Source organism: Microbacterium oxydans, from assembly GCF_000956525.1.
In the GTDB taxonomy this organism is placed as follows: Bacteria; Actinomycetota; Actinomycetes; order Actinomycetales; family Microbacteriaceae; genus Microbacterium; species Microbacterium oxydans_A.
Genome location: NZ_JYIW01000024.1, coordinates 111,131 through 168,801, shown reverse-complemented (window position 1 = coordinate 168,801; position 57,671 = coordinate 111,131). Strand labels below are relative to the sequence as shown.

Here is a 57,671-nt window from a genome sequence, read left to right as displayed (position 1 = left end):
CTCGACGCGCGTGGGCCCACTACGGTGTACCGAGCCCTAGCAGTTCTCTCTTCGGAACATGGAGGGCGGGGAGGTCACCGCACTTCGTTTTCCTGGACGAGACCGATGAGCTCCTCGCCGACGCACCGCTAGAAGGAAGCGTGCATGACCTCCAGGAAGCACGCTCACGCGCACGTGACGAAGCGCTCCTCTCCCCCACGCACATTCTGACATTGCCGTGCGAGCTGAGGCGTGATCGTCCAGGCAAATGGAATCAGGTGTTCGAGCAGACGCTGAGCACATTGAGGTGGCTTGGCGCACCCTCCTCAGGCATCACGTTCACGGAGCAACGACTGCGCTCCGCTCACGAACAAGCCCGCCTTCGCGAAGGAAGCGTCGCGATCCCGTTCCTCCGATGGCTGGAGACGAAGGACTGGCGCGGATAGCTGAGGCCGCACCGACACCGATGAAGCAGAAAGAGCCACCGAGATTCTCGGCGGCTCTTTCTGTGCGGTGCTAGTTGAGATACGCGAACGTGTGGTGCTTAGATCCGCGAACACCCCGTGGTGGCGAGTGAGGGATTCGAACCCCCGAATGCGATGCAGTCTGATTTACAGTCAGATCCCTTTGGCCGCTTGGGTAACTCGCCAGAGCGCACCCGTCCGACTTGGACAGCCAACCGGGGGCACGAAGAATAAGTATACGGGTCAGAGCCGGGGTCAAGAAATCGAGGAGTCAGCTCCCGTGCACGCCTCGTCCGGCATCCGTCAACGACTCAGGAGTGCGCAGGAGTCCGCCCTCGGCACGGCAGGTCGCCGCCGCGATGTCCATGGCTCGCTGAAGCAGTGCACGCCACTCCCCCAACGCGACTGGAGAGCCCTGCACGAGACCCGCCGAGACCGCTGCGAGGGTGGCATCGCCGGCACCGACCGTGTCGATGATCGGTCCGGGTAGCTCCGAGATCGGGGCCGATGCGACTCCGGCCTCGACGTCGATCGTGGCCCCGTCCGAGCCGGCGGTGGCCAGGACGGCTGCCGTGCCCAGTTCACGCAGACGGGCTCGGAGCGCATCGAGATCGCCGTCGTAGAGGATCGCCGCGTCATCCGCACCGACCTTCGCGATCGCGGCATCCGCGGCCAGCCGCTCGAAGCCGCGGACGAACTCGGCGCGGTCGCTCAGCATCCCCGTACGCGGATTCGGATCGACCGCGACACGGGCATCGCCGAGCGCATCGACCAGCGCATCGACCTCGTCCGGCACGTCGAAGGGGAAACAGCTGATCGCGACCAGCCCGGCCTCCGCGATCGCCCGTCGCGCTTCATCGGAATAGCGGATGCTGCGCCGCTGCGCGGCCTCGTTGAACACGTACTGCGGTTCGCCGTTCGCCGCACGCTCGACGATCGCTCGAGAGGAACCGAGCGGCGCGGGGCTGGCGATCAGCTGCACGCCATGGTCGGCGAGGTACTCGCGGATGTGCGCTCCGGGTTCGTCGTCGCCCACCATCGCGATCAGGGTGGTCTCGACGCCGAGTCGGCGAAGGCCGACCGCGACGTTCAGCGCGGCGCCGCCCACGAGCTCGCGCACGCCTGCATCATCACGGATCTCGTCGATCAGGGCGTCTCCGATGACGACCACGGTTCCTGGGGAGGTCTCAGTGTTCACCTGCTGAGAATATCGCGCCGGCACACCGTCGGATGACGCCCGGCGATCCGCTCGCCCACGCTGTGCGCGCCGCTGTACGGTGTGGTCATGAACGCCCGCCCCGTCACCGTCGCCGCTCTGCTCGTGCTCGTCGCCGCCCTGACCGCGTGCGGCCCCGTGTCCGGCGACGGCGCCGGCTCGACCAGCAGCCCACCGGCATCCGCGTCCGCATCCGAGACCTCGTCGCCCGACGCGAGCGCAAGTCCATCACCAAGTCCGACGGCCACGACGAAGACCATCGCGCTGCCGACCGACTGCCGTGCGATCCTCTCCGAGTCGGTCCTCGCCGAACTCGGGGACACGCCGCTCAATGACGCCGCGTTCGGCCCGTCGGGCGTGGGGTCCGACGGGTCGCTCACCTGCATCTGGGCGAGTCCCGGCGCAGACACGACCGGGCTGACCACGAAGATCTCGAAGATGAACCGTGGGCCCGCCCTCGACATGCTCAATGCGCTGGCGAATGACGAAGGATTCTCCTGCTTCACCCCCGACGGCGGCACCCGCTGCGAGAAGACCTGGCCGAACGAGCAGTACCCGGTCACCGACGGTCGCACCTTGTTCTGGCGTGACGGCATCCTGATCGACACTCGGTACTCGAATCTCGCCCCCACGGGGTACACCTCGGCGATCGTCGCCAGGCTGTTCGGCTGATCCTGCGCTGCGCGCACGCGGAAAAGGTGTCACGCGCGGCGGGCAGGTGTCGCAGATGGCCGTATCGCGGCTCACGAAGCGGCCAGTTCCGGCACCTCTCTTCTGGCAGGTGTCGCAGATGGCCGCATCACGAGCGCGGACGCGGCCATCTGCGACACCTCCCTCTGCGAACCTGCGCCCCGCACGTCCACACCACCTGCAGCACAAAGCATCCGCAGACACGAAGAAGGCCCCGAGGAGAACCCCGGGGCCTTCTTCATTCAGTCACACCTCAGTTGTAGGTACCGGGGGTGATGTCGTCCGTCGAGAACGCGTCGAAGTCGACGTAGCCGAAGTCGCCGTCAGCGTACGCACCGTCGGATGCGAAGATCCGGTTCGGGTAGCGCTCGCTCTTGGCTTCCTCGGTGGCCTCGACCGTGACGTCGCGGTACTTCGAGAGACCGGTTCCGGCGGGGATGAGCTTTCCGATGATGACGTTCTCCTTGAGACCGACCAGCGGGTCGCGCTTGCCCTCCATGGCGGCCTGCGTGAGCACGCGGGTCGTCTCCTGGAAGGAAGCAGCGGACAGCCACGATTCGGTCGCGAGCGACGCCTTCGTGATACCCATCAGCTCCGGGCGACCGGACGCGGGGCGCTTGCCCTCTGCCACAGCCTCGCGGTTGATCGTCTGGTAGCGCTTGAGGTCGACCATCTCACCCGGGAGCAGGGTCGTGTCGGCGTGATCGACGACGGTGACCTTGCGGAGCATCTGACGGACGATGACCTCGATGTGCTTGTCGTGGATCGGCACACCCTGCGAGCGGTACACGCCCTGGACGCCACCGACGAGGTATCGCTGCACCTCGCGAGCACCCATGACGCGCATGATCTCCTTGGGGTCCAGCGTTCCCACCAGGATCGGCTGACCGACCGTGACGTGCTGGCCGTCCTCGACGAGAAGCGTCGCACGCTTCAGCACCGGGTAGATGACCGGCTCGTCGCCGCTGTCGGGCGTCAGGATGACCTTCTTGCCCTTGTCGGTCTCGTCGATCGTGATGCGCCCGTCTGCCTCGGCGATCGGGGACGCACCCTTGGGGGTACGCGCCTCGAACAGCTCCTGCACACGGGGCAGACCCTGCGTGATGTCATCAGCAGATGCCGAACCACCGGTGTGGAAGGTACGCATCGTCAGCTGGGTACCGGGCTCACCGATCGACTGGGCCGCGATGATGCCGACGGCCTCGCCGATGTCGACCGTCTTACCGGTCGCGAGCGAACGTCCGTAGCACTGCGCGCAGACACCGACGGCGGAGTCGCAGGTCAGGACCGAGCGAACCTTGATCGTCTCGACGCCAAGACCCACCAGCTTGTCGATGAGCACGTCGCCGACGTCCTCACCGGCTTCGGCGAGGACCTCACCCTTGCTGTCGATGACAGCGGAGGCCAGCGTACGAGCGAACACCGAGTTCTCGACGTTCGCGTCGCGGACGAGCTCACCCTGCGAGTTCGGCGAGGCGATCGGGAGCTCGAGGCCCTTCGACGTGCCACAGTCCTCTTCACGGATGATGACGTCCTGCGAGACATCCACCAGACGACGGGTCAGGTACCCGGAGTCGGCAGTACGCAGAGCGGTGTCGGCCAGACCCTTACGGGTACCGTGCGTCGCGATGAAGTACTCCGCAACCGACAGACCCTCGCGGTACGAGGAGATGATCGGACGCGGGATGATCTCACCCTTGGGGTTGTTCACCAGACCACGCATACCGGCGATGTTCCGGATCTGCAGCCAGTTACCACGAGCACCCGACGACACCATGCGGTTGATGGTGTTGTCCTCGGGGAAGTTGGCCTTCATGGCCGTCTGCACCTCGTCGGTCGCCTCGGTCCAGATCTTGATGAGCTCCTGGCGACGCTCGGTGTCGGTCGTCAGACCCTTCTCGTACTGCGACTGGACCTTCGCGGCCTGCTTCTCGTAGCCCGCGACGATCTCCGCCTTGTTCGGCGGCGTGAGGATGTCGCTCAGCGCGACGGTCACACCGGAGCGCGTTGCCCAGTAGAAACCGGCGTCCTTGATGCGGTCCAGCGAGGCAGCCGTCTCGACCTTGGGGTACTCCTCGGCCAGCTTGTTGACGATCTGCGACAGCTTGTTCTTGTCAGCCTGCTCGCGGACGAACGGGTAGCCCTTCGGCAGCGTGTCGTTGAAGATCGCCTGACCCAGCGAGGCGTCGACGAGACCGTGACGGTCGTAGTTCTCGGGGGCTTCGCCCTCGAGGAACGTGAGACCGGGGATACGGATGCGGATCTTCGCCTGCAGGTCGAGGGTTCCCTCGTCCTTGGCCAGGATCGCCTCGCCGACGGAACCGAACGCACGTCCCTCACCGGCTGCGCCGGCCTTGACCGTGGTCAGGTGGTGCAGACCGATGATCATGTCCTGCGAGGGCAGGGTGACCGGACGGCCGTCAGACGGCTTCAGGATGTTGTTCGACGCGAGCATCAGCACGCGGGCCTCGGCCTGAGCCTCGACCGAGAGCGGCAGGTGCACAGCCATCTGGTCACCGTCGAAGTCGGCGTTGAACGCCGCGCAGACGAGCGGGTGCAGCTGGATGGCCTTGCCCTCGACGAGCTGGGGCTCGAACGCCTGGATGCCGAGACGGTGCAGGGTGGGTGCACGGTTCAGCAGCACAGGGCGCTCGCGGATGATCTCCTCGAGCACGTCCCAGACCTCGGGACGGGTGCGCTCGACGGCGCGCTTCGCCGCCTTGATGTTCTGCGAGTGACCGAGGTCGATCAGACGCTTGATCACGAACGGCTTGAAGAGCTCCAGAGCCATCTGCTTGGGCAGACCGCACTGGTGCAGCTTCAGCTGCGGGCCGACGATGATGACCGAACGGCCCGAGTAGTCGACGCGCTTGCCGAGCAGGTTCTGACGGAAACGACCCTGCTTACCCTTCAGCATGTCGCTGAGCGACTTCAGGGCGCGGTTGCCGGTACCGGTGACCGGGCGACCACGGCGACCGTTGTCGAACAGTGCGTCGACGGCCTCCTGCAGCATGCGCTTCTCGTTGTTGACGATGATCTCGGGAGCACCGAGGTCGATCAGACGACGAAGACGGTTGTTGCGGTTGATCACACGACGGTAGAGGTCGTTCAGGTCGGAGGTCGCGAAGCGGCCACCGTCGAGCTGCACCATCGGGCGCAGCTCCGGCGGGATCACCGGGACGACGTCCAGCACCATGGCGGCCGGGCTCATGCCGGTCTCCAGGAAGGAGCTGACGACCTTCAGGCGCTTGATCGCGCGGATCTTGCGCTGACCCTTGCCCTCGGAGATCTGCAGACGCAGGTTCTCGGCTTCGCCGGCGAGGTCGAAGGCTGCGAGGCGACGCTGGATCGACTCGGCACCCATGTAGGCCTCGAAGTACTGACCGAAACGGTCCTGCAGCTCGTGGAAGACGTCGTCCTCGGGGCGGAGTGCGCCCACCTCGAGCGTGCGGAAGTCCTCCCACACGCGCTCGAGCTTGGCGATGGCCTCGTCTGCACCCTTGCGGGTGAGCGTCATCTCCTTCTCGGCGGCGTCCTTGACCTTCTTCTTCGCGTCGGCCTTGGCACCCTCGGCCTCGAGAGCAGCGAGCTCCTCCTCGAGACGAGCCAGGCGCTCAGCGATCTTCGCGTCGCGGCGGTCACCGAGCGTCTTCAGCTCGAGACGGATGTTGTTCTCCTGCGTGCCCAGGTCGCGGTGACGAGCTTCCTCGTCGACCGAGATGACCATGTAGGCGGCGAAGTAGATGACCTTCTCGAGGTCCTTCGGCGCCATGTCGAGCAGGTAGCCCAGACGCGAGGGAACACCCTTGAAGTACCAGATGTGGGTGACGGGAGCGGCGAGCTCGATGTGGCCCATGCGCTCACGACGGACGGAGCTCTTGGTGACCTCCACGCCGCAGCGCTCGCAGACGATGCCCTTGAAGCGGACACGCTTGTACTTGCCGCAGGCGCACTCCCAGTCGCGGGACGGGCCGAAGATCTGCTCTCCGAAGAGACCGTCCTTCTCCGGCTTCAGCGTGCGGTAGTTGATGGTTTCGGGCTTCTTGACCTCACCGTACGACCATGCGCGGATGTGGTCCGCAGTGGCCAGGCCGATGCGAAGCTCATCGAAAGTATTTGACTCGAGCACTAATTCTCCTGTGTCGGAATTCTTTTTGAGAAGTCTGGCGCCGGCGAGCTCAGCCACCCAGTGGGTGCCTGAGCTCGCCTGCGGGTTAGATCTCGTCGATCGAGGCGGCCTCGAAGCGGCTGGAGATGTTGATTCCGAGCTCTTCCGCAGCACGGAAGGCCTCGTCGTCGGTGTCGCGCAGGTTGACCAGCGTGCCGTCGGCCGAGAGGACCTCGACGTTCAGGCAGAGCGACTGCATCTCCTTCATGAGCACCTTGAAGGACTCAGGGATGCCGGGCTCCTGGATGTTCTCGCCCTTGACGATCGCCTCGTACACCTTGACGCGGCCGAGGATGTCGTCGGACTTGATCGTGAGGAGCTCCTGCAGCGCGTACGCGGCACCGTAGGCCTCGAGGGCCCACACTTCCATCTCACCGAAGCGCTGGCCACCGAACTGCGCCTTACCACCGAGCGGCTGCTGGGTGATCATCGAGTACGGACCGGTGGAGCGTGCGTGGATCTTGTCGTCGACCAGGTGGTGGAGCTTCAGGATGTACATGTAGCCCACGGAGATCGGCGCCGGGAACGGCTCACCCGAACGACCGTCGAAGAGCTGCGTCTTTCCGGTCGAGTCGATGAGACGGACACCGTCACGGGTCGGGGTGGTCACGTCGAGGAGACCTGCGATCTCCTCCTCGCTCGCACCGTCGAACACCGGGGTGGCGACCTTCGTACCGGGAGCAGCCTCGAAAGCCTGCTCCGGCAGACGAGCTGCCCACTCCGGGGTGCCCTCGACCTTCCAGCCCTGCTTCGCGATCCACCCGAGGTGGGTCTCGAGGACCTGGCCGAAGTTCATTCGACCCGGGATGCCGAGCGGGTTGAGCACGATGTCGACCGGGGTTCCGTCCGCGAGGAACGGCATGTCCTCGATCGGGAGGATCTTCGCGATGACACCCTTGTTGCCGTGACGACCGGCGAGCTTGTCACCCTCGGTGATCTTGCGCTTCTGGGCGATGTAGACCACGACACGGCGGTTGACGCCGGAGCCGAGCTCGTCGTCGCCGTCTTCGGCGTTGAACTCCTTGACCGCGATGATCGTGCCCTGCTCGCCGTGAGGCACCTTCAGGGACGTGTCGCGGACCTCGCGGCTCTTCTCGTTGAAGATCGCGCGGAGCAGACGCTCCTCGGCCGACAGCTCGGTCTCGCCCTTCGGCGTGACCTTGCCGACGAGGATGTCGCCGGGGCGGACCTCGGCACCGATGCGGATGATGCCGCGCTCGTCGAGGTCCTTCAGCAGCTCGGGGCTGACGTTGGGGAGGTCACGGGTGATCTCCTCCTTGCCGAGCTTCGTGTCGCGGGCGTCGACCTCGTACTCCTCGATGTGGATCGAGGAGAGGGTGTCGTCCTTCACCAGGTCCTGGCTCAGGATGATCGCGTCCTCGAAGTTGTAGCCCTCCCACGTCATGAACGCGACGAGGAGGTTCTTTCCGAGGGCCAGCTCACCGTTCTCGGTGGCGGGGCCATCAGCGATGACCTCTCCGACCTCGACGCGCTCACCGGCGTTGACGACGACCTTCTGGTTGTACGACGTGCCCTGGTTCGAGCGGTCGAACTTGCGCAGGTGGTATTCCTGCGTTCCACCCTCGTCGAGCATGACGACGACGCGGTCTGCGGAGACCTCGGAGACGACACCGGCCTTCTCGGCGGTGAGCACGTCACCGGCGTCGATGGCCGTGTAGCCCTCCATACCGGTTCCGACGAGCGGCGAGTCGCTGCGGAGCAGCGGCACAGCCTGACGCTGCATGTTGGCACCCATGAGGGCGCGCTGTGCGTCGTCGTGCTCGAGGAACGGCACGAGCGAGGTCGCGACCGACACCATCTGGCGCGGCGAGACGTCGATGTAGCCGATGTCCTCCGGGAGGAACATGTCGACCTCGCCGCTGCCGCCCTTGGGGCGGGCCAGGACGTGGCTCTCGATGAAGCGACCCTTGGCATCGAGCGGGGCGTTGGCCTGCGCGATGTTGAAGTCGACCTCTTCGGAAGCCGTGAGGTAGTCGATGTGCTCGGTGACGACGCCATCGGTGACCTTGCGGTACGGGGTCTCGATGAAGCCGAACGAGTTGATGCGCGCGAAGGTCGCGAGTGCACCGATCAGACCGATGTTCGGGCCTTCAGGCGTCTCGATCGGGCACATGCGGCCGTAGTGCGAGGGGTGGACGTCACGGACCTCGACGCCGGCGCGGTCACGCGAGAGACCACCGGGGCCGAGCGCGGACAGACGACGCTTGTTCGTCAGACCCGCGAGCGGGTTGTTCTGGTCCATGAACTGCGACAGCTGCGAGGTTCCGAAGAACTCCTTGATCGCGGCGACGACGGGGCGCACGTTGATCAGGGTCTGCGGCGTGATGGCCTCGATGTCCTGCGTGGTCATGCGCTCGCGGACGACGCGCTCCATGCGGGACAGACCCGTGCGGACCTGGTTCTGGATGAGCTCGCCGACAGCGCGGATACGACGGTTGCCGAAGTTGTCGATGTCGTCGGTCGCGAGACGGATCTCGGCCTTCTTGCCCGAGCGGATGCCGGAGAAGGTCTCCTCGGTGCCCGCGTGCAGACGAACCAGGTACTTGATCGTCGCGACGATGTCCTCGACGGTCAGCACCGACGAGGTCAGCGGCTGGTCGAGACCGAGCTTGTGGTTGATCTTGTAGCGACCGACCTTCGCGAGGTCGTAGCGCTTCGGGTTGAAGTAGAAGTTGTCGAGCAGCGCACGGGCTGCCTCGGCGGCGACCTGCTCGCCCGGACGCAGCTTGCGGTAGATGTCGCGGAGCGCATCTTCCTTCGTGACGATGGTGTCCTTCGCGAGCGTCTCCTCGATCGAGGTGTAGCCGGCGAACTCCGTGAGGATCTCCTCGCTGGTCATGCCCAGCGCCTTGAGGAACACGGTGACCGACTGCTTGCGCTTGCGGTCGACGCGCACGCCGACCTGGTCGCGCTTGTCGATCTCGAACTCGAGCCATGCACCACGGCTCGGGATGACACGAGCCGACACGATGTCCTTGTCGGACGTCTTGTCGGGGGTCTTGTCGAAGTAGACACCGGGAGAACGCACCAGCTGCGAGACGACGACGCGCTCGGAACCGTTGATGATGAACGTCCCCTTGTCGGTCTGCAGCGGGAAGTCGCCCATGAAGACCGTCTGGGTCTTGATCTCACCCGTGAGGTGGTTCATGAACTCGGCCTCGACGTACAGCGGAGCGGCGTAGGTCTTGCCACGCTCCTTGCACTCCTCGATCGAGTACTTCTCCGGCTCGAGGTACGGGTTCGTGAACGACAGCTGCATCGTCTCGCCGAGGTCCTCGATGGGAGAGATCTCCTCGAAGATCTCGCCGAGGCCCGAGTTCTCGTTCACGTCGGTGCGGCCGGCCTTCTTGGCCTCGGCAACGCGCGCCTTCCAGGCGTCGTTGCCGACCAGCCAACCGAAGGACTCGGTCTGCAGTGCGAGAAGGTCAGGGACCGTCAGCGTGTCGGAGATCTTGGCGAACGAGAGGCGGGAAGCTCCGCGTCCGTTCTTCGTGGTGGTGGATGTGGATGCGTTGCGAGCAGCAGCCAAGGGAATAACCTCCGTGAGCCCCGCGGGGCTTCTCGATTCCTTTGTCGTCAGGTGGAGTGTGCGCTCGAAGACCTCAACGAATGCCGACCACCATATGAGGGCAGGGAGAAGCGAGCGCAACTACCAACTATACGTGTGATTCTGCGACATGGCAAGCGCAGTCCTTGACCAATGTCGGATGCTGCGGTAAAAGGCACCCGAGGGCCGGGCCGGGATACCTCGGCCCGACCCTGTCAGGAGGCGATGTTGAGTTCGTTCCCCGGGATCGACGCGAGCAGGCGACGGGTGTACGGGTCGCGTGGATTCGTGAAGATCTCCTCGGAGGACGCCGCCTCGACGAGCGCACCGTCCTTCATGACGCACACGTAATCACTGATCAGTCGCACCACTGCGAGGTCGTGCGAGATGAACAGATAGCTCAACCCGTATTCCCGCTGCAGGTCGCCGAGCAGGCGCAGGATCTGGTCCTGCACCAGCACGTCGAGCGCCGACACCGGCTCGTCGCAGACGATCAGATCGGGCGACAGCGCGAGCGCCCTCGCGATCGCGACGCGCTGACGCTGCCCTCCCGACAGCTCGGACGGATACCGCCGCAGCATCGACTGCGGCAGCGCCACGTCGTCCAGCAGCTGTCGCACACGCGTGCGCCGCTCGGCGCCGCTCCCCCGCTTGTAGAAGTCGAGGGGTTCGGCGATCAGCCGTTCGATCGTGAACATCGGGTTCAGGCTCGAATACGGATCCTGGAAGATCGGCTGCACGCGCTGCCGGAAGTCCTTGGTGTCCGCCCTGCTGAGCGAGGAGATGTCCTTGCCCTCGAAGCGGATCAGGCCGCTGGTGGGCTCGATCACCTTCAGCAGCATCCGAGCCGCCGTGGTCTTTCCCGACCCCGACTCCCCCACGATCGCGACCGTCTCGCCGCGCGGGATCGCGAGTGACACGTCCTTGACCGCGACGAAGTCCTCCTTCTGACCCCGCACCGGATACACCTTGGTCAGGTTCTCGATCTCGACGATGTTGTCGACCGGCTCCGCCCGGCTCGCCGAGCCGGTGGCCTGGGCCACCGAACCTGTCGCCTGGGTTGCTGAGCCCGTCGCCTGGGTTGCTGAGCCCGTCGCCTGGGTTGCTGAGCCTGTCGAAGCATCCGCCCCTCCGACTCCCTCCGGCGCCTGCTCCCGCTCCTTCGTCTGGAACGCCGCCGGCTGCAGACGCGCGACCGCGACCGATGGTGCCGCCTTCACCAGCGACTGCGTATAGGGATGCTGCGGATCCTCGAGGATCTGCCGCGCATCGCCCTGCTCCACGACCTTGCCGCGATGCATCACGATCACCCGCTCGGCACGCTCGGCTGCGAGGCCGAGATCGTGCGTGATGAGCAGCACCGCGGTGCCGAGCTCACGCGTCATCGCCCCGATCTGATCGAGGATCGTCTGCTGCACCGTGACGTCGAGCGCACTCGTCGGCTCGTCGGCGATCAGCAGGCGAGGCTTGCATGCGAGTCCGATGGCGATGAGCGCGCGCTGGCGCATGCCGCCCGAGAACTCGTGCGGGTACTGCTTCGCACGGCGCTCCGGGTCGGGCAGGCCGGCCGCGGTCAGCGCCTCGACCACCTTCTCCTGCACGTTCTGCCTGGTGGCGAGCCCGTGCGCGAGCAGCGTCTCGGCGACCTGCGTGCCGATCTTGGCGACCGGGTTGAGGTTCGACATCGGGTCCTGCGGCACGAGACCGATGTCGCGCCCGCGGATCGAGCGCAGCTCGTGCTCCGGAGCGTGCGAGATCTCGCGTCCGTCGAGGCGGATGCTGCCGGAGGCGATGCGTCCTCCGCCGGCGAGCAGGCCGATGATCGCCATCGCGGTCGTCGACTTACCCGAACCGGACTCGCCAACGATCGCGACGGTCTGCCCCGGCTCGATCTCGAGGTCGACGCCTTCGACGGCATGCACGACACCGTCCATCGTGGCGAAGTCCACCGCCAGGCCCTGGACCGACAGCAGCGGTGCGCCGGACATCTGATTCTCCTTCGTGGCGTTCATCGTGCCCTCGTCCTCGGGTCCATGGCCTCACGCAGCGCCTCACCGAACAGCGTGAAGCCGAGCGCGGTGATGGCGATGCAGATGCCGGGGAGGAACGCGAGCCATGGAGCGATCGCGAGCTCGGCCTGCGCGTACGTGAGCATGCGCCCCCACTCCGCAGTCTCGGGCCGGCCACCGCCGAGTCCGAGGAACGACAGCGCTGCCGCATCGATCACGGCGGTGGCGAGCGTCAGGGTGCCCTGCACGATCACCGGCCCGATCGCGTTCGGCAGCACGTGCGACATGGTGATCTGTCCGCGGCCGAGGCCGAGCGTCTGCGCCGAGAGCACATAGTCGCTCGAACGCTGCTGCAGCATCGAAGCCCGAAGCAGCCTCGCGAAGATCGGCACCTGCGAGGCACCGATCGCGATCATCACCGCGAACGGCGTCTGACCGAGGATCGCGGCGATCGACACCGCGAGCAGCAGGTTCGGCACCGACAGGATGATGTCGACGATGCGCATGATCAGCGTGTCGACCCAGCCGCCGAACGTGCCGGCGAGCAGCCCGAGGATCATGCCGCCGACCAGACCGAGCGCTGTCGAGATCACGCCGACCAGGAGCGATGCCCGTGCACCCCAGATCAACTTCGACAGCACATCGCCGCCGAAGCGGTCGAGCCCGAGCGGGAACTGCGCGAGCTCGCCAGGACCGGGGATGTGGGTCGGGGTGATGAACTTCGCTCCGGGGAGCGCGGTCTCGGGATACGGCGAGAGCACCGGAGCGAGTGCTGCCACCAGGATGAACAGCAGCACGATGGCAGCGCCGATCCAGGCGGTCGGGTTGCGCCGCAGCCGGCGGAACACATCGCGCCAGAACCCTCCTGGCCCGTCCTTCAGGTCGGCTTGGGCGATGGCGACGGTGTCGATGATCTCGCCACCCTGTGCGGGGGGAAGTGCAACGCTCATGACACGACCTCCTTTCGAGCATCGATGAGGGACATCACTGCACCCTCACTCTCGGGTCGATGAAGCTGTACGACACATCGACCGCGAGGTTGATGAGGGCGTACGCGATCGCGATGAAGATGATGAAGCCCTGCAGCACCGGGAAGTCGCGTGTGAAGATCGCCCTCGCGAGGAACGATCCGATCCCGGGGAAGGCGAACACCGTCTCGGTGAGCACCGCGCCGGAGATCAGCAGTCCGGTCTGCAGACCGATCGTGGTGATCACCGGCAGCATGGCGTTGCGCAGGATGAAGCGACTGCGCAACGTGCTCGAGCCGACGCCCTTCGCGCGCCCCGTCCGCACATAGTCCGCGTTCTGCACCTCGAGCACGCTGGCCCTGGTGATGCGGACGATGATCGCGAGCGGGATCGTGCCGAGCGCCAACGCCGGCAGCACGAGATGCAGGATCGCATCCCAGGCCGCGTCGAACTCGCCGGTGATCAGGCCGTCCCACACATAGAACCCGGTCGGATGGGTGGCGTCTATTCGCGGGTTCTGCCTCCCGTCCGACGGCAGCCAGCCCAGCTGCACCGCGAAGACGTACTTCAGGATGAAGGCCAGGAAGAACACCGGGATGGTGATGCCGACCAGGCTCAGCACGACGGACGCGTGGTCGCTGAACTTGCCGTGTCGGCGCGCTGCCCAGTAGCCGAGCGGGATGCCGACGCCGATCGCGAAGATCAGCGCCATGACGCTCAGCTCGAGCGTTGCGGGGAACCGACGGAGGAACTCGTCGACGACGGGCCGGTTCGTCTGGATCGAGGTGCCGAAGTCGCCCTGCAGAAGCCGGCCGATCCAGACGAAGTACTGCTCGAGCAGCGGCCGGTCGAAGCCGTAGAGCTCGTTGACTCTGGCGATGGCCGCCGGTGTCGCCTTCTCGCCGAGAAGTGCCACCGCCGGTCCACCGGGGAGGGCCCTGACCCAGGCGAACAGCAGGACGCTGAGCCCGAACAGGGTGGGAATGAGGAACAGCAGACGTCTGCTGATGGTGCGCAGCACAGAGATCTCCGATGATGAGGTGCCGCGCGACCCCGGGCCCTTCGACAGGCTCAGGGACCCAGTGAGTGGGTCCGGGGACCCATCCGGCGGGTCCGGGGACCCATCGAGTGGGTCCGGGGACTCACCCAATGGGTGGCTGAGCCTGTCGAAGCCCCGTCAAGGGCAGGGACTCGGAGTCGCGCGACGTCGGTCAGTCGGTCGGACCTACTTGGTGAGGACGATGTCGGTGAAGACCTCGTCGTTCACGGGGCTGGCCGGGTAGCTCTTCACGCGCGGGTCGAACGCCAGGGTCGGCGCCGGGTGCGCGAGCGGAACACCGGGGATGAACTGCGCGACTTCCTCGTTGATCTCCTCGTAGAGCGCGGTCTGCTCCTCCAGGTTGGAGACGCCGCGCGCCTCCGTCAGCTTCTGGAAGAGCTCCGGGTTGTCGAAGCCCCACTCGGAGCTCTTCTGGCCGAAGAAGACGCCGACGAAGTTGTCGGTGTCGTTGTAGTCGCCGGTCCAGCCGAGCAGGTGGATGCCGTGATCCGAGGTGCCGGTGGTGCGGTCGAGGTACTCGACCCACTCCTCCGAGACCGGGGTGGTCTCGACGCCGACCTCAGCCAGCTGCGACGACAGCACCGTGAAGATCTGCTCGGGGTCCGGCATGTACGGACGCGAGACGTTGACCGGGTAGTTGAAGGTGAGCTTCAGCGGGTTCGCCTCGGTGTAGCCGGCCTCGGCGAGCAGCGACTTGGCCTTGTCCTGGTCGAAGTCGTAGGTCGTGACATCGGGGTTGTAGCCGTTGACGACCGGCGGAACGAACTCGATGGCCTTCTCGGTGCCCTCAGGAAGCACCTGGGTGATCAGGGCGTCCTTGTCGATCGCGTACGAGAGCGCCTCGCGCACCTTCGGGTCCTGCAGCTCGGGGACCGCCTGGTTGAAGGCGAGGTAGAGGATCGTGAACGGCGGCCGGGAGACCATCGTGAAACCGTCGTCATCGAGCGCCTTGGTGTCAGCGGGACCCACGAGGTCGTACCCGTCGATCGAGCCGGACTCGAGCGCCTGGCGGCGTGCGGTCGGATCGTCGATCGTGCGGAAGATGATCTCGGAGACCTGCCCCTTGTCACCCCAGTAGCCGTCGTACGACTTCAGCGTGACCTGCTCGCCAGGAGCCCACTCCTCGAACTGGTACGGGCCGGTGCCGACCGGGTGGCCCATGGCGTACTCGGAGAGCACGGGGGCCTCGGCGGAGCCGCTGACCTCATCAGCGCCGAACTCCTGCAGTGCCGATGGACTCTGCATCGCGAAGGACGGGAGCGACAGCGATGCGACGAAGCCGGCGAAGGGCTTGTTCAGCTCGATCGTGACCGAGGAGTCGCCATCAGGGGTGCAGGACTTGTAGACGGCGTCCTGCGGGGTGGAGGCGTAGCCCTTGAAGAGCTTGTTGTAGTAGTAGCCGAATGCCTCGGAGGCGGCGAGACCGGTCCAGTTGTACCAGCGGTCGAAGTTGACGCAGACGGCCTCGGCATTGAACGGCGTGCCGTCCTGGAAGGTCACGTCCTTCTTCAGCTCGAAGGTGTGCGACATGCCGTCCTCCGACGACTCCCAGCTCTCCGCGAGGAGAGGTGCGGGGTCAGCGGTGCCCGGCTTGGTGCCGACCAGACCTTCGAAGATCTGGCGGGAGACGCGGAACGTCTCGCCGTCCTGCGCGAATGCGGGGTCGAGGCTTGCGGGATCAGATGACGCTGCGAAGACGAACGTGCCGTCGACATCACCAGACCCTTCTCCTGCATCGTCGTTCCGTTCGCTGGCGACACATCCTGCCAGGACGAGAGCGGCGAGTGTCGCTCCGGTGACGGCGATGAGACCTCGCCGACGCGTGACTGATTGGTGCATTGTGTGACCTTCCCTGTCGGGCGCTTCGTTGCGCGTGCCCGAAGCCGTTTCGCCTCGGGTCACGGTGATGCCTCGACGCTACCCAGCAGATCCACAGATACCAACCACCTGCATATCTCGATCCGGTATCGACGTGAATCGGCTGATCGTGATCCGGTAGTGTCCAGAACGTGCCGGACTCCGCCCCGATCGCCGTCTGCATCGGCGAGGGCCTCATCTCCCTGGTGGCCGCGACCGCAGGGCCCCTGGAGGATTGCCGCACCTTCCACCGGTCCCTCGCCGGAGCCGAATGGAACGCCGCGATCGCACTGGCATCGGCCGGCATCCGCACCGCTGTCGTGTCCCGCGTCGGCGATGACGGCTTCGGTCGTTTTCTCACCGATGAGCTGCGTCGGCACGGGGTCGACGACACCGCGGTCGAGGTCGATCCGGATGCTCCGACCGGGCTGTACGTGAAGGAACTCGTGCCACGGCCGGACGGTGCGGTTGACGGCGCCATGCACTACTACCGCACCGCCTCGGCCGCCTCGGCGATGTCGCCGGACACACTCGCGTCGCCGGCGGCATCCGCTGTCCTCGACCGCGCCGCACTCGTGCACCTCTCCGGGATCACTCCGGCCCTGTCCGACTCAGCCCTGGCTGCGCAGGAGATGCTGTTCGCCGAACGTCGGACGCAGCAGGTGCTGAGCTTCGACCTCAACTGGCGACCGGCGCTGTGGCGCGGCCGTGAGACCGAGGGCCGAGCGCTGCTCACCGACTTCGCACATCGCGCCGACATCGTGTTCTGCACCGGGTCGGATGCCGCGGCCGTGTTCGGCACCGCCGACCCGCAGGAGCTCCGCGAGCTGCTCGCCGAGCCGCGGTATCTGGTGCTCACCGATCCGGGCGGAGCCGTGGCCTTCGACGGGACAGAGCGAGCAGACAGCGACGCCGTCGACACCGCGGTGGTCGAGACCGTCGGGGCCGGCGACGCGTTCGCCGCCGGGTTCCTCGCCGGCATCCTGACCGGGCTCTCGCTCACCGGCAGCCTGGCCCGCGCGCATCGCATCGCGGCGCGAGCGCTCGCGAGCACCAGGGATCACATCGGCTGAGCTCGCCGACGGCGCGGACTCAGCCCTCGACGCTGGGCTGCGCGCGCTGACGGGGCACCGCAGCATCATGCGTCCGCTGCAGCGAGATCACCACGGGCTCACCGCGGTGCTGCACGACACGGACGAACAGCACGTCGACCAGAGCGAGCTGGGCGATCCGGCTCGACATCGCGGCCATCCGGAAGGGCGACTCGTGCGCATGCGTGAGCAGCACGACATCGGCAGCCAGCGCGAGCGATGACTCCCCGACACTCGTGACGGCGACCGCGAGCGCACCGGCATCACGTGCGACCTCGAGCGCCCGCAGCGTCTCGACGGTCTCGCCGCTGTGCGAGAACGCGATCGCGACATCGTCGCCACCGCGCAAGGCGGCAGTGGTCACCGCGAGATGCGGGTCAGCCGAGTGCGTCACCGAGCAGCCGATGCGCGAGAGCTTCAGCAGCAGGTCCTGCGCGGTCAGCGACGAGGCGGCCTGCCCGAAGAGATCGATGTGGCGTGCGGCGACGACGGCCCTGGCGACCCGATCGAGCGCGGCCGCGTCGAGCCCGAGGGCCGTCCGCTCGATCGCGTCGATCTCCTGGGCCGCGAGCTTCGCGGCGATCGCCATCGGCTCGTCGTCCGGGTCGATCGCGGTGGTGTCGAGACTGAACCTCGCCTGCTGCGCCTGCTCCAGCGTGATGGTGCGGGCGACTGCCACGCGCAGCTCGCGGTAGCCGCTGAAGCCGAGCGACTGGGCGAAGCGCGCGACCGTCGACAGCGAGGTCCGGCAGAGCTTCGCCAGATCATTGATCGCCAGGTCGATCACGAGGGTGGGGTCAGCGAGGATCGTCTCCGCAACGCGCGCCTCTGCGGCGCTCAGTCGAGAGACCGAGCGTCGCACCAGCGCGAGTACGTCTGCGTCCACCGAAGATCCGTTCAGCCTGTCCTGCCGAGCAGTCTCTCGCGCGCGACCTGCGCGCCGACGCGGCTCGCCGCAGCGACCTCGACAGTCGGCAGCGGAAGCGGCATCCTGGTCGGCAGTCCGACGTTCACGACGACGGCATGAGGGTCGCGCACTGCTGCCCGTTCGACCAGTGCGCGTTGCGCGGCGTCGGTGTCCGGACGATCGATCAGGATCACCGTGGTCCCAGCGGTGGCGGTCATCTCGTCGAGGACGCGGTCCTGCTCGGCGACCTCCGTGCTCGCGACATCGAGTCGCACGCGCCGATCGTCGCCGGCGAGGGAGCCTGCGACGTACGACGCCGCACTGTCGACGGCGAGGGTCGAGCGGCGGCGGGCGTCGACCACGGTGAGCGAGGATGCGGCGTCCGGCTCGTCGCCGGTCACCGAGATCATGCGTCGGACGATCGACGCCGCGTCGAACTCGTCGGCGGGCTGGGCGTCATCCGAGGCCGCGGCACGCAGCTTCACGGCGAGCGCTGTCACCCTGGCGGCTGCCTGCTCGACGCGTTCCCGCTCGAGCGAGCCGTCACGCAGCGCCTCGACGATGCCGTCACGCGCTGCGAGGAAGTCCCGCCGGTCCTGATCGGGCAGGGCGGCGTCTCCCGGGTTCGTGGGGTTGCCGATGCAGAGCAGATCGGCTCCGGCGGCGAGGGCGAGTGCTGCTCCCCCGCCGATGCCGACCGTCTCACGGATCGCGGCCATGTCGAGCGCATCCGTGATGATGACGCCCTCGAAGCCCCAGTCGCGCAGCATGCCGAGCACTCGGGGGTTCAACGTCGCCGGCGCTTCGCCCCACGCGGGGACGACGATGTGCGCGGTCATGACGGAGTCGACGCCCGCCTCGATCGCGGCGCGGAACGGCTCGAGGTGCACTCGCTCGTACTCCTCGATGTCGAGGGAGATCTCGGGCAGCGAATGGTGCGAATCCATGTGGGTGTCGCCGTGGCCGGGGAAGTGCTTGACGCACGCCGCGACCCCGCCGTCCTGGATGCCGTCGATCGCCGCGATGGCGTGACGGGTGACCAGGTCGGTGTCGTCGCCGAAGGCGCGGACGCCGATCACCGGGTTGCGAGGATCGGTGTTGACGTCGGCCACCGGTCCGAGCACGACGTTGGCGCCGACCGCAGCGACCCGGCGGGCGAGCTCCGCACCGGTGCGCTCGGTCGCGATCAGGTCGTCGAGGAGTCCGAGCTGCGCCGCACCGGGGATCGTCGACCCTTCGGCCGACTCGAGCCGGGTGACGCTGCCGCCCTCTTCGTCGACGCCGATCAGGGCATCAGGATTGGCGGCCAGGATCGACGCGCTCAGCGCGGGCAGACCGTCGCCGATGTTCTGAGCGAAGTAGACGACGCCGGCGAGGCCGTCGTGCAGTTCGTCGAGCAGCCAGGCCGGGGCCTCCGTCCCGAAGAATCCGGGCCAGAGCACACCGTTCGCGAGACGGGCGAGATCGTCGATCATCCCTTCACCGCACCCGCGACCATGCCTGCCGAGAGGCGGCGCTGGACGATGATGAAGAACACCATGACCGGCAGGGTGATGATCGTCGACGCGGCCATGATGCTGCCCCAGTCGTTCGCGAACAGGCCGAAGAACGACTTGAGCCCGATCGAGACCGTGTACTGGTCGGTCTCCGCACCGAGGATCGTCATGGCGAAGATGAACTCGTTCCACGCCGTGATGAAGCTGAAGATGCTCGTCGCGACGAGTCCTGGCATCACCAGCGGCAGCAGGATCGAGCGGAACATCCGCCACCAGCTGGCACCGTCGATGTACGCGGCCTCCTCGAGCTCGACCGGGACGGCGGCGACGAAGCCGCGCAGCATCCAGATGCCGAAGGCGAGCGACAGCGCGATGTAGACCACCATCAGACCGAGGATGCTGTTCAGCAGGCCGAGGCTCTTGACCTGGAGGAACAGAGGGATGACGAGCGCCTCGAGCGGCACCATCTGCACCACGAGGATCATCATGAGCACGGTGGTGCGGAACTTGAAGCGGAACCTCGCGACGGCGACCGCGGCGAGCAGGCAGACCAGGGCGCTCACGAGCACCGTGACGATGGCCACGATCGCCGAGTTTCGCAGGAAGGTGCCGAAGCCGCCCTCCGTGAGCACGAAGGCGAAGTTGTCGAACGTGAACTCCTGCGGAAGCAGAGACTGCCCACCGCTGGAGGCCTTCTTGTCGAAGGCGCTGGAGACCATCCAGTAGACGGGGAACAGCGTGAAGATCAGGACGGCTGCGACCGCGATCCCGATGCCGATGCGGGAGCGGAGCGATGCGCGGGGGTTCACAGCTCGTCCTCCTTCATGAGGGATCGGATGTACACGATGGTGATGCCGATCAGCACGAGTGTGAGCAGCACCGCGAGCGCGGCGCCGAAGCCGTAGCGGTTCTGGCCGAACGACTCGACGTATGACCACACGCCGAGGTTCAGCACCGAGCGGTTTCCACCGCCGCCGCCTGGCATCAGGTACACCTGCGCGAAGACCTTGAAGTCCCAGATCGTCGAAAGGATGATCACGACCGAGAACACCGGCTTGAGCGTCGGGAAGATGATCTTCCAGAAGCGACGCCAGGCGCCTGCGCCGTCGAGGGCCGCAGCTTCGAGCATCTCCTTGGAGACGCCGAGGAGGCCGGCGAGCACGGTGATCGCCACGAACGGGAAGCCGTGGTGGACGACGTTCAGCAGCACGATCGCGTAGAACGACCACTGGTTCGTGAACCAGTTGACCGAGCCGTCCATGAGGCCGAGATCCTGCAGCACGGAGTTGAAGATGCCTCGGTCGGCATCGAAGATGAAGGTCCAGACATACGTGCCGGTCACGGCGGGCATGGCCCACGCGACCATGATGCAGCTGGAGACGATGGTGCGCCAGACCGTGCCGAGTCGAGCCAGCAGCAGCGCCACCAGCGTGCCGACGGCGACCGTGACGAACACGGCGACCACGGCGAACCCGACGGTGTTCGGGAGCACCACCGTCCAGAGCGTCGGATTGGTGAGCGCCTCGATGTAGTTCTGGAACCCGATCCAGTTGCTCTCACCCGTGTTGATCTCGCGCAGACCGTAGTCCTGCAGCGAATAGATGAAGACCTGCACGAGCGGCCAGAGCATGAGCACCGCGAGGATGATCAGCCCGGGGGCGAGGAGGAGCCAGGGGCGAGCCGTGACGAGCGAGAGTCCTCGCTTGCGCGGCCGGCCGCCGGCCACGGAGGCGGAGGTGGACTCCGTCTTCGTGGCCGGCAGAGGCGCTTGCACCATCGACATGGAAGGAAGGCTTCCTTACTTCTGGTTGAGCAGTTCGGTCATCTCGGCGGCGGCGTCCTTCGTCGCGGTGGCGACGTCCTTCTGCCCGCTGAGGATGGCCTGCATCATGGAGTTGGTCGTCTTCTTCGCCTGGACGGCTCCGAAGTTCGGGGTGACCGGGACGGATGCTCCGCCGTCGACCATCTGCTCGGCGAACGGTGCGACGAGCGGGTCGGTCGAGGCCAGGGCCTCTTCCATCGCGGACTGGACGCCCGGGAAGTAGCCGGTCTCGTCAGACCACTGCTCGGCGAACTTGCCGGTGGTCATGAGCTTGACGAACTTCCACGCGAGGTCGGCGTTCTTCGTCGTGTTGAAGACCGAGAGGTGCGATCCGCCGAGCACGGACGGAGCGATGCCGCCGTCTTCGCCGGGGATGACCGCAGCGCCGATCTTGCCCTCGAGGTCGGGGTTGGCCTCGATGAGCGTCTTCGGGGTCCAGGAGCCGGAGAGCATCATGCCGACGTTGCCCTGCGTGAACGCGTCACGGAGGTCGGTCTCCTTCCAGGTGGTCGCACCTGCGGAGGAGAAGCCGTGCTCGGTCGCGAGTCCGGTGTAGAACTCGATGCCGGCCTGCGACTCCTTGCTGTCGAGCTCGCTGGTCCAGGTCTTGCCGTCCTGCGTGGCGATCTCTCCGCCGGCGCCCCAGACCCAGGGGTAGACCTGGAACTCGGCGTCGCCGGCGACCGGGAACGGCATCATCTCGGGGTGGGCGGCCTTGATGGCCTCGCCGGCGGTGACGATGTCGTCCCACGTCTTCGGAGCCTCGAGTCCGAGCTCCTCGAACACGTCGGCGCGGTAGACGATCGAACGGACTCCGGCGTACCACGGCATGCCGTAGAGCTCGTCGTCGTAGGTGCCGGCGACGGCGAGACCCTCGACGAGGTCGTCGCGCAGGCCCTTCTCGGCGTCGACGTAGGAGTCGAGCGGCTCGAGTGCGCCGGCGTCGGCGAACTCAGCGGTCCAGGTGGTGCCGGTCTCGGCGATGTCGGGGGTGGTGCCGCCGGCGATCGAGGTCACGAAACGATCGTGAGCGTCCGCCCACTGGATCTCCTCGATCTTGACCGTGGCGCCGGTCTCCTTCTCGAAGGCCGTGGAGACCTCGTCGTAGAAGGCGGATGCGTCGGGGTTGGTGCCCTTCATGATCCAGACGGTGAGCTCCTCGCCCTTTCCGTCAGTGCTGCCGGCGTCGCTGCCGCCACCCGCGCAGGCGGCCAGACCGAGCGTGGCCACGGCGCCGAGCGCCAGGGCCGGAAGAATGCGCTTGTGCATCGGGAAGATCTCCTCTTTGAAATGACTTTGCGGGCATCGGATGCTCGCCAGTAGGAAAAGTATTTACGACTAACTAATTATCTGCAAGTTCTTCTCAGAATCGTCACCCGGTCGTGACAACAGTTTCCAACGGTAGGCTCGCGGGCATGGTCCGCAGACATCAGCGGGAGACCGTCGCGCGACACGCACCGCTCCCGACCAGAAGCGCCCTCTCCTCGTTCCTCCGCTTCCTGGGCATCGGCCTGGCAGTCGTGGTGGTCTCTGCCATCGCGGTCGGTGCGTTCGTCGTGGTCGACCTCTTCAACCGTGTGAACGATGGTGCCGTCACGCTCGAGGATGCGCCGGAGGTCGAGCCGCCCACGATCGATGCCTACCCCGGCGAGTTCAGCATGCTGATCCTCGGGACCGACGAATGCGGTGAGGTCTCGACGAGCCTGCTGGGCAAGCGGTGCTCAGAGGCCGACGGTTCGGTGCTCAACGACGTGAACCTGCTGGTGCACGTCTCGGCGGAGCCGCGGAACGTGACCGTCGTCTCGTTCCCCCGCGACCTGATGCTCGAGACCCCCGAATGCACGCGACCGGACGGCTCCGTCGTGTCGGCGACCCGCAAGACGCAGATCAACGCGATCTACCAGCGGGCCGGACTCTCCTGTGTCGCCAAGACGATCACCGATCTCACGGACATCCCGATCCCGTTCGCCGCGAAGATCGGCTTCGACGGGGTGATGGAGGTCACCGACGCGATCGGCGGCGTCGACGTCTGCATCGGCGGCGACGGCATCCGTGACGCTCAGACCGGCATCGACTGGCCGGCCGGCATGCGCACCGTGTCCGGAGTCGAAGCGCTCCAGTTCATCCGAACCCGACACGGCGTGGGCGACGGCAGCGACCTCGCTCGCATCTCGAACCAGCAGCAGTACATGTCGCGCCTCGTCAGGAAGATCATGAGCGATGAGGTGCTCACCGATCCAGGCAAGGTGATCGGCCTCGCGAACACGATCGCCGACAACATCGAGCCGAGCGATGAGCTGGGCAACCCGATCCGCCTCGCGCAGCTGGCGCTCTCGATCAAGAACGTCCCGTTCTCCGAGTTCGCGTTCCTGCAGTACCCCGTGTTCGAGGATCCCGACGACAGCAACCGGCGGGTGCCGGATTGGGATGCGGCGGCCACCATCTGGGATGCGCTGCGAGCGGGGCAGTCCCTGCAGCTCACCGGCGATGTCACGAACAACGGCGGAGTGGAACTGGTCGAACCTGCACCGGACACGGCCGTGCCGCCGACGACCGAGGCCCCCACGACCGAGGCCCCGGCGACCGAGGCCCCGGATGTCCGCGCCACGCTCTCCCCCAACATCTCCGGACAGACGGCCGACCAGGAGACCTGCGCCAACGGCAAGCAGGACTGATCCTCGCCCGCCCGACGCCGTAGGCTCGAGCCATGGGCCGGACGCGAACACGAGACACCGAGCATCCGCAGGCCCGATTGGACCACGGCGGCATCGCACGCGTCATCCCCTCCGAGTTCACGAGCGGGTTCGAGCTGATCGTCGACGACACCCCGCAGTCGCACGTCGACCTCGACGACCCGACGCACCTGCACTTCGAGTACATCGTGCGGATGGGCGCGGTCATCGACCAGCTCACGCCGGGTCCCCTCACCGCTGTGCACCTCGGCGCCGGAGCGCTGACCATCCCCCGCTACATCGACGCCACACGACCCGGATCCCGGCAGCAGGTGATCGAACTCGAGGCGCCGCTGGTGCAGCTCGTCCGCGACACCCTCCCACTCCCCCAGGGCGCGTCGATCCGCATCCGCATCGGTGACGCGCGCGAAGGCGTCCGTCGCCTGCCAGGAGCACTCACCCAGAGCTGCGACCTCGTGGTGTCTGACGTCTACTCCGGTGCGCAGACACCCGCGCACCTGACCAGCATCGAGTTCTACCGCGAGCTCTCGGCGCTCCTCGCTCCCGGCGGCGTCCTGCTCGTCAACGTCGCCGACGGCCCTGGGCTCGCCTTCGCCAGACGGCAGGTCGCGACGATCGCCGAGGTGCTGCCAGAAGTCGGCATCCTCGCCGACACGCAGGTGCTCAAGGGTCGAAGGTTCGGCAACCTCGTGATCGCCGCCTCGGCCGCTCCGCTGCCGACCGAGTGGCTGCCGCGCATGCTCGCAGCGGGTCCGCACCCGGCGAAGATCGCCCAGGGGGCAGAGGTGCAGGCCTTCACGCAGGGGGCCAGGATCGTGACGGATGCGGATGCCGTCGCCTCCCCGCGACCCGACGCGTCGCTGTTCCTGCGCTGACGGGCGCGCCGTCTGCGCGAGTGCGCGAGTGCCAGGCAGACTGGACGAGGGCGCTGCGGAAGGAGAGCAATGAGTTTCATCCGGGGATACGACCAGGAGGACCTCCGCGAACTGGTCGATGTCACTGAGTGTGCGGCACGACTCGAGGAGATCGAGAACCAGCGCAGCCTGCCGGCTCTGCTGGAGCGCGTGTGGCTGCTGAAGGTGCTCGGACGCCTCGACGAGGCACTCACGCTCGCCGACGAAGCCGTGCGGCAGGCACGCATGGCCGGCACCCGCAAGGACGTGCTGCGCGCCCGCGTGCTGCACGCGACGATCCTGCAGTACCGCGGCGCACACGCTGCCGCCGAGCAGGAGCTCGCCACGTGCGCGGACGAGGCCGAAGGACAGCGGTGGATCTCCATCGCCGCGTTCGCGCATCACCACCACGGCAAGAACGCCTACGACGCCGGCGACTACGACGTGGCGCGCGAGAGCTTCAAGCGCTCACTGTTCCTGCGCAGGGAAGCCGGCGCGGCCGACCGTGACCTCGAGGTCGTGCTGCTGGCGATCGAAGCGGCGGAGCGCCGCAGGAGCGGGCAGCTGATCGCGGGCTGACCCCACTCGGCTGCGTCGAGAGTGCCGGTGTCGGTGGCATGGCTTAGCCTGATCGCATGGCCGAACTTGACCGTGTTCGCATCTGGGGCGAGGCACTGATCACGATGCACCTCGATGCGTCCTGGAGCTTCGGCTTCGACCACGCGAAACGTCGCGCAGGGCAGTGCGACTACTCCAAGAAGCGCATCACGGTGTCGAAGTACCTGGCAGCACGCTTCGACGACGACGAGATCCATCAGGTGCTCCTGCACGAGGTCGCTCATGCGCTCGCCGGGCATGCCGCGGCGCACGGCGCGGCATGGAAGCGCACGGCCCGCGAGCTCGGCTACGTCGGCGGCACGACGCATCACGGCGAGACGGCGGTCGAACTGGCGCCATGGGTCGGCCGATGCCCGGCCGGGCACCTGACGTACCGGCATCGGCGGCCCACACGGCCGACATCATGCGCGCGCTGCTCGCGATCGTACGACGCCAGGTATCTGTTCGACTGGACGCGACGCGAGATCACGACCGATACGAGGCTCGCGGCGCAGATGCCCCGCTGAACGCGACTGCGGTTCCGACAGTGCGTCGGGATCAGGATGCCGGGCGGTCGGGGCCCGATGGCTGCTCGTCGGCAGCGGCATCCGGCATCGGCATGGCAGGCGTTTCGGCATCCGTGGACTGCGCTGACTCCGGGTGATCCCGCCGGCCTTCGTGCTCGTACTCCTGCTCGTGCGCGACCGCACCCGCGCGTCGCCGTCGCAGCAACGCCGTGGCCGAGCGCCAACCGACGAGGAACACACCGAGAGTCAGCGTCGCGACGATGATGAACGCGACCTGGGCGGTATCGCCGCTCGCGATGCGCAGCAGCATCCCGCCGATCACCGTGAAGACCCACACCACGACACCCCAGAGCACCGACCAGGGGCGGCGCGGCCGCCCAGGCAGCAGCGCAGCGATCGCGTGACCGATCAGCAGCGCGACCAGGAACGGCCACGCGGTGAGCAGGAACCCGGCCGGATTCTCATCATGCGACGCCCGACCGATCACCGAGAACACGAGCACCAGCACGACATCGACGATCACTGCGGGGAGGTACCTCATGCCACGACCCTACGCGCGGATCCCACGCAGATGAGGATGCCGGCGCGCGTGCCGCCGGAGCAACCGCATCTCGGAGATCTGCAGCAGCTCGGATGAGATCGGCCGCGCGGCTCCGAGATCCGGCAGAACTCCGAGGCCAGAACGGTGGGTCGTGCGTGGATCAGACGAAGGCGGTGAACCCGCGCTCGCGGAAGACCGGCACGGCCGTGATCGCGTCGAGCCTCGCGGCTGCGGCGACAGCATCGGCATCCGTCGCTTCCTGACCGGAACCGCTCGCGGAGAGCAGGTGCCCCAGCGCCCGGCGCAGGGCCCGGAACCCCTCGGCCGCGACCGCCGCGTCCGGTGCGGTGTGATCGATGCCGAGGTCGGTCAGTGCTGCGATGATCGCACCGGCACCGAGCTGATCCTCGACCGCGAAGCGCACGTCGTTCGAGGCGTCGCGCTCGCCCGTGGCGATCAGCGCGACCGAGGTGCGCGCCTGCCGCTGCTCCTGGATGGCCTGGATCGCACGAGCGACCGCGCTCGCGTTACGGATGCCGCCGACGAGCACCGTCGCGCCGCCGGCGGATGCCGTGACGGCGATCGCGGGGGCCACGGAGTCAGCTGACCAGGCTCCGGCTTCGGCGAGGTCGACAGCTGTACCCTCGGCGACGGCATCCGCGACACGCGACGAGAAGTGCAGCACGTCGACGATCACGACGACATCCGAATCAGCGAGCCGCTCGAGGCCGGCGAGGCCCCAGTCGAGGCGGACCTGGTACGTGGACTGATCGAAGGGCGACGGCATCCATCCAGCCTAGGCGCGCACCTGAGGGGTCAAGACACGCCCGCCGCAGCCACGCGCGCGCGGCGCGTGTCGACCCCTCAGCGAGTGTCAGTCGGCCGCCAGTGCCTCGACCGGGGCGACCCGCGTTGCGAGGCGAACCGGGGTCGCGGCTGCGACGAGCGTGAGCACCGCGGTGGCGACGACGATGATCGCGACCGGGATCCACGGGATCTGCGGGGCGACGAGTCCGGCCGGCGTGAAGTCGGGAAGCGTCGGCACCGAGCCGAGCACCGACTGCGCGGCGATCCACCCGTAGACGACGCCGAGCACGAGTCCGGTCAGGGTCGCGGCGACCGTGATGTGCGTGGCCTCGAGCAGCACCATTCGACGCACCTGCCGGTTCGACAGTCCGATCGAGCGCAGCAGTCCGAGTTCGCGGCGGCGCTGCACGACGCCGATCGTCAGCAGGTTCACGAGCCCGACCGCCGCGATCACCGCCGATACCGCGACGAGCACCATCATGATCGAGGCGAAGGCGTCGAACGGCGCGAAGAATTCGTCGGGCACGTCGCCCTGCTGGTTCATCATCAGCCGCTTGGCCGATTCGAGGGCGACCGCGAACATCGTGACCAGGGTGACGCCCATGACCACGCCGATCGCCATCCGCGAGGAGCGCTCCGGGTACCGCAGCGCGTTCTCGGCGGCGAGGCGCGCTGTGGCGCTCGACCCGAACAGGCGGCCGACCAGACGCAGGATGGGCGGCATGAACAGCACCGATCCGAGGGCGAGGCCCGTGAACGAGAGCACGCCGCCGAGGAAGGCGACGACCACGCCGAGCGGGGTGATCAAACCGACGAGCACACCCCCGACGAGCAACGCGGCGCCCGTGACCAGCAGCACCCAGGTGCCCACGTGGCGGCCGGGGCGACCGGACAGATCATCGTGCGTCCGCTCGACCGCGCCGCCGATCGCCTGCAGCGGCGTGACCGAGAGCACACGGCGGGATCCGATCCAGGCCGCAGCCCAGGTGGTCAGTGCGACGCCGAATGCCGGGAGGGCGAGGGCCGGCTGGGCCAGCGTGAAGTCGGCGGCATCGTTCCCGAGCACCTGCGTGCCGAGCTGCACCCCCGCTGCCGAGAGCAGGAGTCCGGCGAGCAGCCCGAGCACCGCTCCGATCACGCCGACGACGAGTCCCTGCCTGCCGACTTCCGCCCGCTGCGAGCGCGCGGTCGCTCCGATCAGCCGGAGCAGTGCGATCTGACGTGTGCGGCCGGCGATGATCGTCGAGAAGGTGTTCGCGGTGACGATCGCCGCGACGTACATCGCGACGGCCGTCAGCAGCACCGACAGCATGCCGACGACGATCGCGAGGGTCTCGCTGTCGCCGATGAACGGGTCGGCCTGCAGCACGACGCCGATGTAGGCGGTGATCTCGACCAGGAAGACGCCGAACGCGGCCGACAGTGCAGCGACCAGGATGCTGGCACCCATGCCGCGGTCGCGGAGCCACCGCCAGCGGGGCCCGGTCGCCGCGGTCTGCTGGACGACCGTCGCGACCGCGGTCATGCCGCCACCTCGGCTGCGAGCATGTAGGCCGAGATCTGCTCGGCGGTCTGGCGAGGGTGGTCAGCGACGATGCGACCGTCGCCGAGGTACAGCACACGGTCTGCGTGGCTGGCGGCGATCGCGTCGTGCGTGACCATCGCGATCGACTGGCCGTGCTCGCGGCTCGCGGTCGCCAGCAGACGCAGCACCTCGCGCCCGGTCTTCGAGTCGAGGTTGCCGGTCGGCTCGTCTGCGAAGACGAGGTCCGGACCGGTCGCCAGTGCCCGGGCGATCGCGACACGCTGCTGCTGCCCGCCGGACAGTTCGTGCGGACGGTGGTGCAGCCTGCCGGCCAGACCGAGCGTCTCGACCAGGCCATCGATCCTCGCGCGTTCGATCGCACTCGGACGTCGACCGTCGAGCTCGAACGGCAGCAGGATGTTGCCGAGCGCATCGAGCGTCGGCACCAGGTTGAACGACTGGAACACGAACCCCACGCGACGCCGGCGCAGCAGCGTGAGGTCGAGGTCGCCGAGCCCGGTGATCTCGGTGTCGCCGATCCAGGCACGCCCCTCCGTCGGGCTGTCGAGACCGGCCATGATGTGCATGAGGGTGGACTTGCCGGAGCCGGACGGCCCCATGATCGCGGTGAACTGTCCGCGGCGGATGCCGACGCTGACGTCGTCGAGCGCGTGCACGGTCCCCTCGCCCGTGCCGTAGGTCTTCTTCAGGTGCTGGACGCGGGCGGCGAGCCCCAGGTCGGTGGTCGTGATCTCCATGTCATCGACGCTACGGAGCGCCGATCCTGCGCGCGTCGCCCGACCGGAGCATCCCGATACATCGCAGGGATGATCTCCAGCGTTCCCCCCGCGCCACCGTTCGCCCCGCCCCTTCGCCGACCATGCCCCTGTGCCGACCATGCCCTTTTCCGCCGAACCGGCCCGTTGTGCGCGTCGGTAAAGGGGCCGGGTCGCACAAAAAGGGCATGGTCGGCAGACGAGGCGGGGAGGGGAGGGAGGAGAAAGTGCGAGGGGGGTCAGGTGAGGCCGTGCTCGAAGGCGAAGACCACGAGCTGCACCCGGTCGCGCAGCGACAGCTTCGCGAGGATACGACTGATGTGCGTCTTCACCGTCGCCTCGCTGAGGTACTCGCGCCCGGCGATCTCGGCGTTCGACAGCCCGCGGGCGGCGAGCGCGAAGATCTCGCGCTCGCGGTCGGTCAGCGATCCGTAGGCGGCCGGCGCCGGCTTCGGAGCATCCGTGAACTGCGCGAAGAGCTCACGTGTGGCGGATGCCGCGATCACGCTCGACCCGGCGTGCACCGTGCGGATCGCGGCGAGCAGGAACTCAGGGTCGGCATCCTTCAGCAGGAAACCGCTCGCCCCCTGCCGGATCGCGCGCGCAGCGGCCTCATCGAGGTCGAACGTCGTCAGCATCACGATGCGCGGCGGATCCGGCTGCGCCAGGATCTCGGCGGTCGCCGTGATGCCGTCCATCACCGGCATCCGGATGTCCATCATCACGACGTCCGGCCGCGTCGTGCGCACGACCTCCAGCGCCTCGCGACCGTCGCCGGCCTCCCCGACGACCTCGAGGTCGGGTTGCGATGCGACGAGCATCCGGATGCCGGCGCGGAACAGCGCCTGATCGTCGACGAGGACGACTCTGATCATGCGCTGGAACCTCCTGCTGGTGAAACGGTCATCGTGCGGCCACCGAGCTCGCCCCGATCGGAAGCGACGCCTCGACGAGGAACTGCGCCCCGCGGCGCTCCGTCTGCAGAGTACCGCCGACCAACTGCGCCCGCTCGCGCATACCGATCAGCCCGTGTCCGCCCTGGCCGGGCCTGCTGTCTGCCGCGACTGTGTTGCTCACCCGGACCTCGACGCGGTCGGGCAGCCACGCCAGGTGCACGTCGACGGCGCCGTCTCCGTGTCTGATCGCATTCGTGAGCGCCTCCTGCAGGATGCGGTACACAGCGAGCTGGATCGCTCCCGGTGGCTCCCCCGGCGGCATCGGGTCGACCGTGATGCGAGGTTCGATGCCCGCATGACGCACCTGCGCGAACAGCGTCTCGAGGTCGGCGAGCGTCGGCTGCGGGCCGTCACCCTGCCGGTGGCGCAGCTGGGTGAGCAGCATCCGCACATCGGAGAGGGCGCCGCGCGCCGTCTGCGAGATCGTGCCGAGCGCCTCGGCGGCGAGCGCAGGCTCAGCCGCGGCGGCGTAGCGCGCACCATCGGCCTGGGCGATCACCACGGCGAGCGAATGCGCCACGATGTCGTGCATGTCGCGTGCGATCCGCACGCGCTCCTGTTCCTCGGCGGCGCGCAGCTCCGCCTGCATCCGGGCGGCCTGCGTCGCCCTGCCGCTGATGATCACGCGCCACAGGAAACCGGCGCCCCACGACATCACCATCGTGAGCACGAAGACGGATGCCAGCAGCGCGGCGATCGCGGCGGCGCGCATGGCGCTCGCAGCGTCCGTCAGCAGCTCACCCGACCAGACGATACCGAAGTAGCCGCCGCCGATCAGGCCGCCGACGAGGGCGGAGACTCCGCCGATCCAGAGCAGACGGCGCGTGCCCCAGGCGGCGGTCGCGAACAGCACCACGAGGATGCCGAGGTCGAAGGCGGCCGGCGGGAGCCCCAACGACATCTGCAGCACGGCACCGAACCAGGCGACGCCGAGCGCGAGCGGCGGCGAGAGTCGTGCGATCGCAGCCGCACCCCACAGGATCACACCGACGGCGGCGTAGGCGACGAAGACGGCGCCCTGGTCGGTGATCCACGCGCTCAGGCTCGACGAGCCCATGACGAACGTCAACGGAGCGGTGATGGCGAACCCGACCACGGCGCCGATGATGTCGACGACGAGCCAGGCACGGGAGACGGGGCGGATCACCCCTTCACGCTACGCGAGCAGCGGGAGCACGTCGTCCGCCTGCGGATGTATCCCGAGCCGTCGAGCGGTTCAGACCCGGCAGAGGATCTCGCCGTGCGGCACGAGATACCAGCCGTCGCCGTCATCCGCCCATCGGGTCCAGGCGGCACTGATCCCCTGCAGTTCCTCGCGCGTCGCCATGTCGCTGTCGACGAGCTGCCTGGCGAGCGCGGATTCGAGGATGCGGTCGGCCCACATGCCACCCCACCACGCCCGCTGCTCGGGCGTGGCGTAGCACCAGGTCGAGGCGGTCGCCGCGATGTTCTCGAAGCCGGCCGCGCGCGCCCACGACAGTAGGCGGCGTCCGGCATCCGGCTCGCCCCCGTTCGCCCGCGCAGCCGCACGATACAGCTCGAGCCAGCGATCGAGCTCGGGCAGCAGCGGGAACCAGTGGAAGCCGGCGTAGTCCGCGTCGCGCGCTGCCACGATGCCTCCAGGAACGGTGACCCTGCGCATCTCGCGCAGCGCCTGGACCGGATCCTCGACGTGCTGCAGCACCTGGTGCGCGTGCACCACATCGAAGGTGTCGTCGGCGAAGGAGAGCGCGTGCACGTCCTCGATCGAGAAATCGAGATTCGTCAGGCCCCGCTCGGCAGCCAGCCCTCGCGAGAGCGACATCGCCTCGTCGTTGATCTCGGTCGCGGTGACGTGCGCGACGACACCGGCGAACTCCGCCGTGATCGTCCCAGGACCGGCCCCGACGTCGAGCAGCCGGGTCGACGCCTGCAGGTGCGGGCGCAGGTACTCTGCGGAGTTCGCGATGCCGCGGCTGGTGTGCGATCGGAGGACGGACTCGTGGTGTCCGTGCGTATAGGTGGCCACGCGATCAGTCTGGCAGGGGTCAGCGCAGGTCGGCGACGGCTGCGCGGATGGCCTCGCGGTCCGGTTTGCCGGACGCCAGCTGCGAGAGCTCGTCGACGAGGATCAGCCGCGCCGGCCTCGCCGGCTTGCCGAGCTCGGCCTCGACCGCGTCGCGTGCATGCGTGAGTTGCTCGGACTCGGTGCGCCGCAGGGCCTCGCCGCGGGGCGCCACGATGACGGACGCTTCGCCCCAGCGCTCATCGTCGACGCCGACGACGACCGCCTGATGCAGACCGGGGACCTGTCGGACGACCCGCTCGACCCGGTCGAGGGAGATGTTGATGCCACCGGACACGATGACGTTGTCGGCTCGCCCGTGCACGCGGACGACGCCGTCCTCGACAAGGCCGAGATCGCCGGTGCGATACCAGCGGATGCCGTGCTCGTCCCGGACGAAGGTGCGCTCCGTGAGCGCGTCAGCGTCGAGATAGCCGTCGGCGAGCATGGGGCCGGCGATGCGCAGCTCGCCCTCGACGACCCGCACGCCGACCGTTTCAAGCGGCGCGCCGTCGTAGACGCAGCCGCCGCTCGTCTCGGTGGAGCCGTACGTGCGGACGAGTCCGACGCCGAGATCGGCTGCTCTGTCACGCAGCGGCTGCGGGAGCGCCTGACCACCCACGAGGATCGCCCGGTACGCCCGCAACGCTGCCAGCACGGCGGTGTCGTCGGCGGCATCCAGCAGCGTCGAGATCTGCGCGGGCACGAGCGAGGTGAACAGCTCAGGGAGCGTCGTCGACCCGGGGGCAGGACGCAGCATCGACAGCGTCGCCTCGGCGAACGACCGGGGCGAGAAGCGTCCTGGCAACGCGACCGGCTCGGTGCCGGCCAACAGCGATCGCACCATGACCTGGAGACCGGCGACGTAGCCGGCAGGCAGCGCGAGCAGCCATCGGCCGCTGCCGATGCGACCCGCCGTGGCCTCTGCACTCGCCCGCAGCGCCTCCGCACTCAGCACGACGCGCTTCGGGATGCCGCTCGATCCCGAGGTCGCGATCACGGCCGCGGTGCCGTCCGACACGTGTTCAGGGGTGTCGCCGATCATCCCGAAGCCGAGCGCCGGCCCGCCGTCGAGCGCACGACGCAGGGCATCCCGCAGGACCGCCGGGTCTTCCGCGTCGGTCGGGATCAGGCTGACCATGGCTGCGTCCTCAGCCGATCAGTAGTGCCAGGGGAACGATGACCAGTCGGGGTCGCGCTTCTCGAGGAACGAATCACGGCCCTCGACCGCCTCGTCCGTGCCGTAGGCGAGACGCGTCGCCTCGCCGGCGAAGACCTGCTGGCCGACGAGTCCGTCGTCGACGGCGTTGAAGGCGAACTTCAGCATCCGGATCGCGGTCGGCGACTTCGTGAGCACGGTTCGCGCCATCTGCAGCGCCTCCCGCTCGAGCTCGGCATGCGGCACCACGCGGTTCACGGCTCCTGCCTCATACGCGCGCTGCGCGGAGTACTCCTCGGCGAGGAAGAACACCTCACGCGCGAACTTCTGCCCGGTCTGGCGCGCCATATAGGCGGAGCCGTACCCGGCGTCGAAGCTGCCGACATCGGCATCCGTCTGCTTGAACCTCCCGTGCTCGGCCGAGGCGATCGTGAGGTCGCACACCACGTGCAGCGAGTGCCCGCCACCGGCCGCCCACCCAGGCACGACCGCGATCACGACCTTCGGCATGAAGCGGATCAGGCGCTGCACCTCGAGGATGTGCAGGCGCCCGCCACGTGCGGGATCCTGCACCGCGGTCTCGGAGTCGGAGTACTTGTACCCGTCGCGACCCCGGATTCGCTGGTCACCGCCGGAGCAGAACGCCCAGCCGCCGTCCTTCGGGCTCGGACCGTTGCCGGTGAGCAGCACGGCGCCGATGTGCGAATCCTGTCGGGCGATGTCGAGGGCACGGTAGAGCTCGTCGACCGTGTGCGGCCGGAAGGCGTTGCGCACCTCTGGACGGTTGAACGCGATACGGGCGACCCCGCCGTCGACCGAGACGTGGGCGGTGATGTCGGTGTAGTCCTCCGCGCCGGGGGCGAGCTGCCACTCGGCGGGGTCGAACAGGTCGGAGACGAATGCGGTGGTCACGGCATCCAGCCTATTCCTGACGCACTTCCGCGTGCGGCATCCGCCCGGTTCCGGTCGCAGTTCGCGCCGTCGGAGATGGCGGCGCGCGGCAGGAACTGCGACCGGAACGCCGGATCTCGGCAGGGCGGATGCCGCGACCGGAGCCGCAGAGAGCAGAATGGGGCCATGCTCCCCTCGCTCGAAGACCTGCTCGACTCGGCCAGGGTGGTCGCGCTCCCCATGCACACCCGCTTCCGAGGTGTCGATACGCGTGAGGCGCTGCTCTTCGAGGGCCCGCAGGGGTGGGCCGAGTTCTCACCGTTCGTCGAGTACGAGGATGCCGAGGCTGCGACCTGGCTCGCAGCGGCGATCGACTTCGCGTGGCACGAGCAACCGGCGCCGCTGCGCGACCGGATCGCCGTCAACGCCACTGTGCCGGCCGTCGAGGCAGCGCGCGTCGCCGAGGTGCTCGCACGCTTCCCCGGATGCCGCACCGCGAAGGTGAAGGTCGCCGAGCCAGGGCAGTCCCTTGCCGACGACATCGCCCGCGTCCGCGCCGTTCGCGATGTCATGGGGCCGGAAGGGCGCATCCGCATCGACGCGAACGGCTTCTGGAACGTCGACGAGGCCGAACATGCCGTGCACGCACTCGGCGAGTACGACCTGGAGTACGTCGAGCAGCCGTGCGCGACCGTGCCGGAACTCGCCGACCTGCGCCGACGAGTGAAGTACATGGGCATCCCGGTCGCAGCGGATGAGAGCGTGCGGAAGTCGTCCGATCCCCTCGCGGTCGCCCGAGCCGGTGCAGCCGACCTGCTGGTGGTCAAGGCGCAGCCGCTCGGCGGCGTCACTCATGCGTTGCAGATCGTCACCGCGGCCGGCCTTCCCGCGATCGTGTCGAGTGCCCTCGACACCGCGATCGGCCTGTCACAGGGGGCGGCGCTCGCTGCGGCCCTGCCGACGCTCGACTTCGACTGCGGACTCGGCACCGCCTCGCTCTTCCTCGACGACGTCGCCGACCTGCGGCCCGTCGACGGCGCGGTCCCGGTCGGCAGGGTGACACCGGATGCCGCGGCGCTCACGCGCCTCGCAGCGTCCGACGATCGACGCGAGTGGTGGACCGCTCGACTCGCGCGCTGCCACGCCGCGCTCGCCGCTGCGGCGCACTGATCGGGCTACTCCCCGACCGGGATGCCATCGGCCGACACCGCTCCCGTCGGCCCTGATTCACCCAGCACCTCGGCGAGATGGCGCGTGGCCAGCTCGGCACTGCGGTGACCGTGGCCGGCCTGGGTCCCGAAGATCGTGAGGATCTCGGCATCCTGCTCGCCGTCCGCGCCGAACCAGTGCGGGATGCGCGTGTCGAACTCCGCGACCTCGCCGCTCTCGAGCAGCACATCGCGGTCGCCCACGATGAGTCGGATGCGCCCTGACAGCACGTACATCCACGACGATCCCTCATGCGAGGTGAGGCTCGGCTCCCTGGAGGTGCGCGGGACGACGATCTTCCAGGCGTGCCGCTCTCCCGGCTGCCTGGTCAGCGCGACCACTGTGCGCCCGTTGACCCGCCGCGGACGCAGTCGCACCCGAGGGTCACCAGTCTCCGGCGCCCCGACGAGATCGTCGAGCGGAACCCGGTACTCCCTGGCCAGCGGGAGCATGAGTTCGAGACTCGCCCGCCGCTGCCCCGTCTCGAGCCGCGACAACGTGCTCTTCGATATCCCGGTGGCGCTCGCGACCTCGGCCAACGTGAGACCGCGCCGCGCTCGCAGAGCCTGCAGCCGCGGACCGATCTGTCGGAGCGTGCGCTCGAGTGCCGATGCCGATTCGTCCATGCCGCCAGCTCAGCACAGGATCCCGGTTTCAGCAACGCGAGTTGCCGCAACGGCATCCATAAATCGAAGCTGAGAGCATGACCGCGATCGACTCGAACACTCCCCGACTCCGCGCCGGCCTCGGCGGCCTCGCCCTCAGCGTGCTCGTCGCGTCACTGGGAACGAGCGCAGCCAACGTCGCCCTCCCCACCATCGCGGTCGAGCTCGGCGGCACCGTGGCACAGACGCAATGGGTGGCCGTCGCCTACCTGCTGGCGATGACGGCGACGAGCCTCACCGTCGGACACCTCGGCGATCTGCTCGGCCGCCGACGGGTGCTGCTGATCGGAATCGCGATCTTCAGCGTCGCCGCACTGCTGAGCGCATTCGCCCCGACGCTCGGCACGCTCATCGCCGCTCGAGCCCTGCAGGGTGTCGGCGCCGCAGTCATGATGGCGCTGCCGCTCGCGCGCGCACGCGATCTCGTGCCGGCGGAACGCCTCGGCTCGGCCATGGGGCTGCTCGGCACGACGGCCGCGGTGGGCACGGCATCCGGACCGGCGCTCGGCGGCGTGCTGATCACGGTCGCCGGATGGCCTGCGATCTTCGCGATCATGGCGCCGCTCGGAGCGGCTGCGGCACTCTTGACCTGGCGAACGCACGAGGCCGCACCCGCTCGCGCGGAGCGACGCCGCTTCGATGTCGCCGGCGTCCTCCTGCTGACGGGCGCCGTCGCCTGCTACACGCTCGGCGTCACGACCCCCGGCGCTGGCGAGCAGTGGCCGACCGCGGCGCTCGCCGGCGGCGCAGTGATCCTCCTGCTGCTGTTCATCCTGCGCGAGCGCCGCGCAGCGCACCCGGTGCTCCCGCTCGCGCTGCTGCGCACCAGGGCGATCTCGATCGGGGCCGTACTCAACCTGATCGTCGGGGCGGTCATGATGACCACGCTGGTGGTCGGCCCCTTCTTCCTCGCCGGCGCACTGCACCTCTCCCCCGCTGCGACCGGCGCGGTCATGGCCGCAGGACCCATCGCATCGATGTGCACAGGGGTGCTCGCCGGTCGCGCCGTCGACCGCTTCGGAACACGGCCGATGACGACGACCGGCCTCTCGGCGATGATCGCCGGCTCGCTCGCGCTGGCGCTGCTGCCGGCATGGTGGGGCCTACCCGGCTACATCACCGGCACCGTGCTGCTGGCGCCCGGCTACCAGCTCTTTCTCGCGGCCAACACGACAGGGGTACTCGCGGCGACGCCCGCGGATCGACGCGGCGTGACCTCGGGCCTGCTCGGGCTCTCGCGCAACCTCGGTCTCGTCACCGGCGCTTCCCTGCTGCCGGCACTGTTCACCACGGCATCCGGGTCCATCGCGGTCGGTGCCGCGGGCGTCGTTGCTCTGACCTCGGGGCTGCGCATCACGTTCCTGACCGCGACGGCAGCGCTCGCCGTCGCCGTGCTGCTGTCGCTGGTCCGGTCGCGCGACCGAGCCAGCGGCTGACCTACTTCTCGATCAGCAGCTGCACGAGACGGCCGAGTTCATCGCTGCCGGAGTGACGCAGCGTGCCATCGTCCTGTCCTGCCATGGCGCCGCGGACGGTCATGCCCTCCCAGAGGATCATGAGCATGCGGCCGGCCGTCTCGGCCGGAACCCGGAGCGTCAGCGACCCGGTCTCGGCGATGTCGTCGATGATCTGCGCGATGCTGGCGACCATCTCGCGCTCCTGGGCCAGGTAGGCGGCACCGAACTGCGCGTCGCGGACGGCGCGGATGCGGATCTCGCTCATCAGCATCACGCCGAGGCGATCATCGCCGCCGAGTTCCATCACCTGCTGCACGAGGTCGACCGGATCGCATCCTTCGGCGATCGCGCCCTCGGCCGTGAGCTCTTCGACGCGAGTGCGCACGGCACCGACGCGGATGTCGGCCACGCTCGCAGTGAGCGTCAGGAACAGCTCGTCCTTGGATTCGAAGTTCGAGTAGAAGGCTCCGCGCGTGAACCCGGCGCGCTCGCACACGGCCTCGACCGATGCACCGTCGAGTCCGACCTCGGCGAACACCTGGGCTGCCGCCTCGAGGAGCCGCGCTCGCGTGTTCTCGCGGCTGCGGGTTGCGGGTGTCGTCATCGAAACCTCCTGTCCCTGACTCTCGCATGATTCACACCCTGCACACAGACTGCGGCGGGCGCTTCACCTTACGATACAACTATGTATTGGATACACCTGTGTATCCACATCACATCCCCCCGGAGGAATGCGTGTCCACACTCCTGTCTTCGCTCGGTCGCTGGTCGTTCCGGCACCCGTGGCGGGTTCTCGTCTCCTGGCTGCTCGCGCTCGGCATCGCCGGTGCGGGCGCCCTCGTGCTCGGCGCCGGCACCGACAACTCGTTCTCGATCCCCGGCACCGAGTCGCAGGCAGGGCTCGAGCAGCTCTCCCGCTCGTTCCCGCAGGTGAGCGGCACGAGCGCGCAGATCATCGTCGTCGCCGCCGACGGCGACACGATCACGGACGACCCGTATCGCGCGGACATCGAGAAGGCAGTCGACCAACTCGGCGACCTCGACGGAGTCCTCGCCGCGAACTCCCCGTATGACGAGATGGTCACCGGCATGGTGAACGACGACGAGAACGCGGCGATCATCCGTCTGCAGTTCGACGGCGAATCGACCAACGTCTCGGCGGAGACGAAGGATGCACTGCGCGCTGCATCCGCCGACCTCGCCGCAGAGCTTCCGGACGGCTCGCAGACCGCCCTCGGCGGCGACCTCTTCGCGACCTCGATCCCCGGCCTGACGCTCACCGAAGCGGTCGGCCTCCTGATCGCCCTGCTCGTGCTGATCGTGACCTTCCGCTCCTTCGTGGTCGCCGGTCTCCCCCTGCTCACCGCCGTGCTCGGCGTCGGGATCTCGATGGCCGGCATCTTCGCCGCCACCGCGTTCGCCACGGTGTCCTCGACGACACCGCTCCTCGCGCTCATGCTCGGCCTCGCGGTCGGCATCGACTACGCCCTGTTCATCATGGCGAGACACCAGGACCAGGTGCGAGCGGGGGTCAATCCGGAGGAATCCGCTTCTCGCGCCGTCGGCACGGCCGGATCCGCGGTCGTCTTCGCGGGTGTCACGGTGCTGATCGCACTGATCGGCCTGAGCTTCGCCGGCATCCCCTTCCTGACGACAATGGGCATCGCCGCCTCGGCGGCCGTCGCGGTCGCGGTGGCCATCGCAGTCACCCTCACCCCGGCACTGCTCGGCTTCATGAAGGGCAAGGTCGTCGGTCGGCCGCGTCGTGCACCGAAGCCGAAGAAGCGCGCAAAGGGCCAGCGAGCCGCCGAGGCGGATGGCTCCCTGAGCCCGGCGAAGGGCAGCGAGCGCTGGGTCCGCGGCGTCACCAAGCATCCCGTCCTGGTCTCGCTCGCCGTGGTGATCGGGCTCGGCATCGTCGCGGTGCCCGCCCTGAGCCTGAACCTGGCCCTGCCGAATGCCGGCGTGCTGCCGAAGGACTCCGAAGCGCGCCAGAGCTACGATCTCGTCGGCGAAGAGTTCGGGCCCGGCTTCAACGGACCGCTGATCCTCACCGGCACGATCGTCACCTCCACCGATCCTGTCGGTCTGATGAAGGACCTCGGCGACGCCGTCGGCGACATCCCCGGTGTCAAGGAGGTCGCCCTCGCGACCCCGAACGAGACCGCTGACACCGGCATCGTGCAGATCATCCCGGAGACCGCTCCCGATGACCCTGCCACCGCAGACCTGGTGCGTGAGCTCCGCTCCCACCACGACGAATGGCTCGACGAGTTCGGCATCGATCTGAAGGTCACCGGCTTCACGGCCGTCGGCATCGACATCTCCGACCAGCTCGGCAATGCACTGCTGCCCTTCGGCATCTTCGTGATCGGGCTCTCGCTCATCCTGCTGACGATCGTGTTCCGCTCGCTGTGGGTGCCGATCACGGCAGCACTCGGCTACCTGCTCTCGATCGTCGCCGCGTTCGGTGTCGTCGGCGCGGTGTTCGAGTGGGGCTGGTTCGCCGACCTGCTGCACGTGGCGAAGGTCGGCCCGATCATCAGCTTCATGCCGATCATCCTGATGGGCGTGCTGTTCGGCCTGGCGATGGACTATCAGGTGTTCCTGGTGTCCCGGATGCGCGAGGACTTCGTGCACGACAAGGCCCTTCGGGCGGCTCAGGGAGTCGGGGGCGTGGACCGCGCCACGCGTCGCGCCGCAGCGCAGCGTGCCGTGCGCAGCGGCTTCACCGGCTCTGCGAAGGTCGTCACGGCCGCGGGCCTCATCATGTTCGCCGTGTTCGTGGCGTTCGTCCCCGAGGGCGACTCCTCGCTCAAGCCGATCGCACTCGGCCTCGCCGCTGGAATCGCGATCGACGCCTTCCTGGTTCGGATGACCCTGATCCCCGCCCTCATGGCGATCCTGGGTGAGCGCGCCTGGGAGCTGCCGGCGTGGCTCGAGAAGATCCTGCCGAGCGTCGACATCGAGGGCGAAGCCGTCGAGCGCGAACGGCACCTGGCATCGTGGCCCGGCGATGACTCGGTGATCGCGGCCGACGAGCTCTCGATCAGCGCCGATGCGCCGGTCCTCGAAGGCATCACGCTGCGCGTGGCGCCGGGTGGGGCGCTCGTCGCGACCGGATCCGATCGCCGCGTGCAACGCGCGCTCGCGCTCGCCGTCGCCGGCCGCAACCCGGCCGATGCGGGACGCCTCAGAGTCGCCGGGCACCTGCTCCCCGGCCGAGCGGCCTGGGTGCGTGCGCACGTCGGCTGCGTGCTGGTCGACGATGCGGATGCCGCGCTCCTCGATCTCGCCGAGGCACTCCGCGGCACGTCGACGGTCGTCGTGATCGACGGCCTCGACCGCCTCGCCGGCGGCCAGCAGGACCAGGCGACCGCCATGCTGCGCGACGCAGCGGCATCCCGCACCCTCGCGGTGTTCGCCACGGCATCCGACGCCGAGACGGCCCGCACCATCCTGACGGAGGCCGGTTGGCCGTCCGCAGACGTCTTCGACACGCGCTCGACCCGCCGGTCGTCCGCAGAATCCACCGAGGTGACCGCATGACCCTCTCCATCGAGCGCGCGCGCTCCCGCAAGCCCATCACGTGGCTGACCATCCTCGGCATCCTGCTGCTGCCGGCCGCCGTCGGCGGCATCCTCGTCGCGGCGCTGCAGAACCCGACGGAGCGCCTGGACTCCATGACCGCCGCGATCGTCAACCTCGACGACCCGGTGACCATCGACGGACAGGTCACGCCGCTGGGGCGCCAGCTCGCATCGGGCCTCGTCGAAGGCTCAGACGACCTGGACTCGAACCTCACCTGGGTGATCTCCAACAAGGAGGACGCCGCAGACGGGCTTGCCGACGGCTCGTACCAGGCGGTCATCACGATCCCCGAGAGCTTCTCGGCCGCCGCCACCTCGGCAGGACAGGCGATCGCCGACGGTGGAGGCAACCCCGAGAAGGCCACGATCGAGGTCACGACACCGCAGGACGGACTCGTCGCCGACGACCTCATCACGGGTCAGATCGCGAACGTCGCGGCCTCGACCCTCGGCACCATGCTCTCCGAAGCGACGACGGAGAACATCCTCGTCGGCTTCACCACGATCGGCGACCAGATCGGCGACGCGGCAGACGGCGCCGCGAAGCTCGCCACGGGAGCGCGGGATGCCGCGACCGGGGCGGCGGCGATCCCCGACGGCGCGACGAAGCTCGCCTCCGGTGCGAGCGAGCTCGGCTCCGGCGCATCCTCACTCGCGACCGGCCTCGACACGATCGCCAAGAACACGAGGGATGCCGCGACGGGCGCCGGCACGATCGGTGCCGGACTGACCGCAGGCGGCACCCAGCTGCAGAACAACGTCGGTGGGATCACTCAGCTCGTCGGCACCGTGCAGTCGGCCACCGGAACTGCCACCCAGGCCGCGGCGCAGACCAAGGATCTGGCGACGACGATCGGCACGATGGCCGCCACCTGCGATCCGGCAGTGTCCGGGCAGAGCATGTGCGACCAGCTCAGCAGCGCCGCAGCCTCGGCCGCAACCGCCGCGACCTCTGCAGGAACCGCTGCCGGCACGCTGAGCGCGCCGCAGGTCGCCGGCGGCCTCGCCGCGATTCCCGGCACCTTCAGCACCCTCGCCTCGAGCATGTCGCAGGCCGGCGCCGGAGCCACCCAGCTCGCCGGCGGCCTGAACCAGCTCGCGAGCCAGGGACTCGATCAGTCCGCAGCCGGCGCGCGCGCACTCGCCTCCGGTGCGACGCAGCTCTCCGACGGCGCGACCGCGCTCGCAGACGGCACGACAGAGCTCGCGACCGGACTCGACACCCTGGCCTCCGGCACCGGTGATCTCGCCGGCGGCCTGCGCACGGCATCCGACTCGCTCCCGTCGTTCAGCGACTCCGAGTCGAAGTCCCTCGCGTCGGTGATCGCCGACCCGGTGTCGACCGACTCCTCCATGAACACCATCTTCGGGCCGACCGCGATCCCGCTGCTTGCGGCCGTGGTGCTGTGGTTCGGCGGTCTGGCGTCGTTCATCGTGATGCGGGCGCACACGGCGCGCACGCTGACCTCGCGCCGGTCCTCGGCCGGGCTGGCGCTGCGGGCGTTCGCCCCGGCGGCGCTGATCGGTGCGGGCCAGGGCCTGCTCGTCGCGATCATCGTGCAGTTCGTGGCGAGCTACGACATCGGCGCCTGGTGGGCCTTCGCGGGCACGGCGGTGCTCGCCGGCATCGTGTTCGCCGCGGTGAACCAGGCCCTGGTCGCCCTGTTCGGCGGGATCGGTCGCTGGATCAGTGCGCTCGTCGGGGTGCTGGCGGTCGCCACCGGCCTGATCTCGACGGTGCCGGGCTGGCTGGCAGGGCTCGGCGCCGTGCTCCCCACGGCTCCCGCGTTCGCAGGGCTGATCGCCGGCAGCGGGTCGGCGGTCGCGGCCCTGGTCGTCTGGGGTGTGCTGTCGCTGGTCGCCACGACGCTCGCGGTGACCGTGCGCCGCACGACGTCGACGAAGGCAGTGCTGGCCACCGCCTGAGCCCGCAGCTCCGTGAAGAACGACCGCGGCCTGTCCATTCCGGACAGGCCGCGGTCGTCCGTTCGGGCCTCGGTTTCCGTCGGCGGCACACCGGAGGGGGCCTGCGCACATACGATCAAAAGATGCGACGACCTTTCATGTCCTCCCCCGCCCAGCTCGCCGACCTGGAGGGTCAGCAGTATCTGGTGCTGCGGCCGAGGACCGCGGTGGCTGATGTCTACCGCTCCGTGCAGCGCTCAGCGCTGACCCGGATCTCCCTGCCGCACCCGCACACCGAGCACGTCACCCTTCGCGCGTTCTTCGAGCCGGAGCGGCTCGAAGAGCTGCGCGCCGTCATCCACGAATGGGCAGCGGCGCGGCGTCCGATCGACGTGGTGGCCGAGGCTGTGGACGTGTTCCCCTCGCCGTGGCAGGTGGTGATCCTGCGCCTGGGGCGCACCCCATCCCTGGTGTCGGCGTATTCCAGCCTGAGCACGGCCCTCGCCGGCACCGACTTCCAGCGCCTCGATGAGCGCACCGTGGAGGACTGGACGTTCCACCTGTCAGTCCTCTACGCCAAGGCGCTCACACCGGCGGCCTGGACCGAGCTCTCGCACAAGTCCCGTCGCTCGCTCGGCTCACGCCCTGCCGAGACCATCTCCGAGGCGGAGTTCGTCTGGTACGAGGACGGCGTCGAGCACGCAGAGGTCATCCCGCTCGGCCCGCAGACCCGCTGGTGACGCCGCCGCGCCGGTGACCGCCTGAGCTCAGGAGATGCCGGAGTAGGCGTGCAGTCCCTTGAAGAACACGTTCACGATCGTGAAGTTGAACATCACGGCAGAGAAGCCGACGATCGCGAGCCATGCCGAGGGGTTGCCGCGCCATCCGCGGGTGGCCCGCGCGTGGATGTAGCCGGCGTACAGCACCCAGATCACGAAGGTCCAGGTCTCCTTGACGTCGAAGCCCCAGAAGCGGCTCCAGGCGTAGTACGCCCAGATGGATCCGGCGATCAGGGTGAACGTCCACAGGATGAAGCCGATGATCGTGAAGCGGTACGCCATGCTCTCCAGGCGCTCCGCGTTCGGGAAGGTGCGGAGGAATCCTGGACCGGTCTTCTCGGCTCCCTCCGACACGAGCCGCTCGCGGCGGGACTGCATCAGCTGGATCACCGAGAGCGCGAAGGCCAGCGCGAAGAACGCGGTGCCGAGCGACGCGACGAACACGTGGATCACGAGCCAGACGCTCTTGAGCGGATCCATGAGCGGTGAGACGTCGACGTAGAACTGCGTCGACGAGAGCCCGAGCAGCACGACGATCAGCCCGGTGATGAACGTGCCGAGGAACCGCAGGTCCATGCGCGTGAGCACGATCAGGTACACGGCGATCACGAGGAGCGTGCCGATCATCGCGAACTCGTAGAGGTTCGCCCACGGCACACGGCCAGCGGCGATGCCACGGGTCAGCGTCGCGCCGAGGTGGAAGAGGAACGCCAGCACCGTGAGTGAGGTGCCGATGCGCGCCATCACGAAACGCTGCGGCTGAGCATCCGCCGTCGAACCCGAGACCGCCCCTGCCGACGCACGGCCACGGCTGCCGACACCGGCGCCGACGAGCTCGGCCTCACGCACGGTCTGCGAATCCGCGGACAGCTGCGATCGCCGTGCGAGGTCGAAGGCGTAGGCGATGAACGCCGCGGCGTAGATCGCGATCGCCGTCCACAGCAGGATCGGCGAGATCACGTTGAGGTCGAACATGGTGTCAGTCTACTTTCGGAGTGTCGGATGCAGGGCTGTCGGATGCTGCGGCCTCGGGTGCGGCTTCGCGCTCGGCTTCGGCGGGGCGAGCGGATGTCGAGCCGTCGGCATCGAGCAGTCGGGCGTGACCTGCGACGAGGTCGTCGAGCGCCATCGCGATCGTCGGGTCCTCGCCGCGGGCGAGGCCCGCGTACTCGAGGGCGACGCCGTCAGCCGTCGCAGTCGCCTTGACCCACATGCGGCGACGCGGCACGAACAAGGCGAGCATGAGGCCGCCGAGGGCCAGCAGCGCGAAGGCGAGCACCCACGGGCCGGAGTCGTCGCGGTGGATCTGCAGCGACGCGAATCGCTTGACCGACTGCGAGGCGTCGGTGGCGCCGGCGGGCGACTCGTCCTCGAAGGTCACCGTGCCCATGCCGTTCGGCAGGTCGGCGGTCTCGCCGGGAGCGAGCTCGATCGACGCGACATCGGTCGTGCGCCCGGTGAGCTTGGTGAGGTCTGTGGTGTCGAGCACGTAGACCGACCGCGGGGTGCCTTCGTTGATGCCGAGGTCTCCCGAGTACACGTCGAGCGTGAGCGTCGGGTTCGTGAGCGCGCCGTAGGCGGAGAAGAAGGCGCCGCTCTTGAGCACACCGGTCGTCGGGTAGAAGAAGCCGAGCAGGCCGAGCTGCTCAGGGAGTCCGTCGGTGACCTTGATCACGCCGAGCGACGTCATCTGGGTGTCCTGCGGCAGGAACGGCACGCTGTTCGTGAACACCACGTCACCCGCGGCATTGCGCACCGTGATCGTCGGGGCGTAGCCGTTGCCGAGCAGGAACACGTTGTCGTCGGCGACGCCGAGCGGGTGGTTCACCTGCACGGAGCCGGTGCGCTCCTTGCCGTGCTCCTTCACGGTCACGTTGGCCGAGAAGTCGCCGGCCTGTCCTGACCCGGGCTCGCCGAAGGGCTGGTAGCTGACATCGAAGGTGTCGAGGCGCATCGAGTAGGGCGCGAGCGCGTCGTCGCCGACGAAGCGACCGCGGTTCATCGAGTCGTAGTCGACGAGGGTGTTGGCGAAGGTCTCGCCCTCGACCAGCACGCGCTGACCGGTGTATGAGAAGCCGCCACCGACGCCGACCGTCACCAGCACGCCGACCAGGGCCAGGTGGAAGAGCAGGTTGCCCGTCTCACGCCAGTATCCGCGCTCCGCAGACACCGAGAAGGAACGACCCCGGTCGTAGCGCTCGACCCGGTAGCCGAGCGCCTTCAGCTGCGCGGTCGCGATGTCGACCGAGGTGGATGCTGCGGCTTCGGCATCCCCTGCCGCGCGCTCGACCGAACGGAAGTCCTCGAGGCGCTGCAGGCGGGCCGGCGTGCGCGGCGGGCGCGCACGGAGTGCCTTGGCGTGGTGGCGGATGCGCGGGATCACGCAGCCGACGAGCGAGGCGAACAGCAGCAGGTAGATCGCCGAGAACCACGGCGACAGGTAGACGTCGAACAGCTTCAGACCGTCGAGGATCGGGAAGATGTCGGGGTTGTCGCGCTGCCACTGGCTGACACCGTTGGGGTCGGCCATGCGCTGCGGGAAGATCGACCCGGGGATGGCGGCGATCGCGAGCACGAGCAGCAGCACGAGCGCGGTGCGCATCGAGGTGAGCTGACGCCAGCCCCAGCGCAGCCAGCCGACGAAGCCGAGGCGGGGCTGTGCGACCGAGTCGTCGCCGTCGACGTGGTCTGACGGCCGCAGCGGATCGCTGGTGTCGGTGGTCTTGGAGGTCACGGCGTCCTTGTTCTTCGCGTTCTTCGTGTGCGTCTGGTCTGGATTCTCGTCAGAGTGGGAGCGGGACACTGCTGATCACCGCCGTCAGACGCGACATGATGTCGGTCCACAGTCCGGTCACCATCAGAACGCCGAGCAGCACCAGCAGCACGCCGCCGATGATGTTCACGAGACGGATGTGCCGGCGAAGCAGCCCGATGGTCTTCGTCGCCCAGCCGAAGCCGAGCGCGACGAGCAGGAACGGGATGCCCAGCCCCAGCGAGTACGCCAACCCGAGGAAGCTCGCCCGCACCGGATCGCCGGCGTTGAACGAGAGCGCGATGATCGCCGCGAGCGTCGGCCCCATGCAAGGGGCCCAACCGATGCCGAGGGCGATCCCTAGAAGGGGAGCTCCGATCACGCCGTACTTCGAGTCGACGTGGAAGCGCACCTCGCGCTGCGCGAAGCCGAAGAGTCCGAGGAACACGAGCCCCATCAGGATGATCACGACACCGAGGATGCGCGTGATCAGGTCACCCCAGCGCAGGAAGAACACGCCGGCCGTGCCACCGAGCGCCGTGATGGCGACGAAGACGATGCTGAAGCCGAGGATGAACAGCAGCACGCCGAGCACGAGCCGACCGCGGCCGGGCGTCGCGGCATCCGTCCCGGTCGCGGACCGAGGGGTGACCGCGCCGCCGAGGAATCCGAGGTAGCCGGGCACGAGCGGCAGTACGCACGGGGAGAGGAAGGAGATGAGCCCTGCGAGCATCGCGACCGGGATCGCCAGCCAGAGTGCGCCGGAACCGATGATGGATTCGGCGTTCACCGCGCACCCGCCGCGGTCACGGTGTCTCCGCGAGCGCGTCCTTGACGAGCGTGGAGAGGATCGACGTGCCGTCGATCGGCCCGATGATGCGCGCGGCGACACGACCCTGCTTGTCGAGCACGAGGGTCGTCGGGGTCGCGGCGATCGGCACGGCCTGCGCGAACGCGAGCTTCGCCTCGGCGGTGTCGACGTCGATCAGGCTCGGGTACGTGACCTTGAACTCCTCGGAGAAGGCGCGAGCGGTGTCGGCCTGGTCACGGGTGTTGATACCGATGAACGAGACGCCCTGGTCTTCGTACTGCTTCCAGACGCTCTCGAGGTCGCCCGCCTCGACGCGGCACGGTGCGCATCCGGCGTACCAGAAGTTGACGACCGCGACCTGGCCGGCGATGTCGGCGCTGTCGAACGTGTCGCCGTTCTCGGTCACACCGCCGAAGTCGACCGGATCGCCGCGTTCAGCGACCGGGATCTCGACGATCGCGCCGTCGGCGGCGATGTAGCCCGTGTTCTCTCCGCTGAGGAAGGATTCGCTGACGGGGTCGGGGGCACAGGCCGTCAGACCGATCGCGAACACCGCGGCGAGCGCGGCTCCGAGCGCACGACGGGAGTGTCGGATGCGGGTGGAGCGGCCGCTGCGGGATGAAAGCCCTTCGACAGGCTCGGGAACCCAGAGAGCAGGAGGCACGATTCCCAGCTTACGCGCGGCTTCCTATGCGTAGGCCGATACGGCCCCCAGGTACCCGGCGCTCGCTCGCGTCATGGCTGTGCGCGACCTCAACCTGCCAGCGTTGCGGACCTGATCCCCATCGGCGGCGAGCCAGGGACTGGTGGTGTTCTGGGCGACTGTGACCTTCGTTCCGACGGTAGCGACGAGCAAACCCACGGCGAGGGCCGCAACGATGGTGGGTGTCTTCATGGTCATTCCGTTCGTTGTAGATCTCTTGAGTCAGGTTGCAGCCGGAGCAAGCATCCAGCAGACGTAGTACGTCACCGCGGCGACGGCTCCCAGCACGAGAACCGGCAACACGAAGTGTCTGACTCGCACCGGCGTGTGGAGGGAGGCAGCCAGGACAGCACCTGCAAAAGCCGCACCGGCGAGGGCGAATGCGATACCGGCGTAGATACCGGCGTCGTAGAGCGGGTGGCGCTCCCAGGGGACCTCCCCCGTCATGAACAGATACTCTCCACCCACGGACGACGCCAGCGTGGCCGAGACCCCGAAGCAGACCCAGGCGGCGACAGCGAACACCGCGAACATGACCAGGCCGACTGCGATGAGGATGCGTCTCGCGCTGCTGGGGCCGCTCCGCACCCTCCCGGACTCGGGCGTCGTCGTCATCTGATGCACCTCGCTCACGGGTTGCATCCGCTCGCCCAGGCCACCAGGTAGGAGACGTTCGGGCGCCTCGTCTCCTCGGACGGAGCATGATCCGCAAGCGCGATACTCGAAGATCCGAGAATGGCTGAGGACGCAAGAACAGCACTGCACAAGGCAGCTGCTGAGCGGCGAGTGAGGGACATGCACTTCTCCGTGTTTCGATACGCGTGATTCGCTCCGCGTCTCAGGGGACGCGTTGCCGAAACCGTAGCCGCGAGCTCCGCAACTTCTCTGTCCATCGAATGGGGGACAGAGAAGTCGGACGCTCACTTCAGGCCAGCATTTACAAGGCTTCGAAGGGAGCGGTGAAAATGGCACCCTGTCTCAATTCCTGTGGTGGGGGAATTCGATTCTCACGTCGTTGCTGAACGGCGGTTGAGACACGAGCAGGCTCAGAATCGCGCCATGACATCCGCGACGTTCTCGCGGAACCGCGGGCACGTGGCGATGTCGTGGGAGCGACATTGCATTGCGTGCTCCGTCATCGCACGAGAACGGCGCATGTCTTCCATCCGGCGGTCGATGTCGTCAAGATGCTGCTGCAACACCTGATGCCGCTCCTGTGAGCTGTCGTCCAGCATCACGCCGATCTGTTCCAACGTCATTCCTGCGCCCTTGCTGCGCTGGATAACCGCGATGCGAACGATCTGGTCCTCGTCGTACTTTCTCCGGCTACCAGCATCACGTTCCGGGGACAACAGCCCCACCGCTTCCCAGTGCCGGAGGACGTTCGTGGGCAGGCCCATCTCGCGAGCGACGTCGCCGATGCTCATGAGCTTCACTCCGATCCACCCCGCTCCTCGTATACCGGCCAGAGTGGGACACCGAGCGCATCCTCCAGACGGGCACCCGTCTGTAAGTCCGGCCAACGTGCACCCGACAGCACGTTTCGCGGGTCAACGAGATCGCCGACGGACCACGGATGCTCAGCACTTGACTTCATGTCAACATGAAGTCACAGACTGTCGGTGAACGCAACCCGCACGTCGGAAGGACTCCCCCATGTATGACGCGATCGTGATCGGCGCCGGACCCGCAGGACTGCAGGCAGCCCTGACGCTCGGCCGGATGCACCGCTCGACCCTGCTGCTCGACTCCGGCGAGTACCGCAACGGCACGGTGCAGCACATGCACAACGTGATCGCGAACGACGGCACCCCGCCGGCGGAGTTCCGCGCGACAGCCCGCACCCAGCTCGCGGCGTATCACGACGTCGAGATCCGCACCGCGACGGTCGAGGGCATCGCCGGCGTCGAGGGCGACTTCGTCGTCACGCTGCTCGGCGGCGCGTCGGCATCCGCTCGGAACATCATCCTCGCCACCGGTGTCGTCGACGATCTGCCCGAGATCGACGGGCTGTCGGCGTTGTGGGGACGCAAGGTCTTCGCGTGCCCGTTCTGCGACGGCCACGAGCATGCCGACAGGCCGATCGCCGTGATCGGCGGAGCTGCCCGCGCGCAGCATCTGATCGCGATGCTCGGCCGGATCGTGAGCGAGATCACCGTGATCCCGGTCGATGAGCGGTTCACCGCTGACGAGGTCAGCGCGCTCGAGGCACGTGGCGTGCGGGTGAGCGGGTCACCCGCGATCGCCGTCTCGGCCGACGATGCCGGCGTCGTCGTTCGCACCGCCGACGCCGAGTATGCCGCTGCCGGCATCTTCATGGCCGCGGGCTCGATGCGCCAGCGCGCCCCGTTCGCTCAGCAGTTGGGCCTCGGGATGCTGGAGTCGGGCGCGATCGAGATCGACGACTTCGGCCGCACCACTGAGCCGGGCGTGTATGCAGCCGGTGACCTCGCACACCGCGCTGCGATGCCCGGTCCGATGGCGGCCGTGATGATGGCCGCAACCGCGGGACAGCTCGCAGCGGTGGGCGTCATCCAGTCGCTGCTGACCGCCGGGCACTGAACCCGGCTGCGCTGAGCGTCTGGCGGGTCAGACCGCTCCGACGTCCACCGCGCCATCCGTCGCGGCGGGCTCTGCGTACGCGACCTCTCGCCAGACGTCGCCGACACGTTCGAACGACGTCACGCTCGACAGGGCGCAGCGACGGGTGCGCGGGTCGTGCCGCAGCGGCAGACCCGCCACCCGGAGATGCGTGATCCAGATCGGCGCCTGGTGCGAGACCATGACCACGTCCCCGCCGTCGGCCGCGGTCCACGCTTCGTCCATGGCTCCGAGCATCCGCTCCGCGATCGACGTGTACGGCTCGCCCCAACTCGGCACCGAGGGCTGCCGCAGGTGCCACCAGTTCATCGGATTCATCAGCGAGCGGCGCATCTGAGTGCCCTCGAACACGTTCGTCGGCTCGATCACCCGGATATCGATCTCGGGCACCAGGTCGAAGCGCTCGGCGAACGGTTCAGCGGACTCCTGCGCGCGCTCGAGCGGCGAGGAGTACAGCGCGCTGACCGGACGCCCGAGCGAGCCGACGTGATCGGCGGCCGCCTGAGCCATCCGCCGACCCGCCGTACTCAGGTGGTAGTCGGGCAGTCGGCCGTAGAGCACACGGGAAGGGTTGTGCACCTCGCCGTGACGCACGAGGTGCAGTCGCTTCGCCGGCATGTCAGGCCCGGCTGTAGCGGGACTCTCCGAAGCCGAGGATCAAGTACCCGATGTAGGGGAACAGGAAGAGCAGGAAGAACGAGAACACCGCGCCCTTGTTGAAGCGCTCACCGAGCTTCACCGCGACGATGATGCCGAAGATGATGTTGACGACCGGGATCAGGTACAGCAGCGACCACCACCCGGACAGACCGGCGATGCGCACCAGGAAGATGACGTTCAGGATCGGGATGATCGCGAAGATGCCGGGGTGACCGGCCTTCGTGAACACCTTCCAGAGGCCGATGACGACGAGCACATAGAACACCAGGGTGATCAGACCCGTGGTGCCGGAGAAGATCGATGCGTAGAGATCGGAGATGCCGTTGGAGTCCACGGTGCACCCTTTCTGTGTGATGGCTGGGTCGTGGCGATCATACTGACGATCGGCTCCGCCCCGCAGAACACGCCGGATCGGCCCCGCGCGCCCCCGTAGAATGGGCGGGTTCCCCATTTCCCAGATCAGAAGGAATACTCCGTGCTTCGCACCCACTCGGCAGGCTCACTGCGAGCCGAGCACATCGGTCAGACCGTCACCCTCGCGGGTTGGGTCGATCGCCGTCGTGACCACGGAGGAGTCGCTTTCATCGATCTTCGGGATGCTTCGGGCATCGCCCAGGTCGTCATCCGCGACGAGGAGATCGCCCACCCGCTGCGCAACGAGTTCGTGCTCAAGGTCACCGGCGTGGTCTCGCAGCGCCCCGAGGGCAACGCGAACCCGAACCTGCCCACCGGCGAGGTCGAGCTGATCGCGGCCGAGGTCGAGGTGCTCAACGAGTCCGCTCCGCTGCCGTTCCAGGTCTCGACGGCACTCGCCGAGAGCGAGACGGTCGGTGAAGAGGCGCGCCTCAAGTACCGCTACCTCGACCTGCGTCGTCCGGTCCCTGCATCCGCCCTTCGTCTGCGCTCGAACGTCTACAAGGCGATCCGAGACGTGCTGCACAGCGAGGACTTCACCGAGGTCGAGACCCCGACGCTCACCCGCTCGACGCCTGAGGGCGCCCGCGACTTCCTGGTGCCGGCCCGCCTGAGCCCCGGCAGCTGGTACGCCCTGCCGCAGTCGCCGCAGCTGTTCAAGCAGCTGCTGATGGTCGGCGGTGTGGAGAAGTACTTCCAGATCGCTCGTTGCTACCGCGACGAGGACTTCCGCGCCGACCGTCAGCCGGAGTTCACGCAGCTCGACATCGAGATGAGCTTCGTCGACCAGGAAGACGTCATCACGCTCATGGAGTCGCTCATCCAGGCGATGTGGGCCACGATCGGCGTCGAGGTCTCGACACCGCTGCCGCGCATGACCTACGCCGAGGCGATGTCGAAGTACGGCTCCGACAAGCCCGACCTGCGCTTCGGTCTCGAGCTCGTCGAAGCCACCGAGTACTTCAAGGACACCCCGTTCCGTGTGTTCCAGGCCGAGTACGTCGGCGCGGTCCGTATGCCCGGCGGTGCATCGCAGCCGCGCAAGCAGCTCGACGCATGGCAGGACTGGGCGAAGCAGCGCGGCGCCCGCGGTCTCGCCTACGTGCTCTTCAACGAGGACGGCTCGCTCGGCGGACCCGCCGCCAAGAACCTCTCCGAGGCGGAGCAGGCAGGCCTCGCCGCGTTCGTCGGCGCTGAGCCGGGCGACTGCGTGTTCTTCGCCGCGGGCGACACCAAGCAGAGCCGTGCACTGCTCGGCGCCGCACGCGTCGAGATCGGTCGCCGTCTCGGCTACCTGAACCCCGACGAGTTCGCCTTCACGTGGGTCGTCGACGCCCCGATGTTCGAGCCGGCGGCTGATGCCGTTGCGTCCGGCGACGTCGCGGTGGGCGCCGGAGCATGGACCGCCGTGCACCACGCGTTCACCGGTCCGAAGCCCGAGTTCCAGGACACGTTCGACACCGACCCCGGCTCGGCGCTCGCCTACGCATACGACATCGTGTGCAACGGCTCCGAGCTCGGCGGCGGCTCGATCCGCATCCACCGCGAAGACGTGCAGAAGCGTGTGTTCGAGGTCATGGGCATCAGCGACGAGCAGGCGGACGAGCAGTTCGGCTTCCTGCTCGACGCGTTCAAGTTCGGCGCACCGCCGCACGGTGGAATCGCGCTCGGCATGGACCGCGTGCTGCAGCACCTGACCAAGACCGAGTCGATCCGCGAGGTCATCGCGTTCCCGAAGTCCGGCAACGGCTTCGACCCGCTGACCTCCGCCCCGGCGCCGATCACCGATGCGCAGCGCGCCGAGGCCGGCGTCGACTTCGAGCCAGAAGACGACGAGGCCTGACCCTCGACATTCCCGTCTGACGAGACCCCGTGCTGTCCGCAGCACGGGGTCTCGTCATGTGCGCTTCGCTCGGCTTTGCGCGCTTCGCTCGGACGGATGCCGGGGATTCGGCCGGGGGAGCCGCACAAGGCCGAGCGTGTGCTTCGACAGGCTCAGCAACCCAGCCCTGCGTGGTGCTTCGACAGGCTCAGCAACCCAACCCTCCGTGGTGCTTCGACAGGCTCAGCAACCCAGCCTCAGTGGGTCCCTGAGCTTGTCGAAGGGCCGAACGAAGCGAGCGCCGGCACGATGTTCTCGTTCCACACGTCGACGCCGAGCTTGCCGATCAGCGCGATCACGACCACGAGGAACACCACACGGATGAACGTCGCGCCGCGCGCGATCGCCATGCGAGACCCGAGGTAGCTGCCGGCGACGTTGGCCACCGCGAGGATGCCGCCGAGCAGCCACAGCACCGAACCGTGCGGGATGAACAGCAGCAGCGCTCCGGCGTTCGTCGCGAAGTTCACGATCTTGGCCTTGGCGCTCGCCTGCAGGAAGTCGTAGCCCAGCAGCGCCACGAGGGTGATCACGAGGAAGGTGCCGGTCCCGGGCCCGATCATGCCGTCGTAGAACCCGATCGCGAGCCCGGCCGCGCCGGCCATCACGTGGTGCTTGCGTCCCTCGAACCGCAACTTCGTCGCCGCCCCGAGGGTCGGGCGGAACGCCGTGAACAGGGCGACCGCGAGCAGCGCGACCACGATGATCGGCTTGAACGCTGCCGAGGGCAGTACGGTTGCGACGGCCGCGCCGCCGAACGATCCGGCGAGCGCGATCACGGCCATCGGCACTGCCGTGCGGATGTCGGGTTTCGCTCGGCGGTAGTAGGTGACGCTGCTCGTGGCGGTGCCGAAGATCGAGGCGAACTTGTTCGTGGCGAGCGCCTGCACCGGTGACATGCCGGGGATCAACAGCAGCACGGGGAGCTGCAGCAGTCCGCCGCCGCCGACCACCGCGTCGATCCAGCCGGCACCGAATGCCGCGAGGATCACCAGCAGCAGCATCCCCCAGGTGAGCTGCTCGAGGCCGAGTACCGCGCCGATGTCCATCAGTTCAGGATGCCAGTCCCGAAGCGCTTCGGACGACGCCGCGGCGGTGACAGACTGGCAGCATGCTCGACGCCCTCCCCCTCCCGCATCCGATCGACTCCCGAGCCGGACGCGCGGTGCTGCGCCGCGCGACGACGGCCGATGCGGACGCCGTGATCGCCCTGCTCGCCGACGACCCGATCAGCGCGGCCCGCGGCGACGTCGCATCCGATGACGACCGCCCGGCGTACGCATCCGCGCTGGAGGAGATCCTGGCCGAGCCGTCGAACGATCTGCTCGTCGTCGAACTCGACGGCGAGGTCGTTGGCACCCTGCAGCTCACGTCGATCCCCGGGATGGCCCGCCGTGGTGCCAGACGTCTGCTGGTGGAGGCCGTGCGAGTGCGCAGCGACCTCCGCTCGTCCGGCATCGGATCCGCGGTCATGCGCTGGGTATCGGATGCCGGAGCGCCCGCCCTGGGCGCCGCGATGGTGCAGCTCACCTCGGACGCAGCACGCACCGAGGCCCACCGCTTCTACGAGCGGCTCGGCTACGTCGGCTCGCATCTCGGCTTCAAGTACTCGGTCGGCTCCTGACCCGGCGTCGACCCGCCACCGGTCGGACACCTCGCGTTCACCCGCGTCGAGATCACCGGTAACCCCTGCCCCATAGCCTCCTCTCGCAACCCCGTACCGGCGATCGCCGGTCACCCGAGAGGAATCACATGGCTCGCAACACCCGCCGCGCGCGCTTCGGCGCCGGCATCGCCCTGGCCGCCACGGCCGCACTCGCCCTGTCCGGCTGCGCCTCGGCCGCCGATGCCACGTCCGCTGACGGCGGAGACGCGGTCGACGCCGCTGCCGCGACCTCGGTCGCCGACTTCGGCACCTTCGCCGACCTCGAGGCAGCCGCGAAGAAGGAGGGCGCGCTCAACGTCATCGCGCTTCCCCGCGACTGGGCCAACTACGGCGAGATCCTCGACCTCTTCGCCGAGAAGTACCCCGAGATCACGATCAACGAAGCATCCCCGGATGTGTCCAGCGCCGAGGAGATCCAGGCTGCTGAGACCAACAAGGGACTCGACACCGCACCCGACGTGTTCGACCTCGGCCTCACGGTCGCCCTGCAGAACACCGACACCTTCGCTCCGTACAAGGTCGAGACCTGGGACGACATCCCCGACGCCCTCAAGGAGCCGACGGGCCTGTTCGTCGGCGACTACGGCGGATACATGTCGATCGGCTACGACTCCTCGAAGTTCGACGCCCCGAGCGAGCTCGCCGACCTGCTGAGCGACTCCTACAAGGGTGCCGTCGCGATCAACGGCGACCCGACGCAGGCCGGCGCGGCCTTCGCAGCAGTCGGTCTCGCGACCGTCCAGTCCGAGGGCACGCTCGACGACTTCCAGCCCGGCATCGACTTCTTCTCCGAGCTGCAGAAGGCCGGCAACCTGCTCAAGGTCGACGTGACCACGGCGACCGTCGCGAGCGGTGAGACCCCCGTCGTCTTCGACTGGGACTACCTGAACGCATCACACAAGGCCGACAACGAGAACTGGGAAGTCGTCGTGCTCGACGGCACCGGGTACGCCGGCTACTACAACCAGGCCATCAACATCGACGCCCCGCACCCGGCGGCCGCCCGCCTGTGGCAGGAGTTCCTCTACAGCGACGACGTGCAGAACCTGTGGCTCAAGGGCGGCGCACGTCCGGCTCGCATGGAGGCCATGACGGATGCCGGCACGATCGACGCCGACCTGGCTTCGGCACTGCCGAAGGTCCCCGAGGACACGGTCGTCCCGACCGAGGAGCAGTCCACCAAGGCCGGCACGCTGCTCGGCGAGAAGTGGGCAGCGGCGGTCCTGTGACCACCATCACCGCACCGGGGGCGGATGCCGCGGCATCCGCCCCCGTCACTCCCATCCGGGAATCGGGCACCGGGCCCTCGCACACTGCGAGGGCCCGGCGGTCCGTGCCGTCCTGGGCCTGGCTGGGGCTGGTCCCCTTCGCCGCGTACGTCGTCCTGTTCCTCGCTGTGCCGACCGTGCTCGCGATCGGTTCCGGCTTCTTCACCAAGGACGGCTCCTTCACCTGGTCGAACATCTCGGCCCTCGCCGACCCCGTCGTGCTCACGACCTTCGCCAACTCGGCCGGTCTCTCGCTGCTCACCGCCGTGATCGGCGCCGTCGTCGGGGCGCTCGTCTGCTACGCCCTGCTCGGCATGAATCCGGAGGGCGCGGTGCGCTCGGCCGTGGATGCCGCAGCGGGTGTGCTCGCGCAGTTCGGCGGCGTGATGCTCGCCTTCGCCTTCATCGCGACGATCGGCATCCAGGGCGTGCTCAAGGTGCTCCTCGAGGACAGCTTCGGCATCAACATCTACGCGAACGGCACCTGGCTGTACGAACTGCCGGGTCTCGTACTCCCCTACATCTACTTCCAGGTCCCGCTCATGGTGATCACGTTCATGCCGGCGCTCGCTGCGCTGAAGCCGCAGTGGGCCGAGGCGAACCTG

At 68.1% G+C, this 57,671-nt stretch carries 48 protein-coding genes and 1 tRNA gene (1 of these 49 cut by a window edge); 16 read left to right on the top strand and 33 right to left on the bottom strand.

The window, feature by feature from the left end; all coding sequences use genetic code 11:
* Positions 1-543 precede the first annotated feature (543 nt).
* A tRNA-Tyr gene (locus RS83_RS09250) sits at positions 544-628 on the bottom strand.
* Between the two features lie 86 nt (positions 629-714).
* Positions 715-1,641, bottom strand: coding sequence for a PfkB family carbohydrate kinase (locus RS83_RS09245; protein ID WP_045279222.1), 927 nt, complete (start codon positions 1,639-1,641; stop codon positions 715-717).
* 87 nt (positions 1,642-1,728) lie between these two features.
* Between RS83_RS09245 and RS83_RS09240 the strand changes: the two genes are divergently transcribed.
* On the top strand, positions 1,729-2,331 hold the full coding sequence (locus tag RS83_RS09240; RefSeq protein ID WP_045279420.1) for a hypothetical protein: 603 nt from the start codon (positions 1,729-1,731) through the stop codon (positions 2,329-2,331).
* A gap of 271 nt (positions 2,332-2,602) precedes the next feature.
* Here RS83_RS09240 and rpoC read toward each other — a convergent pair whose 3' ends face one another.
* From rpoC to RS83_RS09210, 6 genes are all read right to left on the bottom strand, one after another.
* Positions 2,603-6,478 carry a DNA-directed RNA polymerase subunit beta' gene (gene rpoC, locus RS83_RS09235; protein ID WP_045279221.1) on the bottom strand — a complete coding sequence of 1,292 codons (3,876 nt, stop codon included), beginning with the start codon at positions 6,476-6,478 and terminating at the stop codon, positions 2,603-2,605.
* Positions 6,479-6,563: 85 nt separating this feature from the next.
* The gene (locus tag RS83_RS09230) at positions 6,564-10,067 is read right to left on the bottom strand and encodes a DNA-directed RNA polymerase subunit beta (RefSeq protein WP_045279220.1); all 3,504 of its coding nucleotides are present in this window, start codon (positions 10,065-10,067) and stop codon (positions 6,564-6,566) included.
* Positions 10,068-10,300: 233 nt separating this feature from the next.
* The gene (locus RS83_RS09225; protein WP_045279219.1) at positions 10,301-12,097 is read right to left on the bottom strand and encodes an ABC transporter ATP-binding protein; all 1,797 of its coding nucleotides are present in this window, start codon (positions 12,095-12,097) and stop codon (positions 10,301-10,303) included.
* Positions 12,094-13,044, bottom strand: a complete 951-nt coding sequence (locus RS83_RS09220; protein ID WP_045279218.1) for an ABC transporter permease — start codon at positions 13,042-13,044, stop codon at positions 12,094-12,096. The genes RS83_RS09225 and RS83_RS09220 overlap by 4 nt, the downstream gene beginning before the upstream one ends.
* A 34-nt stretch (positions 13,045-13,078) precedes the next feature.
* Entirely contained in the window at positions 13,079-14,083 is a 1,005-nt protein-coding gene (locus tag RS83_RS09215) for an ABC transporter permease (RefSeq protein WP_045279217.1), read from the bottom strand.
* A gap of 204 nt (positions 14,084-14,287) precedes the next feature.
* The gene (locus RS83_RS09210) at positions 14,288-15,961 is read right to left on the bottom strand and encodes an ABC transporter substrate-binding protein (protein ID WP_045279216.1); all 1,674 of its coding nucleotides are present in this window, start codon (positions 15,959-15,961) and stop codon (positions 14,288-14,290) included.
* A gap of 170 nt (positions 15,962-16,131) precedes the next feature.
* On the opposite strand from RS83_RS09210, the gene RS83_RS09205 reads away from it, so the two are divergent.
* Positions 16,132-17,052, top strand: coding sequence for a sugar kinase (locus tag RS83_RS09205; protein ID WP_045279215.1), 921 nt, complete (start codon positions 16,132-16,134; stop codon positions 17,050-17,052).
* Between the two features lie 19 nt (positions 17,053-17,071).
* Here the strand turns inward: RS83_RS09205 and RS83_RS09200 are convergent, their stop codons facing one another.
* From RS83_RS09200 to RS83_RS09180, 5 genes are read right to left on the bottom strand one after another with little or no spacing between them, the layout of a single operon-like run.
* Complete coding sequence (locus RS83_RS09200) at positions 17,072-17,956, bottom strand: MurR/RpiR family transcriptional regulator (RefSeq protein ID WP_052679025.1); 885 nt, start codon at positions 17,954-17,956, stop codon at positions 17,072-17,074.
* Positions 17,957-17,967: 11 nt separating this feature from the next.
* A complete protein-coding gene (locus RS83_RS09195; RefSeq protein ID WP_045279213.1) occupies positions 17,968-19,452 on the bottom strand; it encodes a glycoside hydrolase family 3 protein in 1,485 nt (494 codons plus the stop codon).
* On the bottom strand, positions 19,449-20,282 hold the full coding sequence (locus RS83_RS09190; protein WP_045279212.1) for a carbohydrate ABC transporter permease: 834 nt from the start codon (positions 20,280-20,282) through the stop codon (positions 19,449-19,451). The genes RS83_RS09195 and RS83_RS09190 overlap by 4 nt, the downstream gene beginning before the upstream one ends.
* Positions 20,279-21,256: a carbohydrate ABC transporter permease gene (locus RS83_RS09185; protein WP_045279211.1), complete on the bottom strand. Its 978-nt coding sequence runs from the start codon at positions 21,254-21,256 to the stop codon at positions 20,279-20,281. Before RS83_RS09185 ends, RS83_RS09190 begins: the two co-directional genes overlap by 4 nt.
* Positions 21,257-21,271: 15 nt before the next feature.
* On the bottom strand, positions 21,272-22,564 hold the full coding sequence (locus RS83_RS09180) for a sugar ABC transporter substrate-binding protein (protein WP_045279210.1): 1,293 nt from the start codon (positions 22,562-22,564) through the stop codon (positions 21,272-21,274).
* 146 nt (positions 22,565-22,710) lie between these two features.
* On the opposite strand from RS83_RS09180, the gene RS83_RS09175 reads away from it, so the two are divergent.
* The 4 genes from RS83_RS09175 to RS83_RS09160 all read left to right on the top strand — a co-directional run bounded on the left by RS83_RS09175 (position 22,711) and on the right by RS83_RS09160 (position 26,005).
* Entirely contained in the window at positions 22,711-23,970 is a 1,260-nt protein-coding gene (locus RS83_RS09175) for an LCP family protein (protein ID WP_045279209.1), read from the top strand.
* Between the two features lie 32 nt (positions 23,971-24,002).
* A complete protein-coding gene (locus tag RS83_RS09170) occupies positions 24,003-24,863 on the top strand; it encodes a spermidine synthase (protein ID WP_045279208.1) in 861 nt (286 codons plus the stop codon).
* Positions 24,864-24,932: 69 nt separating this feature from the next.
* The gene (locus tag RS83_RS09165; protein ID WP_045279207.1) at positions 24,933-25,460 is read left to right on the top strand and encodes a hypothetical protein; all 528 of its coding nucleotides are present in this window, start codon (positions 24,933-24,935) and stop codon (positions 25,458-25,460) included.
* A gap of 56 nt (positions 25,461-25,516) precedes the next feature.
* Positions 25,517-26,005 carry a SprT-like domain-containing protein gene (locus RS83_RS09160; RefSeq protein WP_045279206.1) on the top strand — a complete coding sequence of 163 codons (489 nt, stop codon included), beginning with the start codon at positions 25,517-25,519 and terminating at the stop codon, positions 26,003-26,005.
* 31 nt (positions 26,006-26,036) lie between these two features.
* On the opposite strand, the gene RS83_RS09155 is transcribed toward RS83_RS09160, so the two are convergent.
* The 9 genes from RS83_RS09155 to RS83_RS09115 all read right to left on the bottom strand — a co-directional run bounded on the left by RS83_RS09155 (position 26,037) and on the right by RS83_RS09115 (position 34,725).
* A complete protein-coding gene (locus tag RS83_RS09155; RefSeq protein WP_082071603.1) occupies positions 26,037-26,546 on the bottom strand; it encodes a DUF3054 domain-containing protein in 510 nt (169 codons plus the stop codon).
* 160 nt (positions 26,547-26,706) lie between these two features.
* Positions 26,707-27,333: a 2-phosphosulfolactate phosphatase gene (locus tag RS83_RS09150; protein WP_045279205.1), complete on the bottom strand. Its 627-nt coding sequence runs from the start codon at positions 27,331-27,333 to the stop codon at positions 26,707-26,709.
* An 87-nt stretch (positions 27,334-27,420) separates the two neighbouring features.
* Positions 27,421-28,878, bottom strand: a complete 1,458-nt coding sequence (locus RS83_RS09145; protein ID WP_045279204.1) for an ABC transporter permease — start codon at positions 28,876-28,878, stop codon at positions 27,421-27,423.
* Complete coding sequence (locus RS83_RS09140; protein ID WP_045279203.1) at positions 28,875-29,636, bottom strand: ABC transporter ATP-binding protein; 762 nt, start codon at positions 29,634-29,636, stop codon at positions 28,875-28,877. Before RS83_RS09140 ends, RS83_RS09145 begins: the two co-directional genes overlap by 4 nt.
* A gap of 257 nt (positions 29,637-29,893) precedes the next feature.
* A complete protein-coding gene (locus RS83_RS09135) occupies positions 29,894-30,529 on the bottom strand; it encodes a response regulator (RefSeq protein ID WP_045279202.1) in 636 nt (211 codons plus the stop codon).
* Between the two features lie 28 nt (positions 30,530-30,557).
* The gene (locus RS83_RS09130; protein ID WP_045279201.1) at positions 30,558-31,757 is read right to left on the bottom strand and encodes a sensor histidine kinase; all 1,200 of its coding nucleotides are present in this window, start codon (positions 31,755-31,757) and stop codon (positions 30,558-30,560) included.
* 69 nt (positions 31,758-31,826) lie between these two features.
* Entirely contained in the window at positions 31,827-32,618 is a 792-nt protein-coding gene (locus RS83_RS09125) for a class I SAM-dependent methyltransferase (protein WP_045279200.1), read from the bottom strand.
* 19 nt (positions 32,619-32,637) lie between these two features.
* Positions 32,638-33,795, bottom strand: a complete 1,158-nt coding sequence (locus tag RS83_RS09120) for an AMP-binding protein (RefSeq protein WP_045279199.1) — start codon at positions 33,793-33,795, stop codon at positions 32,638-32,640.
* Between the two features lie 18 nt (positions 33,796-33,813).
* Positions 33,814-34,725 carry a 1,4-dihydroxy-2-naphthoyl-CoA synthase gene (locus RS83_RS09115; RefSeq protein ID WP_045279198.1) on the bottom strand — a complete coding sequence of 304 codons (912 nt, stop codon included), beginning with the start codon at positions 34,723-34,725 and terminating at the stop codon, positions 33,814-33,816.
* Between the two features lie 165 nt (positions 34,726-34,890).
* Between RS83_RS09115 and RS83_RS09110 the strand changes: the two genes are divergently transcribed.
* Entirely contained in the window at positions 34,891-35,874 is a 984-nt protein-coding gene (locus RS83_RS09110; RefSeq protein ID WP_045279197.1) for an o-succinylbenzoate synthase, read from the top strand.
* A 5-nt stretch (positions 35,875-35,879) separates the two neighbouring features.
* On the opposite strand, the gene RS83_RS09105 is transcribed toward RS83_RS09110, so the two are convergent.
* Entirely contained in the window at positions 35,880-36,539 is a 660-nt protein-coding gene (locus RS83_RS09105) for a helix-turn-helix domain-containing protein (protein ID WP_045279196.1), read from the bottom strand.
* Between the two features lie 77 nt (positions 36,540-36,616).
* Here RS83_RS09105 and RS83_RS09100 point away from each other — a divergent pair, with 77 nt between their 5' ends.
* On the top strand, positions 36,617-38,014 hold the full coding sequence (locus RS83_RS09100) for an MFS transporter (RefSeq protein WP_045279195.1): 1,398 nt from the start codon (positions 36,617-36,619) through the stop codon (positions 38,012-38,014).
* 1 nt (position 38,015) lies between these two features.
* On the opposite strand, the gene RS83_RS09095 is transcribed toward RS83_RS09100, so the two are convergent.
* Positions 38,016-38,639: a TetR/AcrR family transcriptional regulator gene (locus RS83_RS09095; protein WP_045279194.1), complete on the bottom strand. Its 624-nt coding sequence runs from the start codon at positions 38,637-38,639 to the stop codon at positions 38,016-38,018.
* 131 nt (positions 38,640-38,770) lie between these two features.
* Here RS83_RS09095 and RS83_RS09090 point away from each other — a divergent pair, with 131 nt between their 5' ends.
* The 3 genes from RS83_RS09090 (at position 38,771) to RS83_RS09080 (ending at position 44,270) form a co-directional block, all read left to right on the top strand.
* Entirely contained in the window at positions 38,771-41,584 is a 2,814-nt protein-coding gene (locus RS83_RS09090) for an MMPL family transporter (RefSeq protein WP_045279193.1), read from the top strand.
* Positions 41,581-43,551, top strand: a complete 1,971-nt coding sequence (locus tag RS83_RS09085) for a YhgE/Pip family protein (RefSeq protein ID WP_045279192.1) — start codon at positions 41,581-41,583, stop codon at positions 43,549-43,551. Before RS83_RS09090 ends, RS83_RS09085 begins: the two co-directional genes overlap by 4 nt.
* A gap of 122 nt (positions 43,552-43,673) precedes the next feature.
* Complete coding sequence (locus RS83_RS09080) at positions 43,674-44,270, top strand: 2'-5' RNA ligase family protein (RefSeq protein ID WP_231587754.1); 597 nt, start codon at positions 43,674-43,676, stop codon at positions 44,268-44,270.
* A gap of 27 nt (positions 44,271-44,297) precedes the next feature.
* Here RS83_RS09080 and ccsB read toward each other — a convergent pair whose 3' ends face one another.
* From ccsB to RS83_RS09045, 6 genes are all read right to left on the bottom strand, one after another.
* Positions 44,298-45,284: a c-type cytochrome biogenesis protein CcsB gene (gene ccsB, locus RS83_RS09075; protein ID WP_045279190.1), complete on the bottom strand. Its 987-nt coding sequence runs from the start codon at positions 45,282-45,284 to the stop codon at positions 44,298-44,300.
* Between the two features lie 4 nt (positions 45,285-45,288).
* On the bottom strand, positions 45,289-47,043 hold the full coding sequence (gene resB, locus RS83_RS09070; protein ID WP_045279418.1) for a cytochrome c biogenesis protein ResB: 1,755 nt from the start codon (positions 47,041-47,043) through the stop codon (positions 45,289-45,291).
* A 49-nt stretch (positions 47,044-47,092) separates the two neighbouring features.
* On the bottom strand, positions 47,093-47,851 hold the full coding sequence (locus RS83_RS09065; protein WP_045279189.1) for a cytochrome c biogenesis CcdA family protein: 759 nt from the start codon (positions 47,849-47,851) through the stop codon (positions 47,093-47,095).
* Positions 47,852-47,867: 16 nt separating this feature from the next.
* Complete coding sequence (locus tag RS83_RS09060; RefSeq protein ID WP_045279417.1) at positions 47,868-48,467, bottom strand: TlpA family protein disulfide reductase; 600 nt, start codon at positions 48,465-48,467, stop codon at positions 47,868-47,870.
* 330 nt (positions 48,468-48,797) lie between these two features.
* Positions 48,798-49,208: a hypothetical protein gene (locus tag RS83_RS09050; RefSeq protein WP_156153164.1), complete on the bottom strand. Its 411-nt coding sequence runs from the start codon at positions 49,206-49,208 to the stop codon at positions 48,798-48,800.
* A gap of 413 nt (positions 49,209-49,621) precedes the next feature.
* Positions 49,622-50,002 carry a MerR family transcriptional regulator gene (locus RS83_RS09045; protein WP_045279416.1) on the bottom strand — a complete coding sequence of 127 codons (381 nt, stop codon included), beginning with the start codon at positions 50,000-50,002 and terminating at the stop codon, positions 49,622-49,624.
* Between the two features lie 229 nt (positions 50,003-50,231).
* On the opposite strand from RS83_RS09045, the gene RS83_RS09040 reads away from it, so the two are divergent.
* Positions 50,232-51,137 (top strand): NAD(P)/FAD-dependent oxidoreductase, encoded by a 906-nt coding sequence (locus RS83_RS09040; RefSeq protein WP_045279186.1) that lies wholly within the window; start codon positions 50,232-50,234, stop codon positions 51,135-51,137.
* Between the two features lie 27 nt (positions 51,138-51,164).
* On the opposite strand, the gene RS83_RS09035 is transcribed toward RS83_RS09040, so the two are convergent.
* Together RS83_RS09035 and RS83_RS09030 are read right to left on the bottom strand one after the other, a co-directional pair.
* The gene (locus tag RS83_RS09035) at positions 51,165-51,794 is read right to left on the bottom strand and encodes a histidine phosphatase family protein (RefSeq protein ID WP_045279185.1); all 630 of its coding nucleotides are present in this window, start codon (positions 51,792-51,794) and stop codon (positions 51,165-51,167) included.
* Position 51,795: 1 nt separating this feature from the next.
* Positions 51,796-52,170 (bottom strand): DUF5684 domain-containing protein, encoded by a 375-nt coding sequence (locus RS83_RS09030; RefSeq protein ID WP_045279184.1) that lies wholly within the window; start codon positions 52,168-52,170, stop codon positions 51,796-51,798.
* Between the two features lie 141 nt (positions 52,171-52,311).
* Between RS83_RS09030 and aspS the strand changes: the two genes are divergently transcribed.
* Positions 52,312-54,093, top strand: a complete 1,782-nt coding sequence (gene aspS / locus RS83_RS09025) for an aspartate--tRNA ligase (protein WP_045279183.1) — start codon at positions 52,312-52,314, stop codon at positions 54,091-54,093.
* A 236-nt stretch (positions 54,094-54,329) separates the two neighbouring features.
* On the opposite strand, the gene RS83_RS09020 is transcribed toward aspS, so the two are convergent.
* Positions 54,330-55,181, bottom strand: a complete 852-nt coding sequence (locus RS83_RS09020) for a sulfite exporter TauE/SafE family protein (protein WP_045279182.1) — start codon at positions 55,179-55,181, stop codon at positions 54,330-54,332.
* A gap of 62 nt (positions 55,182-55,243) precedes the next feature.
* Between RS83_RS09020 and RS83_RS09015 the strand changes: the two genes are divergently transcribed.
* The 3 genes from RS83_RS09015 to RS83_RS09005 form a co-directional block, all read left to right on the top strand.
* Entirely contained in the window at positions 55,244-55,756 is a 513-nt protein-coding gene (locus tag RS83_RS09015; protein ID WP_045279181.1) for a GNAT family N-acetyltransferase, read from the top strand.
* Between the two features lie 128 nt (positions 55,757-55,884).
* Complete coding sequence (locus RS83_RS09010; protein ID WP_045279180.1) at positions 55,885-57,027, top strand: ABC transporter substrate-binding protein; 1,143 nt, start codon at positions 55,885-55,887, stop codon at positions 57,025-57,027.
* On the top strand, positions 57,024-57,671 hold the 5' portion of the coding sequence (locus tag RS83_RS09005) for an ABC transporter permease (protein WP_082071632.1). It continues 306 nt past the right edge of the window; only the first 648 of its 954 coding nucleotides appear in the window; the start codon lies at positions 57,024-57,026; the stop codon falls past the right edge of the window. The genes RS83_RS09010 and RS83_RS09005 overlap by 4 nt, the downstream gene beginning before the upstream one ends.

Bases quoted from the DNA above. Each gene is read 5' to 3' on its own strand.
- RS83_RS09240 (WP_045279420.1), top strand. From the start codon at position 1,729: ATGAACGCCCGCCCCGTCACCGTCGCCGCTCTGCTCGTGCTCGTCGCC.
- RS83_RS09225 (WP_045279219.1), bottom strand. From the start codon at position 12,097: ATGAACGCCACGAAGGAGAATCAGATGTCCGGCGCACCGCTGCTGTCG.
- RS83_RS09220 (WP_045279218.1), bottom strand. From the start codon at position 13,044: ATGAGCGTTGCACTTCCCCCCGCACAGGGTGGCGAGATCATCGACACC.
- RS83_RS09210 (WP_045279216.1), bottom strand. From the start codon at position 15,961: ATGCACCAATCAGTCACGCGTCGGCGAGGTCTCATCGCCGTCACCGGA.
- RS83_RS09195 (WP_045279213.1), bottom strand. From the start codon at position 19,452: ATGATCGACGATCTCGCCCGTCTCGCGAACGGTGTGCTCTGGCCCGGA.
- RS83_RS09185 (WP_045279211.1), bottom strand. From the start codon at position 21,256: ATGTCGATGGTGCAAGCGCCTCTGCCGGCCACGAAGACGGAGTCCACC.
- RS83_RS09180 (WP_045279210.1), bottom strand. From the start codon at position 22,564: ATGCACAAGCGCATTCTTCCGGCCCTGGCGCTCGGCGCCGTGGCCACG.
- RS83_RS09175 (WP_045279209.1), top strand. From the start codon at position 22,711: ATGGTCCGCAGACATCAGCGGGAGACCGTCGCGCGACACGCACCGCTC.
- RS83_RS09170 (WP_045279208.1), top strand. From the start codon at position 24,003: ATGGGCCGGACGCGAACACGAGACACCGAGCATCCGCAGGCCCGATTG.
- RS83_RS09165 (WP_045279207.1), top strand. From the start codon at position 24,933: ATGAGTTTCATCCGGGGATACGACCAGGAGGACCTCCGCGAACTGGTC.
- RS83_RS09160 (WP_045279206.1), top strand. From the start codon at position 25,517: ATGGCCGAACTTGACCGTGTTCGCATCTGGGGCGAGGCACTGATCACG.
- RS83_RS09155 (WP_082071603.1), bottom strand. From the start codon at position 26,546: ATGAGGTACCTCCCCGCAGTGATCGTCGATGTCGTGCTGGTGCTCGTG.
- RS83_RS09150 (WP_045279205.1), bottom strand. From the start codon at position 27,333: ATGCCGTCGCCCTTCGATCAGTCCACGTACCAGGTCCGCCTCGACTGG.
- RS83_RS09145 (WP_045279204.1), bottom strand. From the start codon at position 28,878: ATGACCGCGGTCGCGACGGTCGTCCAGCAGACCGCGGCGACCGGGCCC.
- RS83_RS09140 (WP_045279203.1), bottom strand. From the start codon at position 29,636: ATGGAGATCACGACCACCGACCTGGGGCTCGCCGCCCGCGTCCAGCAC.
- RS83_RS09135 (WP_045279202.1), bottom strand. From the start codon at position 30,529: ATGATCAGAGTCGTCCTCGTCGACGATCAGGCGCTGTTCCGCGCCGGC.
- RS83_RS09120 (WP_045279199.1), bottom strand. From the start codon at position 33,795: ATGGTCAGCCTGATCCCGACCGACGCGGAAGACCCGGCGGTCCTGCGG.
- RS83_RS09110 (WP_045279197.1), top strand. From the start codon at position 34,891: ATGCTCCCCTCGCTCGAAGACCTGCTCGACTCGGCCAGGGTGGTCGCG.
- RS83_RS09105 (WP_045279196.1), bottom strand. From the start codon at position 36,539: ATGGACGAATCGGCATCGGCACTCGAGCGCACGCTCCGACAGATCGGT.
- RS83_RS09100 (WP_045279195.1), top strand. From the start codon at position 36,617: ATGACCGCGATCGACTCGAACACTCCCCGACTCCGCGCCGGCCTCGGC.
- RS83_RS09095 (WP_045279194.1), bottom strand. From the start codon at position 38,639: ATGACGACACCCGCAACCCGCAGCCGCGAGAACACGCGAGCGCGGCTC.
- RS83_RS09085 (WP_045279192.1), top strand. From the start codon at position 41,581: ATGACCCTCTCCATCGAGCGCGCGCGCTCCCGCAAGCCCATCACGTGG.
- RS83_RS09080 (WP_231587754.1), top strand. From the start codon at position 43,674: ATGCGACGACCTTTCATGTCCTCCCCCGCCCAGCTCGCCGACCTGGAG.
- ccsB (WP_045279190.1), bottom strand. From the start codon at position 45,284: ATGTTCGACCTCAACGTGATCTCGCCGATCCTGCTGTGGACGGCGATC.
- RS83_RS09045 (WP_045279416.1), bottom strand. From the start codon at position 50,002: ATGAGCATCGGCGACGTCGCTCGCGAGATGGGCCTGCCCACGAACGTC.
- RS83_RS09040 (WP_045279186.1), top strand. From the start codon at position 50,232: ATGTATGACGCGATCGTGATCGGCGCCGGACCCGCAGGACTGCAGGCA.
- RS83_RS09035 (WP_045279185.1), bottom strand. From the start codon at position 51,794: ATGCCGGCGAAGCGACTGCACCTCGTGCGTCACGGCGAGGTGCACAAC.
- RS83_RS09020 (WP_045279182.1), bottom strand. From the start codon at position 55,181: ATGGACATCGGCGCGGTACTCGGCCTCGAGCAGCTCACCTGGGGGATG.
- RS83_RS09015 (WP_045279181.1), top strand. From the start codon at position 55,244: ATGCTCGACGCCCTCCCCCTCCCGCATCCGATCGACTCCCGAGCCGGA.
- RS83_RS09010 (WP_045279180.1), top strand. From the start codon at position 55,885: ATGGCTCGCAACACCCGCCGCGCGCGCTTCGGCGCCGGCATCGCCCTG.